Origin of the sequence: Rhodococcus sp. IEGM 1372 (genome assembly GCF_030056835.1) — a bacterium.
GTDB lineage: Bacteria > Actinomycetota > Actinomycetes > Mycobacteriales > Mycobacteriaceae > Rhodococcoides.
The window spans coordinates 1-56,578 of sequence record NZ_JASHKS010000019.1; the positions used below are offsets into that span (position 1 = coordinate 1).

The 56,578-nt window shown below is 65.6% G+C and carries 55 protein-coding genes, 1 tRNA gene and 1 riboswitch (1 of these 57 cut by a window edge); of the genes, 26 read left to right on the forward strand and 30 right to left on the reverse strand.

Annotated features, from left to right (window positions below; genetic code table 11):
• Positions 1–118 precede the first annotated feature (118 nt).
• Positions 119–685: a TetR family transcriptional regulator gene (locus QM590_RS15880; RefSeq protein ID WP_269595655.1), complete on the reverse strand. Its 567-nt coding sequence runs from the start codon at positions 683–685 to the stop codon at positions 119–121.
• Between the two features lie 119 nt (positions 686–804).
• Here QM590_RS15880 and QM590_RS15885 point away from each other — a divergent pair, with 119 nt between their 5' ends.
• The gene (locus QM590_RS15885) at positions 805–2,388 is read left to right on the forward strand and encodes an MFS transporter (RefSeq protein ID WP_094640520.1); all 1,584 of its coding nucleotides are present in this window, start codon (positions 805–807) and stop codon (positions 2,386–2,388) included.
• Between the two features lie 65 nt (positions 2,389–2,453).
• On the opposite strand, the gene QM590_RS15890 is transcribed toward QM590_RS15885, so the two are convergent.
• The 4 genes from QM590_RS15890 to QM590_RS15905 all read right to left on the reverse strand — a co-directional run bounded on the left by QM590_RS15890 (position 2,454) and on the right by QM590_RS15905 (position 5,827).
• Positions 2,454–3,206 (reverse strand): GTP pyrophosphokinase, encoded by a 753-nt coding sequence (locus QM590_RS15890; protein ID WP_068282717.1) that lies wholly within the window; start codon positions 3,204–3,206, stop codon positions 2,454–2,456.
• Positions 3,193–3,498 (reverse strand): hypothetical protein, encoded by a 306-nt coding sequence (locus QM590_RS15895; protein WP_121871456.1) that lies wholly within the window; start codon positions 3,496–3,498, stop codon positions 3,193–3,195. Before QM590_RS15895 ends, QM590_RS15890 begins: the two co-directional genes overlap by 14 nt.
• Before the next feature lie 130 nt (positions 3,499–3,628).
• Entirely contained in the window at positions 3,629–3,784 is a 156-nt protein-coding gene (locus QM590_RS15900) for a DUF6131 family protein (protein ID WP_094611554.1), read from the reverse strand.
• A gap of 93 nt (positions 3,785–3,877) precedes the next feature.
• A complete protein-coding gene (locus QM590_RS15905) occupies positions 3,878–5,827 on the reverse strand; it encodes a helicase-related protein (RefSeq protein ID WP_259468080.1) in 1,950 nt (649 codons plus the stop codon).
• A 48-nt stretch (positions 5,828–5,875) separates the two neighbouring features.
• On the opposite strand from QM590_RS15905, the gene QM590_RS15910 reads away from it, so the two are divergent.
• The 5 genes from QM590_RS15910 (at position 5,876) to QM590_RS15930 (ending at position 11,320) form a co-directional block, all read left to right on the forward strand.
• Entirely contained in the window at positions 5,876–6,589 is a 714-nt protein-coding gene (locus tag QM590_RS15910; RefSeq protein ID WP_121871455.1) for a type 1 glutamine amidotransferase, read from the forward strand.
• A gap of 9 nt (positions 6,590–6,598) precedes the next feature.
• The gene (locus tag QM590_RS15915; RefSeq protein WP_121871454.1) at positions 6,599–7,777 is read left to right on the forward strand and encodes an alpha-hydroxy-acid oxidizing protein; all 1,179 of its coding nucleotides are present in this window, start codon (positions 6,599–6,601) and stop codon (positions 7,775–7,777) included.
• Positions 7,777–9,072, forward strand: coding sequence for an alpha-amylase family glycosyl hydrolase (locus QM590_RS15920; RefSeq protein ID WP_269595656.1), 1,296 nt, complete (start codon positions 7,777–7,779; stop codon positions 9,070–9,072). The genes QM590_RS15915 and QM590_RS15920 overlap by 1 nt, the downstream gene beginning before the upstream one ends.
• Before the next feature lie 74 nt (positions 9,073–9,146).
• A riboswitch (TPP riboswitch) is annotated at positions 9,147–9,239 on the forward strand.
• A gap of 49 nt (positions 9,240–9,288) precedes the next feature.
• Positions 9,289–10,050 carry a 3-oxoacyl-ACP reductase gene (locus QM590_RS15925; RefSeq protein WP_121871452.1) on the forward strand — a complete coding sequence of 254 codons (762 nt, stop codon included), beginning with the start codon at positions 9,289–9,291 and terminating at the stop codon, positions 10,048–10,050.
• Between the two features lies 1 nt (position 10,051).
• Positions 10,052–11,320 (forward strand): LLM class flavin-dependent oxidoreductase, encoded by a 1,269-nt coding sequence (locus QM590_RS15930; RefSeq protein ID WP_121871451.1) that lies wholly within the window; start codon positions 10,052–10,054, stop codon positions 11,318–11,320.
• A gap of 10 nt (positions 11,321–11,330) precedes the next feature.
• On the opposite strand, the gene QM590_RS15935 is transcribed toward QM590_RS15930, so the two are convergent.
• The 3 genes from QM590_RS15935 to QM590_RS15945 are packed head-to-tail and all read right to left on the reverse strand — an operon-like array spanning position 11,331 to position 14,236.
• On the reverse strand, positions 11,331–12,221 hold the full coding sequence (locus QM590_RS15935) for an alpha/beta fold hydrolase (protein ID WP_121871450.1): 891 nt from the start codon (positions 12,219–12,221) through the stop codon (positions 11,331–11,333).
• A gap of 12 nt (positions 12,222–12,233) precedes the next feature.
• On the reverse strand, positions 12,234–13,340 hold the full coding sequence (locus QM590_RS15940; protein ID WP_121871449.1) for a PDR/VanB family oxidoreductase: 1,107 nt from the start codon (positions 13,338–13,340) through the stop codon (positions 12,234–12,236).
• Entirely contained in the window at positions 13,337–14,236 is a 900-nt protein-coding gene (locus QM590_RS15945) for a metal-dependent hydrolase (RefSeq protein ID WP_269595657.1), read from the reverse strand. The genes QM590_RS15940 and QM590_RS15945 overlap by 4 nt, the downstream gene beginning before the upstream one ends.
• Before the next feature lie 114 nt (positions 14,237–14,350).
• On the opposite strand from QM590_RS15945, the gene QM590_RS15950 reads away from it, so the two are divergent.
• Entirely contained in the window at positions 14,351–14,866 is a 516-nt protein-coding gene (locus tag QM590_RS15950) for an HD domain-containing protein (protein ID WP_259468079.1), read from the forward strand.
• A gap of 48 nt (positions 14,867–14,914) precedes the next feature.
• Here the strand turns inward: QM590_RS15950 and QM590_RS15955 are convergent, their stop codons facing one another.
• Positions 14,915–15,382 carry an alpha-isopropylmalate synthase regulatory domain-containing protein gene (locus tag QM590_RS15955; protein WP_269595658.1) on the reverse strand — a complete coding sequence of 156 codons (468 nt, stop codon included), beginning with the start codon at positions 15,380–15,382 and terminating at the stop codon, positions 14,915–14,917.
• 229 nt (positions 15,383–15,611) lie between these two features.
• Between QM590_RS15955 and QM590_RS15960 the strand changes: the two genes are divergently transcribed.
• Entirely contained in the window at positions 15,612–16,814 is a 1,203-nt protein-coding gene (locus QM590_RS15960) for an ATP-binding protein (RefSeq protein WP_068048586.1), read from the forward strand.
• 1 nt (position 16,815) lies between these two features.
• On the opposite strand, the gene QM590_RS15965 is transcribed toward QM590_RS15960, so the two are convergent.
• A complete protein-coding gene (locus tag QM590_RS15965; protein ID WP_094640534.1) occupies positions 16,816–18,003 on the reverse strand; it encodes an alkane 1-monooxygenase in 1,188 nt (395 codons plus the stop codon).
• 173 nt (positions 18,004–18,176) lie between these two features.
• Between QM590_RS15965 and QM590_RS15970 the strand changes: the two genes are divergently transcribed.
• Both QM590_RS15970 and QM590_RS15975 read left to right on the forward strand, forming a co-directional pair.
• Positions 18,177–19,031 (forward strand): alpha/beta hydrolase, encoded by an 855-nt coding sequence (locus tag QM590_RS15970; protein WP_269595659.1) that lies wholly within the window; start codon positions 18,177–18,179, stop codon positions 19,029–19,031.
• A 28-nt stretch (positions 19,032–19,059) separates the two neighbouring features.
• Positions 19,060–19,905 (forward strand): patatin-like phospholipase family protein, encoded by an 846-nt coding sequence (locus tag QM590_RS15975; RefSeq protein WP_269595660.1) that lies wholly within the window; start codon positions 19,060–19,062, stop codon positions 19,903–19,905.
• Positions 19,906–19,914: 9 nt separating this feature from the next.
• Here QM590_RS15975 and QM590_RS15980 read toward each other — a convergent pair whose 3' ends face one another.
• Both QM590_RS15980 and QM590_RS15985 read right to left on the reverse strand, forming a co-directional pair.
• Complete coding sequence (locus tag QM590_RS15980; RefSeq protein ID WP_269595661.1) at positions 19,915–20,823, reverse strand: amidohydrolase family protein; 909 nt, start codon at positions 20,821–20,823, stop codon at positions 19,915–19,917.
• Positions 20,810–21,490 (reverse strand): dienelactone hydrolase family protein, encoded by a 681-nt coding sequence (locus QM590_RS15985; protein WP_269595662.1) that lies wholly within the window; start codon positions 21,488–21,490, stop codon positions 20,810–20,812. Before QM590_RS15985 ends, QM590_RS15980 begins: the two co-directional genes overlap by 14 nt.
• 138 nt (positions 21,491–21,628) lie before the next feature.
• Between QM590_RS15985 and QM590_RS15990 the strand changes: the two genes are divergently transcribed.
• Positions 21,629–22,606: an NADPH:quinone oxidoreductase family protein gene (locus QM590_RS15990; RefSeq protein ID WP_269595663.1), complete on the forward strand. Its 978-nt coding sequence runs from the start codon at positions 21,629–21,631 to the stop codon at positions 22,604–22,606.
• 20 nt (positions 22,607–22,626) lie between these two features.
• Here QM590_RS15990 and QM590_RS15995 read toward each other — a convergent pair whose 3' ends face one another.
• Both QM590_RS15995 and QM590_RS16000 read right to left on the reverse strand, forming a co-directional pair.
• Entirely contained in the window at positions 22,627–23,967 is a 1,341-nt protein-coding gene (locus tag QM590_RS15995; RefSeq protein ID WP_269595664.1) for an ABC1 kinase family protein, read from the reverse strand.
• Positions 23,964–24,527 carry a TetR/AcrR family transcriptional regulator gene (locus QM590_RS16000; RefSeq protein ID WP_188078731.1) on the reverse strand — a complete coding sequence of 188 codons (564 nt, stop codon included), beginning with the start codon at positions 24,525–24,527 and terminating at the stop codon, positions 23,964–23,966. The genes QM590_RS15995 and QM590_RS16000 overlap by 4 nt, the downstream gene beginning before the upstream one ends.
• Positions 24,528–24,592: 65 nt before the next feature.
• Between QM590_RS16000 and QM590_RS16005 the strand changes: the two genes are divergently transcribed.
• Positions 24,593–25,210, forward strand: coding sequence for a DUF998 domain-containing protein (locus QM590_RS16005; RefSeq protein WP_269595665.1), 618 nt, complete (start codon positions 24,593–24,595; stop codon positions 25,208–25,210).
• Here QM590_RS16005 and QM590_RS16010 read toward each other — a convergent pair.
• A complete protein-coding gene (locus QM590_RS16010) occupies positions 25,193–25,972 on the reverse strand; it encodes an enoyl-CoA hydratase/isomerase family protein (RefSeq protein ID WP_269595666.1) in 780 nt (259 codons plus the stop codon). The genes QM590_RS16005 and QM590_RS16010 overlap by 18 nt on opposite strands.
• Before the next feature lie 77 nt (positions 25,973–26,049).
• Between QM590_RS16010 and QM590_RS16015 the strand changes: the two genes are divergently transcribed.
• Positions 26,050–26,123: transfer RNA gene (locus QM590_RS16015), tRNA-Met, on the forward strand.
• Positions 26,124–26,178: 55 nt separating this feature from the next.
• On the opposite strand, the gene QM590_RS16020 is transcribed toward QM590_RS16015, so the two are convergent.
• From QM590_RS16020 to QM590_RS16040, 5 genes are all read right to left on the reverse strand, one after another.
• Positions 26,179–26,817, reverse strand: coding sequence for an LON peptidase substrate-binding domain-containing protein (locus QM590_RS16020; RefSeq protein WP_269595667.1), 639 nt, complete (start codon positions 26,815–26,817; stop codon positions 26,179–26,181).
• Positions 26,814–27,728, reverse strand: a complete 915-nt coding sequence (locus QM590_RS16025; RefSeq protein ID WP_269595668.1) for an alpha/beta fold hydrolase — start codon at positions 27,726–27,728, stop codon at positions 26,814–26,816. Before QM590_RS16025 ends, QM590_RS16020 begins: the two co-directional genes overlap by 4 nt.
• A 99-nt stretch (positions 27,729–27,827) precedes the next feature.
• On the reverse strand, positions 27,828–30,383 hold the full coding sequence (locus tag QM590_RS16030; RefSeq protein WP_269595669.1) for an alpha/beta fold hydrolase: 2,556 nt from the start codon (positions 30,381–30,383) through the stop codon (positions 27,828–27,830).
• 183 nt (positions 30,384–30,566) lie between these two features.
• Positions 30,567–33,089, reverse strand: coding sequence for an ABC transporter permease (locus tag QM590_RS16035; RefSeq protein ID WP_269595700.1), 2,523 nt, complete (start codon positions 33,087–33,089; stop codon positions 30,567–30,569).
• Between the two features lie 68 nt (positions 33,090–33,157).
• On the reverse strand, positions 33,158–33,892 hold the full coding sequence (locus QM590_RS16040; protein ID WP_068048639.1) for an ABC transporter ATP-binding protein: 735 nt from the start codon (positions 33,890–33,892) through the stop codon (positions 33,158–33,160).
• Between the two features lie 75 nt (positions 33,893–33,967).
• Here QM590_RS16040 and QM590_RS16045 point away from each other — a divergent pair, with 75 nt between their 5' ends.
• Entirely contained in the window at positions 33,968–34,732 is a 765-nt protein-coding gene (locus QM590_RS16045; RefSeq protein ID WP_068048648.1) for a deoxyribonuclease IV, read from the forward strand.
• Here QM590_RS16045 and QM590_RS16050 read toward each other — a convergent pair.
• From QM590_RS16050 to QM590_RS16070, 5 genes are all read right to left on the reverse strand, one after another.
• A complete protein-coding gene (locus QM590_RS16050) occupies positions 34,710–35,405 on the reverse strand; it encodes a condensation domain-containing protein (RefSeq protein WP_269595670.1) in 696 nt (231 codons plus the stop codon). The genes QM590_RS16045 and QM590_RS16050 overlap by 23 nt on opposite strands.
• A 107-nt stretch (positions 35,406–35,512) precedes the next feature.
• Positions 35,513–35,989, reverse strand: coding sequence for a DUF309 domain-containing protein (locus QM590_RS16055; RefSeq protein ID WP_269595671.1), 477 nt, complete (start codon positions 35,987–35,989; stop codon positions 35,513–35,515).
• A 39-nt stretch (positions 35,990–36,028) separates the two neighbouring features.
• Positions 36,029–37,294 (reverse strand): multidrug effflux MFS transporter, encoded by a 1,266-nt coding sequence (locus tag QM590_RS16060; protein ID WP_411567363.1) that lies wholly within the window; start codon positions 37,292–37,294, stop codon positions 36,029–36,031.
• Between the two features lie 60 nt (positions 37,295–37,354).
• On the reverse strand, positions 37,355–38,299 hold the full coding sequence (locus QM590_RS16065; protein ID WP_269595672.1) for an aldo/keto reductase: 945 nt from the start codon (positions 38,297–38,299) through the stop codon (positions 37,355–37,357).
• 52 nt (positions 38,300–38,351) lie between these two features.
• Positions 38,352–39,284: a DNA-3-methyladenine glycosylase family protein gene (locus tag QM590_RS16070; protein WP_149406850.1), complete on the reverse strand. Its 933-nt coding sequence runs from the start codon at positions 39,282–39,284 to the stop codon at positions 38,352–38,354.
• 177 nt (positions 39,285–39,461) lie between these two features.
• Here QM590_RS16070 and QM590_RS16075 point away from each other — a divergent pair, with 177 nt between their 5' ends.
• The 4 genes from QM590_RS16075 (at position 39,462) to QM590_RS16090 (ending at position 43,951) form a co-directional block, all read left to right on the forward strand.
• Entirely contained in the window at positions 39,462–40,655 is a 1,194-nt protein-coding gene (locus QM590_RS16075) for an MFS transporter (RefSeq protein ID WP_269595673.1), read from the forward strand.
• A gap of 120 nt (positions 40,656–40,775) precedes the next feature.
• Positions 40,776–41,318: a ribonuclease H family protein gene (locus QM590_RS16080; protein ID WP_269595674.1), complete on the forward strand. Its 543-nt coding sequence runs from the start codon at positions 40,776–40,778 to the stop codon at positions 41,316–41,318.
• A gap of 171 nt (positions 41,319–41,489) precedes the next feature.
• On the forward strand, positions 41,490–42,899 hold the full coding sequence (locus QM590_RS16085) for a hemolysin family protein (RefSeq protein WP_269595675.1): 1,410 nt from the start codon (positions 41,490–41,492) through the stop codon (positions 42,897–42,899).
• Entirely contained in the window at positions 42,896–43,951 is a 1,056-nt protein-coding gene (locus QM590_RS16090; protein ID WP_269595676.1) for a hemolysin family protein, read from the forward strand. Before QM590_RS16085 ends, QM590_RS16090 begins: the two co-directional genes overlap by 4 nt.
• Here QM590_RS16090 and QM590_RS16095 read toward each other — a convergent pair.
• The gene (locus QM590_RS16095) at positions 43,919–44,806 is read right to left on the reverse strand and encodes a pirin family protein (protein WP_269595677.1); all 888 of its coding nucleotides are present in this window, start codon (positions 44,804–44,806) and stop codon (positions 43,919–43,921) included. The genes QM590_RS16090 and QM590_RS16095 overlap by 33 nt on opposite strands.
• Complete coding sequence (locus tag QM590_RS16100) at positions 44,803–45,174, reverse strand: hypothetical protein (RefSeq protein WP_149406855.1); 372 nt, start codon at positions 45,172–45,174, stop codon at positions 44,803–44,805. The genes QM590_RS16095 and QM590_RS16100 overlap by 4 nt, the downstream gene beginning before the upstream one ends.
• A gap of 540 nt (positions 45,175–45,714) precedes the next feature.
• Here QM590_RS16100 and QM590_RS16105 point away from each other — a divergent pair.
• Positions 45,715–46,746, forward strand: a complete 1,032-nt coding sequence (locus tag QM590_RS16105; RefSeq protein ID WP_269595678.1) for a GGDEF domain-containing protein — start codon at positions 45,715–45,717, stop codon at positions 46,744–46,746.
• Here QM590_RS16105 and zapE read toward each other — a convergent pair.
• Positions 46,691–47,617, reverse strand: coding sequence for a cell division protein ZapE (gene zapE, locus QM590_RS16110; RefSeq protein WP_269595679.1), 927 nt, complete (start codon positions 47,615–47,617; stop codon positions 46,691–46,693). The genes QM590_RS16105 and zapE overlap by 56 nt on opposite strands.
• Positions 47,618–47,676: 59 nt before the next feature.
• Between zapE and QM590_RS16115 the strand changes: the two genes are divergently transcribed.
• Positions 47,677–48,237, forward strand: a complete 561-nt coding sequence (locus QM590_RS16115) for a TetR/AcrR family transcriptional regulator (protein ID WP_269595680.1) — start codon at positions 47,677–47,679, stop codon at positions 48,235–48,237.
• Between the two features lie 11 nt (positions 48,238–48,248).
• Positions 48,249–49,292 (forward strand): glycerophosphodiester phosphodiesterase family protein, encoded by a 1,044-nt coding sequence (locus QM590_RS16120; RefSeq protein ID WP_269595681.1) that lies wholly within the window; start codon positions 48,249–48,251, stop codon positions 49,290–49,292.
• A gap of 10 nt (positions 49,293–49,302) precedes the next feature.
• Here the strand turns inward: QM590_RS16120 and QM590_RS16125 are convergent, their stop codons facing one another.
• Positions 49,303–50,190 (reverse strand): oxidoreductase, encoded by an 888-nt coding sequence (locus tag QM590_RS16125; protein ID WP_269595682.1) that lies wholly within the window; start codon positions 50,188–50,190, stop codon positions 49,303–49,305.
• Between the two features lie 35 nt (positions 50,191–50,225).
• Between QM590_RS16125 and QM590_RS16130 the strand changes: the two genes are divergently transcribed.
• From QM590_RS16130 to QM590_RS16150, 5 genes are all read left to right on the forward strand, one after another.
• Positions 50,226–50,435, forward strand: coding sequence for a helix-hairpin-helix domain-containing protein (locus tag QM590_RS16130; protein ID WP_269595683.1), 210 nt, complete (start codon positions 50,226–50,228; stop codon positions 50,433–50,435).
• Positions 50,436–50,646: 211 nt separating this feature from the next.
• On the forward strand, positions 50,647–51,429 hold the full coding sequence (locus QM590_RS16135) for a putative protein N(5)-glutamine methyltransferase (protein ID WP_269595684.1): 783 nt from the start codon (positions 50,647–50,649) through the stop codon (positions 51,427–51,429).
• A 46-nt stretch (positions 51,430–51,475) separates the two neighbouring features.
• The gene (locus QM590_RS16140) at positions 51,476–52,177 is read left to right on the forward strand and encodes a type 1 glutamine amidotransferase domain-containing protein (RefSeq protein WP_094669513.1); all 702 of its coding nucleotides are present in this window, start codon (positions 51,476–51,478) and stop codon (positions 52,175–52,177) included.
• Between the two features lie 108 nt (positions 52,178–52,285).
• On the forward strand, positions 52,286–54,601 hold the full coding sequence (gene lon, locus QM590_RS16145; protein ID WP_269595685.1) for an endopeptidase La: 2,316 nt from the start codon (positions 52,286–52,288) through the stop codon (positions 54,599–54,601).
• Positions 54,602–54,688: 87 nt separating this feature from the next.
• The gene (locus tag QM590_RS16150; protein ID WP_269595686.1) at positions 54,689–56,554 is read left to right on the forward strand and encodes an ABC transporter ATP-binding protein; all 1,866 of its coding nucleotides are present in this window, start codon (positions 54,689–54,691) and stop codon (positions 56,552–56,554) included.
• On the opposite strand, the gene QM590_RS16155 is transcribed toward QM590_RS16150, so the two are convergent.
• Positions 56,551–56,578: the final stretch of an ABC transporter substrate-binding protein gene (locus QM590_RS16155; RefSeq protein ID WP_269595687.1), read on the reverse strand. 962 nt of this gene lie beyond the right edge of the window; only the last 28 of its 990 coding nucleotides appear in the window; its start codon lies off the right edge, out of view — the gene reads right to left on this strand; it ends in the stop codon at positions 56,551–56,553. The two genes, QM590_RS16150 and QM590_RS16155, sit on opposite strands and share 4 nt — an antisense overlap.

Below are 56,578 nucleotides of genomic sequence, written 5' to 3' on the forward strand. Positions count from 1 at the left end.
TGCAGTAACCCTCCATAGCTTCTCGAATGACTCACCAGAAGCTTGGCAAAGAGGGAAATCGGCCCGCTACCCAACTATTCGTAACTCTTCACTTGAAGCTAGATATCGATAGACAATGCTACGGAGTGCAGAGTCGCCGGACCGCTGCTTCGATTTTCGACGCCCGACGCTGGTGTTCGGCGTCGTCGACGGGTCCGCAGTCGCTGCCGGGCGCGGTCATCCAGGCGGAGGTGATGCCGAAGATCATGGTGAACAGGTCGTCGACGGTGAAGGTGTCGGAGATCAGTCCGTTCTGCTGCGCGGCCGCCATGGCGTTTCGTCGCTCGGCGATCACCGCATGGATGTCGTCGGCACCGGCGACCGCCGTGCCGCCTTGAAGCTGCGTCCACAGCAGCAGTCGGTGCTCCTGCGGATTCGCGTCGAGGTGCAGATACTCGCGCGCGGCGTATCCCCCGAGATCGTCGACGGTGAAGGGAACCGACTCCAGGAAGCGCGCGAATCCGTCTTCCACGACGGCCCGGAACAGTGCTTCCTTGTCTCCGAAGTATGCGTACAGGCGTTCCTTGCTCGCCTTGGCCGAGACCGCGATGCGGTCGACCCGTGCGCCGGCCAGGCCGTGCTCGGAGAATTCTGCGCGGGCAGCGACGACGATGCGGGCGCGGGTGGCGCTTGCGTCAGGCTTCATGGCGGCCACCCTACCGCCAACCAACTAGTTCGTTTGACAGCCGGTCCATCGTCGCTTACCTTTTCGGTCGGGACATTTTTCGTGCCCAGAGAATCAACGAGTACGAGTGGGGTAGAAACATGTCGCAGGTCTCCGAACACGGGGCGCTGGCCGAGAATCCGAATTACGAACGCCGCTGGTTGGTGCTCTGCATCGTCGCCATCACGCAGCTCACGATCGTGTTGGACGGCACCATCGTCAACATCGCCCTGCCGCAGGCGCAGATCGACCTCGGCATCAGCGACACCAGCCGCACCTGGGTGATCACCGCATACGCGCTGGCGTTCGGCGCGCTGTTGCTGCTCGGTGGTCGAATCGCGGACTACTGGGGCCGCAAGCGCTCGTTCATCGTCGGCATGGCCGGCTTCGCCGTTGCCTCCGCCGTCGGCGGACTCGCCCAAGAGGGCTGGCAGCTGTTCATCGCACGCGCAGGTCAGGGCGTCTTCGCTGCACTGCTCGCACCCGCAGCGCTGGCCATCCTGACGGTAACGTTCACCGACACCAAGGAGCGCGCCAAGGCATTCGGCGTGTTCGGCGCGATCGCCGGTGGCGGCGCAGCCGTCGGACTGCTCCTCGGCGGAGTGCTCACCGAGTACGCGAACTGGCGCTGGTGCCTGCTCGTCAACATCCCCGTCGCCATCATTGCCATCGCCGCCGCAGTCCCGCTGGTCAAGGAGAGCAAGGCACACGGCGACACCCGCTACGACCTGCCCGGAGCGATCCTCGTCGCGCTCGGACTGGCCTCGCTGGTCTACGGCTTCACCGAAGCCGAGGACGGCTGGGCGACGGTACCCACCATCTCCTTCATCGCTCTCGGCCTCGCGCTGCTCGCCGCGTTCGTCGTGGTCGAATCCAAGTCCGCCAACCCGCTGCTCCCCCTGAGCGTTCTGCTCGACCGCGACCGCGGTGCCGCATACATCGGGTCGGCCGTCATCGGTGCAGCACTGCTCGGTGGCACGTTGTATCTGACCTTCTACTTCCAGATCGTGCTCCAGATGAGCCCGGTCATCGCCGGTGTCGCGTCGCTGCCCATGACCGGCGGAATCCTGATCACCGCCGCGATCGCCTCGGCACTCGTACCGAAGATCGGGCCCAAGCCGATGATGGCCGTCGGCCCCGTCGTCTCGGCGATCGGCCTGCTGCTGCTCACGCAGATCGGCGTCGACACCTCGTACTGGACGCACGTGCTCCCCGGAGTCGTACTGCTCGGGCTCGGTCTCGGCCTGCTGATGGTGCCGATGCAGAACGTCGCTCTCATCGGCGTCCCCGATCACGATGCGGGTGCCGCATCCGCGCTGATCAACGCGACGCTTCAGGTCGGCGGCGCACTCGGCGCAGCGGTGTTCACCACGGTGTACACCTCGTCGAAGACGACGTTCCTCGCCGAGAACCCGGCACCGACGCCGCCCGCAGGAGTTCCTGCGGAGGCTCTTGCCGGCCAGGAAATCCCCAGCGACGAGATGCTGGCCGCGCTACCGGAACCGATCCGCAACTTCGTGCTCGCCACCATCGATCACGCTTTCGCAGCCGAGGTGTCGGGCTACGCGTGGGCCTTCGGAACCGCCGCGATCCTGGTCGCGTTGGTGTGCCCGGTCGTGCTGGTACTGGTCCGTGCCAAGAAGGACGACCTGCCAGTCGGGGACACTCCGGTCCACATCGGCTAGCGCATACGAGAACAGAACCCCGCTGCTCGCCCGTCGAGCAGCGGGGTTTTTCGTTGTGGTGACCGTCAAGCCCGATCGGGGTCGATCGCCTCGGCCTGCGCCGTGAGCAGCATGTGCAGCAACTCGGGAGGCAGAGCCATGGGCGGCAGCGCGCCGAGAGCGATGGAGTTCTCCGCCTCGCCGCCCAGCTCGACCACCTCGTCGTGCAGGCTTTCCATCTTCTCGTCGAGCTTGTTGGCGCTCTCGGCCGCCTCGGTCAGCTCCGCCAACAGAGTCTCCGGAATCTGCCCGCGATACTTGTAGAAGATCTTGTGCTCGAGGCTCGCCCAGAAATCCATCGCGATGGTTCTGATCTGCAGTTCGACGAGGACCGGCTGGACGCGATCGGACATGAACACCGGAATCTCGACGATCAGATGCAAGCTCTTGTAGCCGTTGGCTTTCGGGTTCGCGATGTAGTCCTTGATCTCGACGACGCGCACGTCGCTCTGACTGCTGAGCATGTCGGCGATGCGGTAGGTGTCGGAGATGAAGCTGCAGGTGATGCGCACTCCGGCGACGTCGAAGATGTTCTCGCGAATCGCATCGAGAGTCAGGGCGCACTTCTTCCGCTGCGCCTTCTCGAAAATGCTCTCCGGAGTCTTCAACCTCGACGAGACGTGCTCGATGGGGCTGTACCGGTGAATGTGGGTGAATTCCTGCTTCAAGATGTTGATCTTCGTGATCAGCTCGTCGATCCCGAACTTGTAGCTCATCATGAATCGCGTGAAATCTTGTCTCAGTTGACCCAGATCGACGACGGGCTCACTGTTGTTCATACCGTCGATTGTCCACGACGGGCGACTGTGTTCGCGCAGCGCGGGAATCGAAGCTGGCGTCACTGCACGAGTTGCGTAGCTCCGGCGTGAACAGCACGACGCCACAGCGTTCGCACTGATGGGTGCGGTGATGTCCGCGGTCGCACGAACAGGCCCGTGAACCCACCAATACCGAACCGGCGACGAGTGGATGGCCGTTGGTGCAGCGAGAAGGCGCTCGTTCTGCCCACCGATCGCCGACGCGATAGAGCGATCCGGCAACCGGGTCGGTGTCGCGCTCGTCGGATGCCATCGCGCGCAACCGCCTTCGACACTGTCTACCGTCCGATATGGACCGCCCGAAGTGGCTCCGCTGGCCGCATCGCCAACTTCGGGGGCCCGCTCAGACTAACAGAAATCGAACGTGTGTTCTAACTCGTAGGTCAAAACCACGTCTTGCGGCCACCGACTGCGCGCCCCATCGAACCGAGCAACGTCAGAACCGCGCCGACGACGACAAGAATGATGCCGATGGTCGTCAAGATCGAGATGCCGGCGAAATAGCCGATGAGGGCGAGGATGATTCCGAGAACGATCATGACTACTCCTGGTGCCACTGTGAGCCCGCTACCGACGAATTGCCGATGGGACCGAACCTACTCGGGCGCGTGGACGATTGCTCACAATTGTCGCTATTTTCCGGCGTCCACTTTCGCGGCGAGAAACGCCTCGGGGTCGATGAGATCCGCCTGCCCGACGATCGATCCCAGGTCAGCGATACGTTCGATACCGGTCAGCACCATCTCTTCTTCGACCGTGCCCTCGGCGTAGCCGTAGTAGCAGGTCGACGTCGTGTGGTTGTGGTCCTTGTCTATTCGGTTGGCCCGGCCCTCGATCTGCCGAATGTCGATGGGCGTCCACCGGGGATCGTGAATCAGCGTCACGCGTGGTGCGAGGGTGGAGACCGTGCCCTCCGGGAGCAGTAATTCGTTGGTGTGCAGGTTGATCGCACTGGTGGTTGTCGAGACGATGACCGACGCGTCGCCGGTTTGAAAGCGTCTGATCGACGCCTCCTGATCCGGGCTGCTCATACTCCCGTCGACGACCGCGACCTCGAGGCCCTCGTCCCGAAGCGTCTGCGCCAACGCCGCTACCGACTCGCGGTAGAACATCGAGACGAACACCTGATTGCCGGCCTTGACCCAGGTGCGCACCTGGTCGGCGGACGCGGGAATGCGTAGGTACGAACACTTCTGGCGGAATCGCAGGGTCGCGGCGCGGGTGCTCGGGTTCTTCTGCAGCACGCGCTTGCCGCCGACGGCCTTCCAGATCGGTAGCCCGACTTCCTTGCGGTAGTCCACCCACGCCGAGTTGTACAGCCGCTTCTGCGCGGCGGTGAGTTCCTGGCCGAGCGGCTCGCGTGGGGTCGGCGGTGAGGGACGCGAAATCGACCACGGCACAGCACCTCCCGACAGCCACCCATGTACGGACGCGATATCGCGGGCGCGTCGGGCCGCGTCCTCGGGCTCCCACCGCCACGTCGTCAATCCCGTCGTCGCCTTGCCTGCCTTGACGGCGAACCCCGATTCGATGAGGAACTCGGCCCACTTCATCGTCACCGCATAGCCGAGATACTCGTCGTCGCCGAGGATCTCGACCCCGCGGCTGCGCTCGACGGCCCGTGCCATGTAGGCGAAGTGCAGCGGCTGATAGCCGGGAGTTGCAGACATCCACACCACCGAGCGCGCCGCCTCCTGATACCGCCAGAGGATCTGCGACTGCTGCGATTCGATGTTCATCAGCGCATGCGATTCGTCGGCGATCACCACGTCCATGTCGAACCGAAGCTCGCCGAGCGAGATGGTCCGCTTGTTCTGTGTCCGTTTGCGTTTGCCCAGGTCGGTCTCGGGCGGAACGGACAGGAGCTTCTTCGTCGACTGGTACGTGATCAGCAGCCAGCGCTTGCGCTCGGACGGTTCGATGTCGGCCTCGCTGTCGGCGATGGTGCGCCGCCATCCCGGCAATGCGCCCTTGGGTGCGACCACCAGCACCGTGCCGATCTCGGCCGCCGACATCTGCCGAACGGCCTCGCACACCGCCAACGTCTTGCCCAGACCCGTCGAATCCATCTGCGCGAAGTACGGGAATCCCGCGTCGAGGGCGGCGAGATGGCGTCGAACGGATTCGAGTTGGGTCTCACGCGGCTGCATCGCGCGCTCCCGCACCATCTCGTCCCGCCAGTTCTCGTTGGCATCGTCCTCGAGCCACCGTTGCAGGCTGTACGGCATCGACTCGTACGGCTGCAGATACTCGGGCAATTCGGTGCCGTAGTACGCGAACACCCGCGGTCCGGGATACCAGCGCGCCCCGGCAGCGCCCGCCGCCGACCGATCCTCGAACGGCACGTCCAACACCCAGACGCGCTCACCGGGATCGGGCACCCGCAGATCGGGGGCAGCAGTCTTGCGAGGCGACGTCTTGCGCGGGGCGGCTCTCTTCCGCGGTGCCGCTTTCTTTGCTGCTGCTTTCTTGGGAGCGGGCTCACCGTTCTTCGCGGCCGCGAACTTTCGCGCAGCGGCGCTCTGCCCGGCCTTGACGGTGCGGGCAGTGGTGGATCGGGCTGTGCGTCTACGAGGTGGCATCGGATCCAGTCTGTCGTACGGTGTGCACGAACACCGTAAAGGAGCCCTGTGACATACACGAACGACCCGCGCGCCGTAGTTCTCGTCCACGATCAGGATCCGACTCTGGCGCGACGCGACATCGGCACTCTCGACGCCGAATTACGCACCAGGGGTTTCCAGTTGGAGGTGCACTCCTTCGATCACAGCCCCGACGTTCCGCCGCCGCCACTGTCTCACGCGCAGTTGATGGTGGTCATGGGCTCGCCCGACGCCGCCTACGACGACACGCTGACGTGGCTCGCGCCCGAGATCGTCTACCTGCAGGACGCCATCGACGCGCAGGTCCCGATCCTGGGTGTGTGCTTCGGCGGGCAGTTGCTAGCGCGAGTGCTCGGCGGGTCGGTCCGCAAGTCCGAGCATCCCGAGTACGGATTCGTCGACATCGACACCTCCGATCCCGAGCTCATCGGCCCCGGCCCGTGGATGGAATTCCACGGCGACACCTTCACCGCGCCGCCGCAGGCCACGGTGATCGCGCGCAACGAGGCCGCGCAGCAGGCCTTCGTATGCGGACCGCACCTGGGGCTGCAGTTCCACCCCGAAATCGACCTCGACACCTACGACGCGTGGGCCGCCGCGTGGGACCGCGACGGCGTCGAACATGCGGTGGACACCCGCGAAATCCGCCGGGCCATCGCGGAGGCCGAAGCCGCAGCTCGGTCGCGCTGCTCGGCGCTGCTCGACGCATTTCTCGCCCGATCCTCGGCGGTGCCCCGGTAGGGTCGAACGATGACCGAGGCCAGGCCCAGCAACTTCAGCGATCACCAACTCGGCATCTACGCCGCCGGAATGTTCGCCCAGCAGACACCGCCGATCACCACCAACCTGGCGAGGCTGGAGGACCAGGCTGCCGAGAAGCTCTCGCCCGAGGCATTGGGCTACATCGTCGCCAGCGCGGGCAGCGGCTCGACGGCACGGGCGAACCGAGCGGCCTTCGACAAGTGGGCCATCGCCCCCAGGATGCTTCGGAGTTCGGCTGCTCGTGATCATTCGTGCACCGTGCTCGGCACCGAGATGCCGGCCCCGCTGATGATCGCTCCCGTGGGCATTCAGACGCTCGCGCACCCCGACGGCGAGCTCGCCACCGTTCGCGCAGCCGCGGAACTCGGTGTGCCATACATCCATTCGACACAGGCCTCGCATTCGTTCGAGCAGATCGCGGAGGCAGGGGGCGACGCTCCCCGCTGGTACCAGCTGTACTGGCCGACGGACGAATCGGTGCTGCTGAGCTTCCTGCAGCGCGCGAAGGAGTCCGGATTCACCACCCTGGTGCTGACCCTCGACACGACCTTGCTGGGCTGGCGGCCCGCCGATCTGGACCGCGGTTACCTGCCGTTCCTGGCCAACCTGGGTATCGAGAACTACCTGACCGATCCGGCGTTCCAGGCCGGCCTGGGGCAGCCGGTCGAGGAGAATCCTGTTGCCGCCGCGATGCATTGGGCGCAGATGTTCCCCAACCCGGGTCTGTCGTGGAAGAACTTGGCGTTCCTGCGCGAGCACTGGAGCGGTCCGATCGTGCTCAAGGGAATCTGTACGGTGGGCGACGCGCGAGAGGCGGCCGCGCACGGAGTGGACGGCATCGTCGTCTCCAACCACGGTGGGCGTCAGATCGACGGGGCCAGGCCGTCACTCGACGCGTTGCCGTCCATCGTCGATGCCGTCGGAGACGATCTGACCATCCTGTTCGACTCCGGTGTGCGCACCGGGGCAGACATGGCCAAGGCGTTGGCGCTCGGGGCAGATGCGGTACTGCTGGGCCGACCCTTCCTGTACGGCCTCGCACTCGATGGTCAGGAGGGTGTTGCGCACGTATTACGTTGCCTGCTGGCCGAATTCGACCTGGTGACGAGCCTGTCCGGTCATACCGGCGCAGGCGAACTGGGCCGCGACTCGATCATGGAGTCCTGATGGAGTGGACGAAGCACGCCATCTGGTGGCACCTGTACCCGCTCGGCTTCACCGGTGCGCCGGTACACGGCTGGGACGGTGAATCTCAGGCGGATCTGCACCGGCTGAACAGAATCGAGAACTGGCTCGACTACGCACTCGAACTCGGCGCGTCGGGCATCGCCCTCGGTCCGATCTTCGAGTCCGAGAAGCACGGCTACGACACTGTCGACTATTTCCACATCGACGGCAGGCTCGGCACCGACGAGGACATCGACTCCCTGATCGCCGCGGCGCACTCCCGCGGCCTGACGATCATGTTCGACGGCGTCTTCAACCATGTGGCGCAGAGCTTTCCGAAGTTTCAGGAAGCGCTGACCGAGGGTGCGGACTCCGAGGCCGCGGGGTGGTTCCACCTCGATTGGTCCGGTGAAAAGCCGACGCATCGCAACTTCGAGGGCCACGACGAACTGGTCGCACTCGATCACGAGAGCCCGGATGTGCAGCAGTACGTCGTGGACGTCCTGTCGCACTGGCTCGAGCGAGGCGTCGACGCCTGGCGGCTGGACGCGGCCTATGCGGTATCGCCGCGTTTCTGGGCCGCGGTGTTGCCGAAGGTTCGGGAAAAGCACCCGGACGCTTACTTTCTCGGCGAGGTCATTCACGGCGACTACGACCGAATCGTCTCGGCCTCCACGCTGGACTCGGTCACTCAGTACGAGCTGTGGAAGGCCGTCTGGAGCGGTCTGAGCGAGCTCAACTTCTTCGAGCTCTCCCATGCGCTCGAGCGTCACAACGGCTGGCTCGACGCCTTCGTGCCCGCCACGTTCGTCGGAAATCACGACGTCAACCGCATCGCCAGCGTCATCGAGGACGAGCGACATCTGCTGCACGCCTTGGTGGTTCTGTTCACCGTGGGCGGTATGCCGATGATCTACTACGGCGACGAGCAGGCGTTTCGCGGAATCAAGGAGGATCGAGTCGGCGGTGACGACGAGGTGCGTCCGGAGTACCCCGACACGTCCGAGAATCTCGCTCCGTACGGTTGGCCGGTCTACCGAGTGCATCAGGAGCTGATCGCACTTCGGCGTCGCAATCCGTGGCTGTACTCCGCGCGCACCGAGACGCTCGAACTCACCAACACCGCACTGCTCTATCGCGCGCACGCCGACGGCGAATCGCTGACGGTCGCGCTCAACCTCGGTGACGACGCCATCGACTACCCGGTTCAAGGCGACGAGGTGCTCGCAGGCGAAGCGGATCTGCACGACGGGCGGGTGAGCGTCCCGCCGCACGGCTGGGCCGTGATCGGCTGAACGCGTGCATTCGGTTCCATTCGTCTCTCTAGCGTGAAAACAAGACACGGCGAGAAACCGCTACAGGTACAGTCGACCGCGACACGGGGTGCCCGTCAGGGCTGAGAACACACCCGTCGAACCTGATCTGGTTAGGACCAGCGAAGGGAATGTCGTGGCGTTGCGGTATTCCTGTTCCCTCGTGACGGTCCCGACCTCGAACGAGAGGCGAGGCGCATGAAATTCGACGAGCAGACAGTGTTGGTCACCGGCGGTGGACGCGGACTGGGAGCAGCGATCGCCGCGGCGTTCGCCGGCCAGGGTGCCCGAGTGGTGATCGACTACCGCAACAGCAGAGATGCCGCCGAAGCGCTGTCGAACCGACTCGGTGAGAACGCGATCGCGGTCCAGGGTGATGTCACCGACGACGCCGCGGTGGCCGCGCTGTTCGATACCGCGCGTGAGCATTTCGGCACCCCGATCACTACCGTCGTCAACAACGCGCTGGCCGATTTCTCGTTCGACGGAGACGCACGGCCCAAAGCCGACACGATCACCTGGGAGCGCTTCGACGCTCAACTGCGGGGCAGCGTCCGCGCGGCGTTGTTGACCACCCAGGCTGCACTGCCGGGCATGCGCGAGGCGGGGTTCGGACGAATCATCAACGTGGGCACCAATTTGTTCCAGAATCCGGTAGTCCCGTACCACGACTACACGGCCTCCAAGGCGGCGCTGCTCTCGCTGACCCGCACTCTGTCCGCCGATCTGGGCGCAGACAACATCACCGTCAACATGGTCTCGGGTGGACTGCTCCGCACCACCGACGCCAGCTCCGCGACCCCGGCCGAGGTGTTCGATTTCATCGCCGCCTCGACCCCGCTGCAACGCGTCACCACCCCCGAGGAATTCGCCGACGCTCTGCTGTTCTTCGCATCGCCGTGGGCGCGGTCGGTGACCGGCCAGAATCTCGTCGTCGACGGCGGACTGGTCAAGGACTGACATGCACCTCAACGCTTTTCTCTACGGTTGCGGCCACCACAGCGCGGCGTGGCGTCACCCCGATTCGCGAGTGGAGGACCTCGGCGACATCTCGTACTACGAGGAACTCGCGCAGCTCGCCGAGCGGGGCAAGTTCGACGCGGTGTTCTTCGCCGACGGTCATTCGGTACGCGACCCGGCCGGGGCAGGCACCTGGTTCCTCGAGCCGATCACCGCGCTGTCCGCCATGGCGCGGGCCACCACGCACATCGGCCTCGTCACCACGGTCTCGTCGACGTTCTACACCCCGTTCCACGCTGCACGCATGTTGGCGTCGCTCGATCACATCAGTGGCGGCCGTGCTGGTTGGAACGTCGTCACCTCCATGTTCGACGCCGAAGCACGCAACCACGGGATGGACGTCATCCCGGCTCGTGAGGAGCGATATGCCCGCGCCGAGGAGTTCGTGGATACGGCTCTGGCGCTGTGGGATTCGTGGGATGCCGACGCGTTGACGCTCGATCGAAGCAGGCACTACGCCGATCCGGCCAAGGTGCACTCGATCGACCACGACGGCAAACACTTTCGGGTCGACGGGCCGTTGACGGTGCCGCGGTCGCCGCAGGGGAGGCCGGTGCTGTTTCAGGCCGGCGCGTCGGGCCCGGGCCGGGATCTGGCCGCGAAGTACGCCGAGGCGATCTATGCCGTCGCCTACGATCTCGTTGCAGCGCAGAGCTATTACAACGACGTGAAGGCGAGAATCCGCCATGCGGGCCGCGACAGCGCGACAGTGGGGATCATGCCGGGTTTGGTGACGTACATCGGGTCGACCATGGACGAGGCTCGCCGCAAGAAGGCCGAACTCGATGAGCTGCTGCCCACGGAGCAGTCACTGGCGATGCTGTCGACGTTCACCGGACAGGACTGTGCTGCCTGGGAACTCGACGCGCCGGTACCGTCCCTGCCTCCGGCGGCCGAGTTCGCCGGACCGCAGGGTCGCTACGAGACGATCCTGCGGATCATCGAGAAGGACGCCCCGACTGTGCGGGAGTTGCTCGGCACCCTCGCCGCGGGCGGCGGCCACGCGACAATGATCGGCACGCCGGAATCGATTGCCGACGAGATGCAGTCGTGGATCGGCCGCGGTGCCGACGGCTTCAATCTGATGTGTCCGCGCTACCCGGACTCATTGGAGGACTTCGTCGATCAGGTGGTTCCGATCCTGCAGCGGCGCGGTATTTTTCGCGCCGACTACACCGCGTCGACGCTGCGCGGGCACCTGGCGGGGTGATTCGTGAACATCAGTCCAGCGAGGCGATGAATTCCCTCGTCAATCGTGCGATGTCGTCGGCATGGGAGATCGGCGACCAGTGTCCGGCCGGAATGTCGTTGCGCGTGAGGTTCTTCACCCACTTGCCGGTGTCGTCGTAGTGGTACGGACGCACTGCGACGTCCTCGGTGTTGACGATGAGGTGCACGGGGATGTCGATGTACCGCTCACGTGGATTGCCCAGGAGCGGAATGATGTTGGCCCGGTAGAGTTTGGTGCCGTTGGTGGCATCCGACCACAGTGTGGGGTTCTGGGTGACGAGCTTCGGATCGACGCCCGAGAACTCCTGGAGGAACGCCGGCCACCCCTTGGCGAACTGCCGCTTGATGCGCAACGTGGACAGGCCGGGGATGTGGAAGGTGACGGTGTACCACGACGCGCGTACCTGGGCGAGCACCTGTTTGATGCCGGTGAGGGTGGGTTTGCGCAGGCGCGACTGCGACCACTTGCCGAGGTGATCGAGGTTCGGCCCGGAAATCGATGTGTACGAACGAATTCGGTCCTTCGCCTGGGGCTGGGCTGCGGCCTCCCATACCTCGACGGCACCCCAGTCGTGGGCGAGTACATGGACTGGGGCGTCGGGGCTGACGGCATCGGCGACGGCATAGAAATCCGAGGCGAGCCGGGCCAGCTTGTACGCCGACTGCTCGGCGGGGACCGAGCTCTCGCCTGCGCCGCGGGAGTCGTAGCTGATCACCCGGAAGCGGTCCTCGAGCTGCGGCACGATGTGGCTCCACAGCTCATGAGTATCGGGCCAGCCGTGCACGAGGACGATGGGATCGCCGTCGGGATTGCCGCTCTCGAACACCGCCAGCCGGATGCCCTCGTTGATGACTGTCGTCTGAACCGCGTTGCTGCTCAACAGTTTTCCGTTCTATAGATCGAGTACGAGACGCCCGCTGCGTGCGCGCGAAACGCAGATGAGCATGTGATCGCGCTGCTCTTCCGGCGTCAGTCTGTTTTCCAGGTGCTCGGGCTCACCGGAGAGCACCCGGACCTTGCAGGTGCCGCAGAAGCCCTGCTGGCACGAGTACGCGACGTTGGGTTTCTGCTCCTTGACCGCCGTCAGCACGGAGGCGTCGGCGGCGACGTCGAGCACAGCGCCCGTGCTGATCAACTGCACCTCGAACGGAGTGCCGTCGAGAATCGGCGGCGGGCCGAATCGCTCGAAATGCAGTGCGGTGGAGGGGCACTGGCGAAAGTCGCGGCGGACTGCGTCGAGCATGGGGGTGGGGCCGCAGCAGTAGACGGCACCGCCTGCGGGTGCGCGCTCGAGCAATTCACCCTCGGTGGGGTACCCGTGCACGTCGTCGGTCCGGACGAACACCCGGTCCGATTCCCAGCTCTCGATCTCGTCGAGGAAGGGCATCGTGTCGCGTGATCGACCGCAGTACACGAATTGCCAGTCCATGCCGAGAATTCTTGCGGCGCGGACCATCGCGATGATGGGAGTGATCCCGATACCGCCGGCGATGAACAGTGCGCTGCCGTCGCCGACGAAAGGGAATCCGTTGCGGGGGCCACGGACGGTGACCTCGGTGCCGGGTTGCAGTCCGTGCATTTCGATGGATCCGCCTGCGCCGGTCGGGATTCGGCGCACCGCGATGCGATAGGAGCTGCGATCGGAGGGATTTCCGCACAGTGAGTACTGCCGGCGACGGCCCGAGGGCAGGTGCAGATCGAGATGACAGCCCGGATGCCAGATGGGCAGCTGTGCACCCGTCGGCGACGCAAGGGTGAGGGCTGCGACATCGTTGTCCTCGGCGACGATCTCGCGTTCGGTGACGACCAACTTCAACGCCGAATCGGGGTTGTGGCCGGCGACGGCGTCGTTGTACTCCGCTCCGGCCGCCGCCTGCATGTACCCGTTGAGAAACGTACCGAGCAGCTGCATCGAGCGATCAGGACGTCCGCGCCCGCGCAGGTCCGGCGGAGCATCCTTGGGGAGCAGCCGCGGGACGCGCCGTGAAGAGAGCTTCACCTCGCTGCAGCCTGAGCGGCAGGCGAGGACGCAAGGTACCGGACGGCCTGAGCTGTGGAGCCTTCCTGGCTGGGGTGGTACGACTTCTTGAGGTAGCGCGACATGCTGCGGCCGACGTGCGTCAGCGCGGGCAGGGTGCCGCGTTTGACCGACTTCCGCCACAGTGCCGAGCGCGGCTTGCGGACGGACTTCGGGGCCGACTGCAGCTCCGGGTCGTTCTTCATCAGGAAGATGATCCCGCGCATCCAGATGTAGGCCATCAACGGCACGACCACGACGAACGTGCGCAATCGGCGAACCTCGCGCTTGTCGAAGTATCGCAGCGTGTCGTAGGCGACCGAGCGGTGCTCTACTTCCTCGGCACCGTGCCAGCGCAGCAGATCGAGCATGGTGGGGTGGATGCCCGCGCGGTCGAGACCGTCGGCGTTGAGTACCCAGTCACCGAGAAATGCCGTCACGTGCTCGATCGCGGCGATCAGAGCCAAGCGCTCGACCAGATTGTTCTTCGATCGAAGGCTGGTCACCGAATCGGAGCCGAGGACCTTGCCGAAGGCCCACTCCATCTGGTCGGTGAACGGAGTCGGGTCGAGTCCTTTGGCCTGGAGATGCACGAGGACGCCGGTGTGGGCCTCGGCGTGTACGGCTTCCTGGCCGATGAAGCCGATGACGTCGTCGCGCAGCTTCTCGTCGTCGATGTACGGCAGGGCTTCCTTGAACGTGTCGACGAACCAGTGCTCGCCGGCGGGCAGCAGTAGATGCAGCACGTTGAGTACGTGCCTGGTGTACGGATCGCCCGGCACCCAGTGCATCGGCAGATCGCTCCAGTCGAACTTGACGTTTCTGGCTTGCAGCATCACTTCACCGGGATCCGATGCGACGATCTTCCGTTCGCTCATCGAGCCACCTCCTCCAAGTTCGCAGGTGTGGCCGATGCCACAGTGCGAGACTTAGTATAAACACCGGTAACACATAAAGGGAACCGTGACGGTATCCGATGAGACACTTCTGTCATGACCGACTCCTCCCCCGTGTCGACTCCCCCGAGTCGTATGCCCGTCACCTGGCCTGCTGAATGGCCAGTCGAAGTTCGGCGCATCGCCGATGCCACGAACGATGCGCTGGCTGCTGTCGCCTCGCAGGATTCGGTCGCGTTCGACGATGCCGTCGAATCGTTGGGCCGCTCGGACTCGGCGCAGGCCGGCCACGTGCATGCCGAAATGGTACGCACGTTGCTCGAAGAGGTATACAGCGATGGATTGACCGGCGAGAACGTCCAGGAGGTGCTCGGCCGAACCGTACGAGGAGCCGGCTGGCTGCCGAACCTGGACATCGCCGGATTCGTGGAGGTGCTCACCGGAGCGCTGGGGGTGTCCGACGTCGAAGAGCAGTCGCGAGTGAGGCCGCGTCCGGCGCACGCGTTGCTGGTGGTCGCAGACCTGCTCGCGGTGCGCCGTGGCCGAGCCGAGACCTATCTGCGACGCGCACTGGCCGAAGTGCAGCGCGCCGAGACGATCGAGATGCCCTAGGAAAGTCTTCGCCTGTCTTGCATACGCGCTAGACCGTCGAAGAAAGCGCTACCGATGCAGAATGTTCGCTCCGGCGATGACGGCTCGCACGGCCGACAGGTGTGCGTCGGTATCCATGCCCATCGACCATTCGCGGCGACCGTCGTGCTCGGTGAGGACGAAGGTGGCGGTCTCGTCGCCGATGATCTGCTGGTGGAACGAGAGGATCTCGATGCGGAATCCGGCGTCGTGGAGCATCGAGTTCAACGCCTCGATCGGTCCGTAAGTCGTTGCTGCACAGGAGATGATCGTGTCGCCGACGCCGAAGGTCGCGTCGAAAGCAGTCCTCCCGCCAGTCGCACTGTCGGCAGTCCATGACCCCAGTCGAAGAGGCCCGGTGCTGGGCGAGAAGCGGTCGGTGAAGTTCGTCCACGACATGTGTTGCCAGGTGATCTCGTCGCGCATCGTGCGCGGCAGGGCGCAACCGAAACGGGTGTGGAACGGATCTGTGGCGAGAGTGGAAGCAAATGCATTCATGAGGGTGGTCCTGGCGAATGTGAAGGGAGGACCGAGAGAGCACGACGACCCGCAGCGAGGGGTCGGTCCGAATCAGACCCCGCTACGGCGGCGTACTACGAGAATGCGCTTCACACCCCAGAAAGTAGTCCTCCGTCGCAGCCGTGCGCAAGTATCGAGTGAATACAGATCTCTAGGACACGAACTAGATGTCCGCATATATAGCACGATTCGTTGTAACTTTGGCCCCATGGACCCCGTGCGTAACCCCTACGCCCCCGGCGCCGGCCAGCGCCCACCCGAGCTCGCAGGCCGAAAGAAGCAGCTCGACGCCTTCGACGTCGTACTCGAACGCATCACCCGCGGCCGGCCGGAACGCAGCGTCGTTCTCACCGGGCTGCGAGGCGTCGGGAAGACGGTATTGCTCAACCAACTCCGATCCGCGGCCATCGCCCGCGGCTGGGGCACCGGCAAGATCGAGGCTCGGCCGGACCAGGAACTGCGTCGACCGCTGTCGTCTGCGCTGCACATGGCGGTCCGCGGGATTGCGGCATCGCATCGCGATCCCGAACGCGTCGACGAGTTCCTCGGCGTCCTCAAGGCCTTCGCCCTACGCGCCACCGCGGACAAGGGCATGCGGGAGCGGTGGCAGCCCGGCATCGACGTCCCGGCGAAGACCGGCCGCGCCGACTCCGGCGACATCGAGATCGACCTCGTGGAACTGCTGCTCGACGCCTCCGCGCTGGCCGGCGACGTGGGCGTGGGCATCGCCATCTTCATCGACGAGATGCAGGATCTGGGTGCCGCGGACATCTCCGCGTTGTGTGCGGCCTGTCACGAGCTCAGTCAGGACACCGCGCCGCTGATCATCGTCGGGGCCGGGCTGCCACACCTACCTGCGGTGTTGTCGGCGTCCAAGAGTTACTCCGAGCGCCTGTTCAGCTACCACCGGATCGGCCGACTCGAGCGAGCCGCAGCAGACCTGGCTCTGATCGCTCCGGCCGACCGCGAGGACGTCGAATTCACCCCCGACGCGCTCGACGCGCTGTATGCGGCCGCCGACGGCTACCCGTATTTCGTGCAGGCCTACGGCAAGGCGACGTGGGATCTAGCGGCCGACACCCCGATCACCGTCGAGGACGTACGCGTCGCTGCTCCGACGGCGGAGGAGGAATTGGCCGTCGGATTCTTCGGTTCTCGATACGAGCGTGCGACGCCTGCCGAGCGTGAATACATGCGTGCGATGGCCGAACTCTCGGTGGACGACGGCTCGGTGCCGACCTCGGCCGTGGCGACCGAACTGAAGCGCAAGCCGGCATCGCTGTCCCCGGCCCGCGACGGACTGATCAAGAAGGGTCTGATCTATTCGGCCGAGCGCGGCACCATCGCCTTCACGGTGCCGCATTTCGGTCGCTACCTGCGGGCACAGACCGACGAGCCTGCGGCGGTGTGAACTATCGGTACGCCTCAGCGCGCTCGACGCACAGTTGCTCGAGTTTCCGCACTGCCTTGGGGTCGGAGTGGTCGACGTTGACGAGCTCGGCGTCACCGTCGTAGAAGTCGATCAGTCGCTGATCCATCACCTTGCGCCACAGCGGCGGTACCAGCGCGCAGAAGATCATCACTGCATATCCGGCCGGTAGCTGCGGGGACTCGTCGACGGTGCGCAGTGCCTGGTAGCGGCGCACCGGATTCGCGTGATGGTCGCTGTGCCGTTGCAGGTGGTAGAGAAACAGGTTGCTCCACAAGTGGTCGCTGTTCCAGCTGTCGCGGTGGGTCGGTTTGCCGTATCGACCGCTTTTGCGCTTCTGCCGCAGCAGCCCGTAGTGCTCGAGGTAGTTGGCTGCCTCGTAGAGGACGATCGCGATCGCAGCCTGCAGGAACAGATACGGCACGGTCACCACACCGAAGACGGCGATCAGCACGCCGAACAGCACAACGCTCATGGCCGCGGCATTGAACAGGTTGTTTCGGTACGACCAGGGAGACAGGCCCTGGCGGGCGAGCCGTCGAGTCTCGAGCTCCCAGGCCGAGCGCAGGCCGTGCACGATCGTGCGCGGCAAAAACTTCCAGAACGACTCGCCGAACTTCGCCGACGCCGGATCCTCCGGGGTGGCGACGCGGAGGTGGTGGCCGTGATTGTGCTCGACGTAGAAGTGGCCGTACAGGGACTGTGCCAGTGTCACCTTCGACAGCCATCGCTCCAGACGCTCACGCTTGTGGCCCAGCTCGTGCGCGGCGTTGATGCCGACCCCACCGACGATGCCGACGGTGATGGCCAGGCCGATCCGCTCCGGAACTCCCAGCGGGCCGTGCGCCCAGAGATAGCAGGCCGCAACGAGACCCGCGTACTGCAACGGCAGGAACAGGTAGACGCACCAGCGGTAGTACGGATCCTTCTCCAGTGCGGCGATCGCCTCGTCCGGGGGATTGCTGCGGTCCACTCCGGCGAACCTGTCCACCAGTGGCAGTGCGACACCCATGATCATCAGGCCGAGGGTCCAGAACGCACCGGGGCCGAGAAGGGTCACCAGCCCCCAGGCCAGGAACGGGCTGAGAGGAATCGTCAGCCCCAGCGGCCACAGGTAGCGTTTGGGGTCGCGCCACCGCGGCGACGTGCTCGTGGCGGACTCATCACGCATTCTGGATTCTTCACTCCTGAGTCCTGGTCGGTGCCGTGCCCCGAGGTGCGGGGACAAACGGTAGTGGCGTGTCACAACTACATCGCCCGTTCCACCAGGATAGTTACCCAAGCAAATTTTGTAGGTTCTCCGATGGGCCGTCGAACGCCCCGCTGCCCTTGTACGGTGACCGGATGAAGCATGTCGAGTCGTCGTTCGTCGGAGTTCACGGAACCCGAATCGTCTACGACGTCTGGACCCCCGAGACCACGTCGACCGGGATTGTGGTGCTCGCCCACGGCCTGGCCGAGCATGCGGGTCGGTACCGGCACGTCATCGAACGGCTGGGCTCGCTCGGCCTCGTCGTCTACGCGCCCGACCACCGCGGACACGGCCGATCCGGTGGCAAACGGGTGTCACTGGACAAGTGGTCCGACTTCACCGACGACCTGCACACGCTGTTCGGCATCGCAGCTGCCGAGCATCCGAATCAGCGCACCTTCCTGCTCGGCCACAGCATGGGCGGTGCCATCGCACTGTCCTACGCCCTCGACCATCAGGCCGATCTCGACGGTCTGATGCTGTCCGGCCCTGCCGTCGTCCCCAGCGTCGGGCAACCGAAAGCGCTGGTGGCGGTCGGTAAGCTCCTCGGACGCTTCGTACCGGCCGCCCCGGTGCTCAAGCTAGATCCCACTCTCGTCTCTCGCGACAAGGACGTCGTCGACGCCTATGTCGCCGATCCGTTGGGTTACCACGGCAGCGTCTCGGCTGGTTTGGCCGCGGCGATGCTGGGCGTCGGGGATACGTTCCCTGCTCGCCTGCCGTCGCTGACCATTCCCGTGCTGCTCCAGCACGGGACGGCGGACCGTTTGGCCGACGTCTCGGGCAGCGAGCTCATCGCCGAACTCGCCGGATCCGACGACCTGACCCTGAAAACGTACGACGGGCTGTTCCACGAAGTGTTCAACGAACCGGAGAAGGAGCGCGTACTCGACGATCTCATCGACTGGCTGCGTCCACGTGTACACACCGGCGCTGTAAGTTCCTGACGGATCTTTTCGAAGAAGGGGTACGACCATGACCAGGCGAGCACTCGTATTGGGCGGCGGCGGAGTCGCAGGTATTGCGTGGCAGACGGGTGTCCTACTGGGATTGGCAGAAGCCGGAGCCGACGTCAGCGACGCCGAGATGTTGTTGGGGACCTCGGCCGGGTCCTCGGTCGCAGCCCAGATCTCGAGCGGAGCCGCCTTGACCGAGCTGTTCGCGCGGCAGGCAGACGAAGCAAAGCAGGACCACGAACCGCATGCCGACTCGACCATCGACGAACTGGTCTCCATGTTGGCTCGGGCTGCCCAGAACTCCGACGGCAGTGCCATCGACACGCGCAGGCGTATCGGCACCGAGGCGCTGTCGGCCTCGACGATCAGCGAGCGTGAGCGCAGGGCAATCATCGAGCGGCGGTTGCCGTCGCACTCCTGGCCGAACCGCGATTTGCGTATCGTCACGGTCGACGCGGTGAGCGGTCGTCATCGGGTTCTCGATCGTGGCTCGGGCGTTCAGCTGGTCGATGCGGTGGCCGCGAGCTGCGCCATCCCGGGAATGTGGCCACCGGTGACGATCGGTGATCATCGTTACGTCGACGGTGGTATCCGCGCCAGCGAAAACGCGGATCTGGCAGTCGGTTTCGAGAAGGTACTGGTGTTCAGGGTCGGTGCACTCGACCTGGAGCACGATCCGTTCGACATCGAACGGGAGCGGCTGATCAAGGGTGGCTCGAAGGTGGAAGTGATTGCCCCCGACGCAGATTCGGCGGCCGCGATCGGCCCCGATGCCACCGACATCGCGGTCCGATCGGCTGCGGCCGTCGCCGGACGAGCGCAGGGCAATGCCATCGCCGAGCGTATTGCCGAGTTCTGGGTCTAGCGAACCTCTCTAGCCGAACAGTGCGGCACCGTTGCCCCAGCACACTGCACGAACCCAGTCGTCTCCCAGGTCGAGTCGGCGCACCGCCTGCAGGGCATGCAGATACGGGTACGGGATGTTCGGATAGTCGCTGCCGAACAGAATGCGGTCCTGCAAATCGACCAGCCGGGGCAGTTCGTGTCTCGGAAACGGTGCGCTCGCCTCGGAGAAGTCGGTGAACGACATCGTGGTGTCGAGTCGCACGTTCCGGTAGCGATCGGCCAGATCGAGGAAGTCGCCGTACTCCGGCATGCCCATGTGCGCGATGATCAACGGGAGCTCTGGAAACCGTTGCAGCAGTGCTGCAATGGGCTCCGGGCCGGTATGGGTGCCGGGTGCCGGTCCGGATCCGCAGTGGATCACCACCGGTACCTGCGCGTCCGAGAGTGCGCCCCAGACGCCGTCGAGCAGCGGATCGTTCGGTGAATAGTTCCCGACCTGGATGTGCGACTTGAAGATTCGGGCACCGCTCGTCAACGCCTGCTCGACGTACTCGGTGGCACCGTCCTCGGGGTAGAAGGTGGCGGTGTGCAGGCAGTCGGGGGTGCGCGCCGCGAAATCTGCTGCCCAGGAATTGAGCCAGGCTGCCATCGCCGGCTTGTGCGGGTAGATCATCGACGTGAAGTGTCGGACTCCGAACCCCCGAATGACCTCGAGCCGTTGCTCTTCGGCGAACCGGTAGGAGATGGGCCAGACGCTGCCGGTCAGCGGCCCGGCGCTGTCGAAGTAACTCCACACCTTGTCCATCACGTTCTTCGGCATGAAGTGCGTGTGGACGTCGAACAGTCCGGGCAGCGACAGTTCGGTCCAGAAAGCGACGATGTGTTCGGTCTCGTCTGCGAGTGCGGCGTCGGACCGGGGTGGCTCAGTGTGCGACATGAGCGTCGAACCACTCGAGCGTCTTGCCCCAGGCGGCGGCGTCGGCGTCGAACACGGCGGGGCGGTCGTTGCAGTGGAATCCGTGCTTGCCGTGCTCGTAGCGGGTGATCTCCGTGTCGACCGTCGCCGTCGCGGTGATCTCGCGCAGCGTCTCGACTTCCTGGACGGGGATGCCCTCGTCCAGATCCCCGAAGAATCCGTGCCAGGGCGTCTGCAGTGCGTCGCCCACCGACGCCATTGCGGGGTAACCGAAGCGGCCCTTGGCGATTCCGCCGCCGTAGAACGTCGCTGCCGCACCGAGTTGCCGTCGAACAGCGGTGTGGAACGCGACGGTGCCGCCCATGCAGAAGCCGACGATCGCGATGGACGAGGGCTCGAATCCGAGCTCGGCGAGTGCACTCGCCGCCGCGTCCACGTCGGAGTCCACCTCGTCCGCCTGCAGCCGCCCGATTGCCGCCATCGCCGAATCCATGTCCGAGTACGACAACACGGTCACACCCTCCTGTCGGTGGAACAGGTGCGGTGCGACCGCGACCCAACCGGCGGCGGCGAGGCGGTTGCAGACGTCGACGATGTGATCGGTGACGCCGAAGGCTTCCTGGATGACGATGACGCCGCCGCGGGCATCCCCGTCGGGACGGACGACGGTGAGGGGAGTGGTGTTCATCCCACGATTGGAGCACACCACCAGGAGTGGAGCCTGCGGAACGACCCAGCAGGCAGGAGTGGATGCCGGTAGCGACGGCAAGTTCTGCAGTTTTGTACGGTGGCGTGCAGGGAACGATCCCGACCGAGAGGACAACTCATGCGCGCGGTACAGATCTCCAGCCTCGACGGACCCGACTCGGTGAGTGTGGTGGACATCGACGAGCCTGCTGCGCGCGACGGGTCGGTGGTCATCGAGGTCCATGCCGCCGGCGTCGCCTTTCCCGATGCGTTGCTCACTCGCGGGCTTTACCAGTACAAGCCCGAGTTGCCGTTCGTCCCCGGCAGCGAGATCGCCGGAATCGTTCGGTCGGCCCCGCTGGAGTCCGGCTTCTCCGCCGGTGACCGAGTAGCGGCCCTGACGGGACTGAGCGACGGTATGGCCGAGGTTGCCGTCGTATCCCCGGACACGGTGTTCGCGCTACCGGAGTCGGTGTCGCTTTCCGCAGGCGCCGGGCTGTTGTTCAACGACCTGACGGTGCACTTCGCGCTCCGGGAACGTGGCCGGTTGGCACCGGGCGAGACAGTTCTGGTGCACGGCGCAGCAGGGGGCATCGGAACCTCCGCGCTGCGAATGGCTCCGGTACTCGGCGCATCTCGCGTGATCGCTGTGGTGAGCTCGGAGACCAAGGCCGACATCGCACGATCCGCCGGAGCCACCGACGTCGTTCTCGTCGACGGCTGGAAGGACGCGGTGAAGGAACTGACCGGCGGCCGCGGCGTCGACGTCGTCGTGGATCCGGTGGGTGGTGACCGGTTCACCGACAGCATTCGCTCGCTCGCGCCCTCTGGCCGAATCCTGGTGCTGGGCTTCACCGGTGGTGAGATCCCGACGGTCAAGGTCAATCGACTGCTGCTCAACAACGTCGACGTCGTCGGCGTCGGCTGGGGTGCGTGGTGGATGACGCGGCCGGGCTACCTCGCCACTCAGTGGGCCGAGATCGAACCGCTCCTTGCCGACGGTTCTCTCGGTGCGCCGGAGCCGTCGGTGTTCCCGGCCGCCGATGCGGCTGCCGCCATCGCGTCACTGGAAAACCGTACTGCGGCAGGCAAAGTGGTGCTGGACTTCACCCACTGATGCTGGGTCGAGCTGCCGGGTCACTCCGGCAGTTCGACGCCTCGCGCCTCGGCCAGTGCCGCGATCTCGGCGGGAAAGACGTTCTTGAACACGAACGGGTCGGTACCCAGGGCCCAGTTCGGTGCCAGTTCGATGGCGTATCTCTCGAAGTAGCCGAGTTGCTTGGCCACCAGGATCAATTCCTCCGGGCTCGACGTCTTGTACTGCTTGCCCATGTTCACCAGCGCTCGAATGAAGTCCGCCAGGCTGAAGTGCGCGAGGGTTGCCGAGAGCATCGGAGCGAACACCGACTGTAGGATCGCCCCGACCTCGGCGTCCGAACCCATCTGCGGGGCAACGATTCCCAGCCGCTTGACGGTACCGGCCAGTCGGGTGAAGTCGCCGTCGATCACGGTTGCGTGAAACAGATCCAGCAGCAGTGCGCGCCACTGCTCGTCCACCTCGCCCATGACTCCGAAGTCGAGGAACGCCACCCTGCCGTCGTCGAGCACCCACACGTTGCCCGCATGCACGTCGCCGTGGAAGAGACCGTGCAGCACAAGGGCTTCCATCCAGACCTTGGCGGCGCGGCGGACGATGAGCTCGGACTGCTCTCCCGGCTCGTAGCGGTCGAGTGGGGAGCCGTGCATGCGCTCCATACAGATGACGCGCCCGCCGCAGTAGTCCAGGAACACCTCGGGCGCGGTGACGTGGGCGTTGTCGCCGAAGGTGCCGATGGCCGCGCGAAAGCTGGCCTGTCGCTTGGCTTCCACGGCGCTGTCGAGTTCGGCGAAGGTGGCGGCGTGCAGGTCGACGATGATCGCCGACGCGTTGGCCGTGGCGAAGAACGGAATGAACTTCTCGAGTCCGCGGGCGATGAGGTACGCGATACGAAGGTCGATCTTCATGCGGTGATAGATGCCTCGCCGCTGTACCTTCATGACCACTTCACGGCCGTCGTCACGGCGCACGCACAGATGCACCTGAGCGACCGAGGCGGACGAGAGTGGCACGTCGTCGAACGAGGAGAACAGGTCGTCGATTCCGCGGCCCAGATCGGCCTCGATCACCGCTCGCGCCTGCGACCCGGGAAACGGTGGCACCTCGTCGAGGCAGCGCAGGCAGGTGTCGGCGAGGACCTTGGGGAACAGCCCGGGCGAGGATCCCATCAGCTGCCCGACCTTGACGAAGGTGGGGCCGAGAACGAAGAAGGCGTCGACGACGGCCTCCGAGGCGTGCAGCGGCCACCCGCGCCGTGGAGCGAGCACCCAGCGGCCGACCGCGACGACTTGGAAGTACGCCAATACCGTGCCGATGACGATGAGTCGCAGCAGTTCTCGTATTCCGAACGTTTTCAGCTGGGGTGCGGGCTTGGGATTCATACGTGCACCCCCACCGGCACGCGCGCCGCCGAGGCTTCCAGGCGCGCCAACAGTCGATCGAACCGCGTCGCATCGTCCGAGGCGCGTGAGAGCACCAGTGCGCCCTGAATTCCGGCCACGATCTCCTCGGCCAGTTCGGCTGCCGATTCGCCGTGTCCCAGGCGGCTCAGTACCGGGGTGAGCGCGTCGATCCAGTGGGTGAAATGGGCTGCGACGCGGCCCGAGAACACAGCACGTTCGAGACCGAGTGTGAATGCGCCGAACAGGCACACCAGACGATTGGACCGGAAGTATCGCGCGGTCTGCTCGAACATCTCGTGCGTCGTCGACGCGGCATCGGTGCCGTGCCGCAACGGCTCGAACACGTTGTGGTGGAACCACTGCTCCACGTCGTCGAGGACGGCCTCGGCCATCTCCTGCTTTCCACGCGGAAAGTAGTGGTAGAGACTTCCTTTCCCCAGGCCGGTCTGTTTGCTGATGACCGCGAGGGAGGAACCGTCGAACCCATGGTCGCGGAACACCCCTGCGAGTATCGGCACCACGTCGTGGCGATCGCTCATGAGCCGGTACTGTACCAATCGGTACACGCCAGGTGTATCGGGGCTCCGGGAGTGGACGTGCAGCTGTGAAGAGAACCACCGTCCTGGCCGCCGGGGCCTTCCTCGTCGGTGGGGTGACCTATCTGGCCGCCGAAGCCGTCGCCGCACTCGGTTGGACGGACCGACCGTACAGCTACGCCCGCAACAACATCAGCGATCTCGGAATCCCCGACATCTCGCCGCTGCACGCGGTGATGAACACCGGTTTCGTCGTCGACGGCACCTTGTTCGTCCTGGCGGGGCTGGGCTTGTCGGTGCTCTTCGAGGGCCGGGCGCGGTGGATCGTGGCCGGCACCTCCGTTGTGCACGGTGTCGGCAGCATCGTCGTCGGGCTCGCCCACGCCTCGGTGGACGGGGCATCGACGCCCCACGCGGTGGGTGCAGGCATGGCGATCGTCGGCGGCAATGTGGTGTTGCTGGCGGCAGGACGGTACGGCGGCCGCGTCGGCGCGCCGCGCTGGTACACCGTGGGCAGTGCGACTGCCGGAGTGGCCGGTCTGGTGGGGCTGATCCTGTTTCTCGCCGACACCGGAGTCCTCGGCGGCGGAACCTTCGAGCGCATCTCGGTTTACACCATCATCGGATGGGAGATCGTCACCGGCGCAACGATTCTGGTCAAGCGTCGCCTATCCGAACTCGGGTGACTCCTTGGCGAGAAAGGCGCGTACGCCCTCTCTGCCGTCCGCCGACTCGAACGCCTCCTCGAACACCGGCAATGCCCGTTGCGCCGGTAGGCCAGGGGACTCGCCGAACGTGAGAGCGAGGGCACGCTTGTTCGCTCGAACAGCAGAACGGGACTTGTGCGCCAGCGTCTGCGCCAAGCCCAGTGCCACTGACAACGACTGCCCGCGTGGAGCGACCCGATTGATCAGACCCCACTCCAGTGCAGTCTCGGCCGAGATCGGCTCGCCGAGCAACACCAGTTCGGCGGCACGCGCCTGACCCACCCGTCGCAGCGCGCGCATCGATCCGCCGCTGCTGGGGATCACACCGAGGTCGATTTCCGGGAGTCCGAGTCGAGCCCCCGCGTCGGCGACGACGAGGTCGCAGCACAGCGCCAGCTCGAGGCCGCCGCCCAACGCGAATCCGTCTATTGCCGCGACCGTCGGCAGCGGCAGATCGTCGAGCATCTCGAGGGTCGCGTTCTCGAGAATGCTCTTGCGGGCGAGCACGTCACCGCGGTCCTGCATCTCGGGCATCTCGGAAATGTCCGAGCCGGCGCTGAACACCCGGTCGCCGGTGAGAACGACCGCCCGAATCGCGGCGTCGTCGGCCAACTCGAGAAGGACGGCGCGCAGTCGCCGCGTCGCCGGACGGGTCAGCGCGTTGACCGGCGGGTTGCTCAGCGTGATCTGCGCGACGGCGGCGTGCGGAAAGGTCAGGACTGGAGACGGCGCGTTGGGCATACCTGAACGGTAGAGCGTGTGGCTGACCTGGCGATTGGGAGACTGCCGAGATGGCATGTAGCGTGGTGAACACCCGACGCGGGGTGGAGCAGCTCGGTAGCTCGCTGGGCTCATAACCCAGAGGTCGCAGGTTCAAATCCTGTCCCCGCTACTACACAAGTCAGGCCCGACATCGATGATGTCGGGCCTGACTTGTTTCGTCGGTATCAGGGTTGCAGTCTGAACTGCACGACCGCGGTGACGTTCTCGATGGCGTCGTCGAGTGCGGTCTTGCGCGCTCTGGCGTTCGGTGCAGACAGGATGTCGAGTCGATCGGACTGACCCATCGGAATCAGTGCCGCCAGCGACCAGATCTTCTCGGCGGCCGAGATCGGCAGGCCCAGGAAATCCGGAACACCGGGCGTGGAAACGACTTCCGACGATTCGAGTCGACCGATCAGCTCGTAGAGATCCTCGACCCGCGCCCAAGTGGCGTCGAACTCGGTGTCGGCGATCACCGTATCGGTCTCTTCGTCCGGCCATGCTCGAACGTCGGCCAGTGGGTACGGATCGTCCGGCAGCCAGGCGTCGATCCTGATCCGTTCCCCGCCGACGCATTCGAGTAGATAGCGGCCGTCGCCGATGGACTCGTGACCGATGATGTGTGCGGTCGTGGCCACGTCGTGCCGGACGTCGCCGCCACCGGCCTCGTGCCCACGCGCGATGAGGACCACGCCGAAGCTCGGATCGTCCTGCTTCAGGCAGTCGTGGACCAGAGCTCGGTAGCGCGGCTCGAAGATGTGCAGTGGTAGGCGTTCACCGGGGAGCAGCACGCTGCCGAGCGGGAACATCGGGGTCACGCTCACGGGTGCTGCAACGGAACAGCCGCCGGGGTGATGGCCGCAGGCGCGCTCTTGTCGGACTCGTTGGCACCGAGGAACTCGTCGAGCAAGCGGAAGAAGAAGTCCGGCTCGTCGAGCTGGGGAAAATGGCCGGCGTCGGGAAAGATCTCGACGCGACTGTTGGGAACTTCACGTCGAATGTTGTCGGCGTGCTTGGCGGGAATCATCCGGTCCTTGCCGCCCCAGACGAGCAGCGACGGAATGGACTCGAACTTCTCGAAGTGTTGCTTCGCGCTCACGGTCTGCCCGCGCGGGCCCACCACGGCTCGCGTCGACGCCAGAAAGGCCCCGCGGGTGGAGCGGTCTGCGACCGACCGGAACGACCGCCAGGTCTCGGCCATGCTGGGACCTGGCTTGACCGGCAGGCCCCATTTGCCCAATTGCGCCATCGCGCCCTCTGCGTTCTTGCGGAACCAGTCCGATGCGAGCAGCGGCAGAACCAGTTCACTGCCGGGCAGCGTCGCAGCCTTGAGGAGCAGGCTGACCTCGGGTCCGAGGCCGCCGCTGCTGACCAGCGCCAGGCGATCGACGCGCTCGGGAAAGAGGTACGTCAGCTGCATGACGATGCCGCCGCCGAGCGAGTGACCGACCATCGGGGCGGAGTCGATATTCAGGTGATCCATGAGATCGCGAATGGTGGCCGAGTGCGAACTCAGCGAGTAGTCGCCGGACGGCTTGTCGGAGTCTCCGTGCCCGAACAGGTCCGGAGCGATGACCCGATACTTCTGGGACAGACGCTCGAGCTGCGGACCCCAGGACTGATGCGATCCGAGCAGTCCGTGCACCAGAATCACGGGTGGGCCGTCGCCCATGTCCACGTATCGCAGGACGTCCTTGTGTAGTTCTACCGACTGCAATTCGTACGATGAACTCATGGTCGACCTCCTCGTCGTGTGATGCCCGGATCGGCGCGTGGCTCGGTGAGCCGTTGGCACAAACGTACAAGCTGAGCCCACACAACGACAGACCGTCGATCAGCGCGCGACGCCCGCTTCGTCGAAGGTGTTCGCGATCGTCTCGGCCAAGTGCTCGGCCATCGGTTCACGCAACATGTCGACGTGATCTCCGGAGATGTCGACGAAGGTCAGCTCACCACGGCCGACCGTCTGCCACGACCGGAGATCTTTCACGTTCTCCGCTGTGCGAACCACGGTCATCGAACCCGACCACGGTGTCGGCACATGCTTGTTCAACGCCACGTACCCGATACTTGCGAAGACCAACCACTCCATCGTCGTCGGGTACCGCAGCAATCCGGCGCACTGCATACGCAACCAGAGGGCCGCGGTGCCGATCCGGCCGAGGTGGAAGCCCGCCTCTTCACGCGTCTGAGCCGGCGGGGCAGCCGGAACCTCGGTGCCGCCGGGCAACCTGTCCAGCAGGTGCCGAAACAGCCGCGTGTCGAGGAGCAGCAGGTGGGGAGACCCCAGGCCGGAGTCTCGGATCTCCTCCGCCATCGCGATGGCTATCCAGCCGCCGAGCGAATGGCCGACCAGGTGGAACGGGCCGTCCGGCTGGACCGTGCGAACGGCGTCGACGTAGCGTTTCGCAGTTCGCCGGATGGTCCGGTCCGGTCGTCCGCGCTTGCCGCGGCCATGCGCCTGCAGGGCGTACACCGGCCGGTCGGCGTCGATGTGCTTGACGAGATTCAGAAATGCCATCGCACCGACACCTGCACCGCCGATCAGGAAGATCGGTGCCTTGCTTCCCTCTGTGCGCAGCGGCACGAGCACATCGTGTTCGCCAGCAGTGCGTCGACGCGCCGTTGCCGCGTCTTCGAGGCGGGCGTCGACTGTCACGGCCAACTCTCGAACAGTGGTCGCCGCGAACACGTCCTCCGGTGTCAGATCGATCTTCAGGTTCTCGCGGAGTTGGGCCAGCATGGCCGTGGTGGTCAGCGAGTTTCCGCCCAGCGCCAGGAAATCCTCGTCTCGTCCGATGGTGTCCAGCCCGATCGCGGTGCGCGCAGCCTCGGCCACGATGTACTCGGTCGGGCCGACCGCGGTGCGCTCGACGCGTCGATCGGCCGGCTCGGGCAGTGCGCCGCGGTCGAGCTTGCCGCGTTCGTTGCGCGGCATCGCGTCGAGCGCGACGATGTGGGTGGGCACCATCCACTCCGGCAGCGTCCGGCGCAGCGACGCTCTGATCTCGCCCACGGAGGGTCGACGACCGGAACGCGCCGAGCACACGTAGGCGACCAGGTCGGTATCGGTGCCGGAAGTCCTGCCGATCACCGCTGCGTCGCCGATCTCCGGCATGGCGCGCAGTGCTGCCTCGACCTCGGCCGGCTCCACCAGGTATCCGCGCACCTTGACGGCGTCGTCGATGCGGCCGGCCAGGTGCAGCGTCCCGTGTTCGTCGAGTCGTCCCAGATCGCCGGTGCGGTACCGGAACAGACCGTCGCCGAGCGCGGCGAATCGCTGGGAATCCCGACCGGCACCGCCGAGGTAGCCGTCGGCCAAACAGTTCGACGTCACCCGTATCTCGCCGATCACGTCCGGTGCACACGACGAACCGTCGGAGGTGACGACTTCGACCAGCTTGCCTGCGATGGGTCTGCCCGCAGGGAGAAAGCCCGACGGCAGCGCTCGTTCGAGCGGGTATTCGCTGTAGGCGACGGCCCCGGCCTCGGTGGTCGCGTACCAGTTGACCACCGTGGCGCGGCTGTCGAATCGCCGCCGAAAACCGTCGGCATCGTCGGCGTGCAGGGATTCCCCGTATGTGATGACCACCCGCAGCGTGGGTACGGCCCGACCGGTGGGTCCGTGATCGGCGGCGGAGACTGCGCGCAGCAGCGACGACGAGCAGTGCAGCGTGGTCAGGGAATGCGCGGCTGTCCACTCGACGGTGCTGCTGGGGACACCTGCCCTCGGGTCGCGGCAGTGCACGGCGGCACCGCTGAGCAACCCCGCGAACAACGTGTTCAAGCCGGCCCCGAAGCTGACCGGAAGCGAGTTTCCGACGCGGTCGTGTGGGCCCAGCGCCAACGCGTTGGCGACTTCGTATGCCTTGGTCAGACACATGCGGTGGCTGAGGATCACGCCCTTGGCGGTGCCGGTGGATCCCGAGGTGTAGTTGATCACCGCGGTGTGGTCGCCCAACAGCGTCGGCAGCGGCACACACGAGTCCATGGCGGCGGCGACGGTGGTGGAGTCGATCGCCGTCGCACCTGCTTGGTCGATGATCGTGGCGCGGCGCTCGGCGGGAAGCATGGGGTCGAGCGGCACCAGGGGATGGCCTGCAGCGACGACGGCCAGCATCAGCACGATCGAGTCCGTCGTCGCGTCGGTGTCCACGGCGAGCGGCCGAGAATCGGCAGGAAAGAGCGTGGCGATCTTACGAGCCAGAGAGTAGGCGCGATGGAGGAGCTCGTCGAAGGTCAGGGACGAGCCGTCGACGTCGAGTGCGACGGCGTCGGGCAGCGCGTGAGCCACCTCGCGGTAGCGGGCCATCAGGGTGTCGCGGCGTTCCGGCCGGCACAGTGGGGCCAGTGAAAGACGGGTCGGCGCATCGATGTCCTGAATCGACATGATTCTCCTTGCACGAGCCCGACCCGTGATGTCGGAGTCGGTTTGAAACCTACAAACCGGCTCGAAGACTTTTTTACCGACTCAAAGGTAAACGTGCAGAACCTTTTCGCGCAAGCGGAAAACCGGACATTCCACAACAATCGGGTGACGTTGCGGAATGCCCGGTCTGTTTCGGGCTCGGCCCTACAGGTCCGCGATGGCCTCCAACGGCTTCGTACGCGCGGCTCGCACAGCAGGCCACAGTGCCGCCAACACACCGACAACGGCCGATCCGAGCAGCATGGCCACCACCTGGCCCCACGGCACGGTCATGGTGCCCAGGCCCTCGTCGCGCAGGGTCTGCACGAATCCCCACCCGAACGCGATTCCGAGGACCACGCCCACGATCGCGCCGAACAGCGCGATGAGCAGCGACTCGAGATAGATGATGCGACGGACCTGCGGCCGCTGCATGCCTATCGCGCGCAGCATGCCGATCTCCCGACGCCGCTCCACCACCGACAAGGCCAGCGTGTTGACGATGCCGAGCACAGCGATGACGACGGCCAATGCCAGCAAGCCGTACAACACCGCGAGCAGCGTGTCGATCTGCTGTCCCTGGCTGCCCTTGAACTCCTCCACGTCTTGAACCTGGACGACGACGAACGGTTTGGTCGCGGCTTCGAGGTCGGTGCGCAGTGTGTCGAGGTCGCTGCCGGGTGCGGCCTTGACGAGAACCAGAAGGTCCGAGCGGGTGATCGACGGCGTCACCTCCTGGTAGATGTCGCCCGAGACGATCCAGTTCCCGATCAGAGGATTGTCGGTGAAGACCCCGGTGACCGTCACCGGGACGGACGCACCGTCGACGGTGTCGAAGGTGACCTCGGTTCCGACGGTCCAGCCGCGGCTCGCCGCTTCGGTTTCCGACACCGAGAACCCGTTGCTGTTCAGATCTGCCGTGCCCTGGACCATCGACAGCTCGAGCAGTCCCTCGGGGGAGCCGTCGATCGCGGCGCCGAACTCCTCCTGGCCTGCGATCGTCACGAACACCGGGTGCAGCACCGCAGTACGGTCCACGCCGGTCACCTGCTGTGCGGCCGTGGTGGCACCGGTCGGAACGCCGATCGACTGCGGGCCGGAGAGGATGTAGTCCGCCTCGACCCCGGTGTCGACGAGTGAGTCGACGCTGGCCTTGGCGGTGGATCCGAGCACGCCGATGACGGTGACGAGCATGAGTCCGAGCATGAGGGCGAAGGCGGTGGCCGCGGTGCGTCTGGGGTTGCGAACCGAATTGGTCCTGGCCAGGCGTCCGATCGCTCCGAACGGACGGGTGATGACGGCCCCGAGTGCGCCGACGACCGGCCGTGACAGCGACGGCGCGGCCAGTGCGGTGGCGACGATCAGCGCGACGGCTCCCGCGCCGACCGTGGCAGCGGCCGCCCCGCCGGTCGACTGCGCGCCGATGATCAACGCGGCCGCGCCCGCGATTCCGAGGCCGACGCCCACGAACGTTCGGGTACGCAGGGTGTCACCCGCAGAGGCGAATTCCTCGCGCATCGCGGCGACCGGTGGAATCTTGGCTGCCCGCCGGGCCGGCGCGTACGCGCTCAGCACGGTGACGACGATGCCGACGGCGAACGCGACGACAACGGTGCGCGGCTCGAGTGCCAACGGTCCCGACGGCAGACCCAGATCGAAGGCGTTGAGCAGTGCCCGTAGCCCGTAGGCCAGCCCTACCCCGCCGACGAAGCCGAGGATGCTGCCGATGATGCCGACAACGAGAGCTTCGAGAACGACCGAGCGGCTGACCTGCCCGCGGCTGGCTCCGACGGCGCGCAGCAGTGCCAATTCGCGGACGCGCTGAGCGACGATCATCGAGAACGTGTTGTAGATGATGAAGGTGCCGACCAGCAGGGCGATCCCACCGAAGGCCAGCAGGAAGTAGTTGATGAACGACAGTGCCGACTCGACCTCGGCCTGAGTCTCGGCCTGTACGTCCGCGGCGGTCTGGACCTTCAGGTCGGGGAACGCCGCGGCGATCTCGTCGCGGAGATCGCTCTGAGTCAGCCCTTGCGCGGCGAGATCGGTGCCTGCGACGTCGATGTACTGCACGTGGGCACCGTCGGTGAACAGCTCGTTCGCCTGGCTCTGCACGAACTGGATTCCGATGTAGCCACCGGATTCTGTTGCTGTCGAATAGATTCCGGTGATCGTGATGTCGGTGATGCCCTTGGACGGCACGAGTACCTGGGTGGCGTCGCCCACCTCGAGTCCGGCGCGCTCGGCACCACCGGCGTTGATCGCGACCTGGCCGGGGGCTGTGGGAGCCGAACCGTCGACGAAGGTGGTCGGATCACCGAGTCGTTGGTCGTCGGGGAGATACGACTCGCCGATGGTCGGTGCGCCACCGGACTGTACGGCGGCACCGTCGGACCCCAGCAGTACCAACTGTCCGCCGACGTACGGCGATACGGCGCGCACGTTCGGCAACGCCGAGATCGCCGCGATGTCCTCGTTCGGCACGCCGGACGAGCGTGCGTCCTCGGGGCTCACTCGAACATCCGCGCCCTGCGCGGTATCGGCGAACAGTGAGGAGAAAGTGCGCTGAAGGGTGTCGGTGAACACGAACGAGCCCGCGACGAATGCCGTGCCGAGCACGACCGACAGTACCGTCAGGGCCAGTCGGACTTTGTGTGCGGCAAGGTTTCTCAGTGACACCTTGCGCATGGGATTGCCCGACGGCTTGTGTCGAGGAGGTTTGTCGGAGACGGATTTCTTGGAGATGGAGTGCGCCATTATCGGACCGTCTCGAGCTTCTTCATCCGCTCGAGTACGGCGTCGGCGGTGGGCGAGTTCAGCTGATCGATAACTGCGCCGTCGGCGAGGAACACGACGCGGTCGGCGTAACTGGCCGCGCGTGGATCGTGCGTGACGATGACGACGGTCTGATCGAATTCGTCTGCGGCAGTGCGCAGAATCGACAGCACCTCGCCGGACGAGCGGGAGTCCAGGTTACCGGTGGGCTCGTCGCCGAACACGATGTCGGGTCGGCCTGCCAGAGCGCGGGCGCACGCCACTCGCTGCTGCTGTCCGCCCGAGAGTTCGCTGGGGCGGTGATCGAGGCGGTCGCGCAGGCCGAGTCGGTCGACCACGGTGTCGAGCCATTCTTTGTCCGGCGTGCGACCGGCGATGTCGAGGGGCAGGGTGATGTTCTCCAGTGCGGTGAGCGTCGGCACCAGGTTGAAGGCCTGGAACACGAATCCGATTCGGTCCCTTCGCAATCCGGTCATCTCCTTGTCGGAGAGCGCCGTCAGCTCGGTGTCGCCGATGGTCACCGTTCCCGAGGATGCGTTGTCCAAGCCGGCCAGGCAGTGCATGAGCGTGGACTTGCCCGAACCCGAGGGGCCCATGATGGCGGTGAATTCTCCGCGAGCGAATTCGACGCTCACCCCGGACAGTGCGTGGACCTGGGTGTCCCCTGATCCGTAGACCTTCGATACGTCGACCGCACGTGCGGCAATGTCGCTCATGGGTGCCAGTGTTCCAGCGTTCCGCGCCCGTCGCTATCAGGGGAGACCCTGAACACCACCCCTATGATGGGCGTCATGCGCATCGGAGCCCACGTCCGCGACAGCAGCGACCCTCTCGGAACGGCCGAGGCGCTCGGCGTCGACCTCGTTCAGATGTTCCTCACCGATCCGCAGAAGTGGAACAAGCTCGAACCACACCCGCAGGGCGAGGCGTTGCTGAACGGCTCGGTCGACGTGGTGGTGCACTCGTCCTACGTCCTCAATGTGGCGAGCTTGAACAATCGGATCCGCATTCCGTCGCGCAAGGCCGTCGTCGAGCAGGCTGCTGCTGCGGCCGAAATCGGGGCCATCGGGCTGGTCGTCCACGGCGGCCACGTCCGTGAGGGTGAGGACACCGCCAAGGGAATCGACAACTGGCGCAAGCTGTTCGAGCGCCAAGCGGAGCAGGGCGGCTTCGGGGTACCGATCTTCGTCGAGAACACCGCGGGCGGAGACTCCGCGATGGCACGCCACTTCGACGACATCGCCCGCCTGTGGGATGCCATCGGCGAGTTCGGTGCCGGCTTCTGCCTGGACACCTGCCATGCCTGGGCCGGCGGAGAGGATCTCGTCGACGTCGTCGACCGAATCAAGGCCATCACCGGACGCATCGATCTGGTGCACCTGAACAACTCACGCGACGAGTTCGACTCGGCCAGGGACCGGCACGCCAATCTCGGCACCGGAACGATCGACGCGGAGATCCTGACCGCAGTCGCCCTGGCGGCCGACGCGCCGGTGATCCTGGAGACCCCGCCCGAAGGTATCGAAGACGACGTCAGGCTGCTGAAGAGCCTGTAGTGCTGAGGGCGAGGTCGTTCACGGCCGACGCCCACAGCCGGATCAGTTCGTCGATGCCCGGCAGATTCGCAGCCCAGGTGATGCGCGCGAGTGCGGTACCCGCACTCGTCACGGTGATCCCGATGTCGATGGCGTGCTCTCGGCTGGGCTCTGCCAGTGCATCCTCGTGCACGATGATCTGTGCTCCCGCGCGTGAGGCCAGCGCGGGATAGTTGCGAGCCAGCGCGTAGTCGCAGCCGCCGTTCGGCACCGAGCCCAGTCGCCTCGAGACCTCGTCGACGAGGTGCTCGCGGTGCGAAGGGACGACGAGAGCGTCGACGGGAAGCGTGGGCAGCCGGACCGGGTGAACTGCGCCAGTGCTCTCGAGGTCGAGGTCCACCAGCACGCCGGCCGAGGAGCCGCGACGGTTGTTTCTCTGCCACGTGGACACGGCCGAGCCCAGAGCGGCGAGCAGCAGAATGCTGCGGCGGTGTCGGCCGTCGGGCAGAGTGAACGTCATCGACGTCTGCTCGAGGACTGCGGTGTGTTCGGTGAGCAACGGACGCTCCGCCGGAGTCAGGACGGCCACCCAGTACGGAACCTGTTCGGCTACCTCGGTGCAGAGAGTGCGTCCGAGCTGAGCCGGACTGATCGTCTCGCGGTGCACGAGTCTGAGCGGTGCGAACACGGTCACGGCGACGAACCCCACTTTCGGTTCAGATTGTCCTAGCCTTACCTAACCCTCGCCAGGCTAGCTCGAGCCGTGATCGGACGTCCAGGACGCCCCCTGTCGGGATCGGTTCAGTCGGTGGCGCGCAGCGCCGGAATGCCGGGAGCGACCGGCAACCTTCCGGTCTCGAGCTCGCCGAGCAGACCCTCCGACCAGGTCAGCAGCCCGGTGACGTCGAGGTGATGCGGTGGGCTGCACTCGAAGCCGACGAGCCGTTCGTGTCCCTGCCGAAGCAGCGAGGCGGCGCCGACGCGATTGCCGCGCATCAGATGGGTCAACCCGACGGCGAGTTGGGCGAGGCCCTGCCACAACGGACGCTCGTCGGACGGGCAGCTCTTCCAGGTGCCTTCCAGTACCTCGTGCGCATGGAACGGCATGTTCGCGTCCAGGAATTTCTGCGCTTCGACGAGAGCGGCGGTGGGCGGAAGCCGAAGGTCGTCCGGCACCCGTGGGGTTCCGTTTCCACCGCGGGCCATGGGACGCCCAAGACCGTCACGAGGCCTGGCATTGAGGGGTTTACCGTGCGCATCACGTTCGCGTTCGGCCATGGCGGAAACCCTAGTGTGTGGTGGCCCGCACCACCGTGCTCATCGGTGGGAAGACGAGCGCGCGGTGATGACGCCCAGCGCGATCAGCGCTGCAGCAGAGGTGGCGACCATCGTGGTGGCCACGGCGATCGCGTCGTTTCCGAGCACGCCGACGATCGGCGCGACGATGGCACCGAGTCCGAACTGAGCTGCTCCGAGGAGGGCAGCGGCACCGCCTGCGGCCTCACCGTGCCTGGACAGAGCGAGCGCGGGCGCGTTGGGCATCACGAATCCGACGGCCCCGAGCACGAACCACAGTGGGACGACGAAGCCGGCCATGCCGCCGACCCCGGTGATCGCGAGGACCGTCATGACGGCACCCGCGAACACGGCGAAGGACAGCGCTGTCAGCACGATTTGCACCGGTGCGAAGCGTCCGAGCAGAAGGACGTTGAGCTGGGAAGCGCCGATGAGGGAGATGGCACCGGCGGCGAAGACGATGGCGAACTGCTGCTCGTCGAGGCCGAACTCCTCCTGCAGGACGAACGACGACCCGGCGATGTAGGCGAACAGCGAGGCCATCGCCAGTGCGGCGACGAGGACGAGAACGACGAACTGGGCGTCCCGCAGCAGTGAACGGTAGGTGCGCATTACCGGCATGACGCCGCTGGCGCGGCGACGCTCGGGTGGCAGCGTCTCGCGGAGCGAGACGATGGCAAGAGTCATCAGAGCAACACCCATGATCGCCAGCGCCGCGAACACGAGACGCCATGATCCGACCAGCAGCACGGCACCGCCCAGCGACGGAGCCAGCACGGGAGCGACGCCCATGACCAGCATCAGGCGGGACAGGACGGTCGCGGCGGCACGGCCACTGAACAGGTCGCGCACGATGGCCATCGCGACCACGGCTGCGGCCGCAGCACCCAGACCCTGTACGACGCGAAGGCCGCCGAGAACAGCGATGTTGGGAGCCACGATGCACGCCACGGAGGCCAGGATGTGCACTCCGGTGCCGACGATGAGGGGCAGCCGTCGACCGACGATGTCCGACAGCGGGCCGATGATCAGCTGACCGAGGGCAAGACCGACCAGGGTGCCTGCGAGGGTGAGCTGCACGGCGGACGAGGACGTGTTCAGGTCGTCGGCGATCGCCGGAAGAGCCGGCAGATACATGTCGATGGTCAAGGGGCCGAGCGCGATGAGCGCGCCGAGCACCAGGATTACCCGCAGGCGTTCCTTGGAGGTCGGCTCGGGGGACGTCTTCGTTGCCGATGCTTCGGCTACGGCTGTCTCGGTTGCTGACGTGTTCGGTGCTTGGGCCACCCGAGGTTCAGCAACCGGGGTACTCGTTCTGTTCCCGTTGCTGACTACAACTTTCGTGTTCTAGGCCACGGCGTCGGACAGTACGGTCAGCTTCTCGACTTCCTGGCTGGTCAGAGCCAACGCCGGCGCGTCGAGCAGGGCCGGTAGCTGAGATACCTTGCTTGCACTCGCGATCGGCGCGGTGACTCCCGGTCGGGCCAGCAGCCAGGCCAGCGCGACGCTCGAGATCTCTGCCGAACGGGATTCGGCGATCTCGCGCAGGCCCTGCACCACATCCAGACCGGCATCGGAGAAGTACCCGGTGGTCAGACGTTCGCGCTGCTTGCCGGCCAAGTCCTCGCGGGTGCGGTACTTGCCCGTCAGGAACCCGGCGGCGAGGGAGAAGTACGGGAACACACCGAGGTCGTTCTCGACGGCCAGATGCTGCAGTTCACCCTCATATTCGCGGCGGGCAACCAGGTTGTAGTGCGGCTGCAGTGCGATCGGTGGAGCGAAACCGTTCTCCCTTGTCAGTTCCAGCCACTCGCGAACGCGTGCAGGCGAGTAGTTCGAGATGGCGACGTGCCGGACCTTGCCTGCTTCGACCAACCCGTCGAACGCGGCGAGGGACTCCACGAGTGGGGTCTTCTCGTCGTCGTAGTGCGCGTAGTAGACGTCGATGTGGTCGGTCTGCAACCGGCTCAGCGACGCGTCGGCGGCAGCTTGGATGTTTTCCGGAGCCAACCCGCGGAACTCGGGATGCTGGCTTACCTTGGTGGCGATGACGACGTCGTCCCGGTTTCCGCGGGCTCTGGTCCAGTTGCCGATGATGGTTTCGGATTCCCCGCCGGAGTTGCCGTCGGCGAATGCCGAGTACGAATCCGCGGTGTCGACGAAGTTGCCTCCGCCCGCGGTGAACGCATCGAGAATCTCGAAGGACGCAGCCTCGTCGCTGGTCCAGCCGAAGGTGTTCCCGCCGAGGGCGAGCGGAAAGATGTCGAGATCGGAACGGCCGATGGCAACCACGGACAAACCCCTTACGTTGGCGTACAACTCGACTGTACGAGCAGTCCGGGGCTCAATGCCAGGTGTGGTCCACCAGAGCGGTTCGCGGACCGAACTTGGGCTTGGTGGCCTTGCCGCTCAGGTACAGCAGCCGAATCGCGCGATGTCGATGCGGGGCCAGAGGCTGCAGATACTCGACCATCTCCGCGTCGTCGATCGGTCTACCCAGCAGAGACCAGCCCACCACCGACGCCAGGTGGTAGTCGCCCACCGACAATGCGTCGGGATCCCCGAGGGCGCGTTGCGCGGTCTCGGCCGCCGTCCAGACACCGACGCCCGGGATGGCTCGCAGCCTGCGCGCAGCGTCCTCGGGCGTCATTCCCGACGCCTCCTCCAGGCGTCCGGCCGCGCAGGCAGCGCGGACGATGGTCTTGGACCGGGCCGGATCGACGTTGGCTCGGTGGTAGTCCCACGACGGAATGCGGCGCCACACGTCGGGTGTCGGGAAGACGAACATCGGCTTCGGCGTCGGACCCGGTGCCTTCTCGCCGAACTTGCTCACCAGGTACCGCCACGATCCGAATGCCGAAATTCCGTGTACGCGTTGTTCGATGATCGCGGGAATCAGGGCCTCGAGTACCAGTCCGGTTCGGCCCAAACGCAGGTGCGGTAGCTGCCGATGGGCTTCCCGGAGAATCGGGTGCTCCGGTGCGAAGGTGCCGGCGTCGTCGTCCAGCCCCAGCAGAGCGGGCGCCGCGTCCAACAGTTCGGGTGCGCCGGGGCCCCAGGCTCGAACCTGCGCGCTCGTCGGCGACACCTGTGTCAGGCGGTAGGTCACCGGGCCCGAGCTCATCCTCGACGTGCGCCAGATCCCGCCGTCCGGCGTCGACTCGTAGGTGGGATCACCGCCGCCACGGCGCAACGGCGACACCGACATCCGGACGTCGATGCGCTGCTCGGACGTGACAAGGCGCGCGATCCCGTCGGTACCGGCGTCATCGGGCATCGGTTCGTCACCTCCGAACGGTCGTGGCCATGCGGACCGAGTGGGTCCCCGTCAGGGCGTCGGTCGACACTGTTGCAACGTCGACGGCAAGATACATAGTGCCTCGCGGAGCGCAGGAGTGCCGCACGGACTCTCTCGCCGCCTCTGGCCAGGTCTACAGTGTCAGGAGGATTTTTCGTGGCTCGATCGAGTGCCGCATCGTTCGTCGGAGTCGCGTACGCGTTCGTCGTGGCGATGATGGGTACGACCATGCCGACCCCGCTCTACGCGTTGTACGAGGTCGAGTTCGGGTTCTCCGTATTCGTCGTCACGCTGGTGTTCGCGGCGTACGCGGTCGGTGTACTCGCAGCCCTGCTGGCTTTCGGGCGGTGGTCGGATTCGCTCGGTCGTCGTCCGATGCTGTTGGCGGGCATCGGGTTCGGTCTGATCAGTGCCGTGGTGTTCGTGACCGCGGGCTCGCTCACGGCGCTGGTGATCGGGCGGGTGCTGTCCGGATTGTCGGCTGGAATTTTCGTCGGAACCGCGACGGTGACCCTGATCGAACTGGTGCCGGACAAGTGGCGGGACCGTGCCCCGGCGATCGCCACGGCGGCCAATATCGGCGGCCTCGGCCTGGGTCCGCTGGTGGCCGGGTTGCTGGCCGAATACCTTCCGCAACCGCTACGCCTGACCTTCTTCATCGACATCGGCCTGCTCGCCGTGGCCGCTCTGGCGGTGTTTCTCGCTCCCGAAACCGTTCGGGTCGCAGCGGGGGCGCGCCCGCAGATGCAACGACTGTCGGTTCCGGCGGACGTCCGTGGCACTTTCCTGCGCGCGTCGATCGGTGGTTTCGCCGGCTTCGCGGTGCTCGGCCTGTTCACCGCGGTATCACCGGGATTCATCGCGGGGGTGCTGCAGATCGACAACCATGCCGTCACCGGCGTCGTGGTGTTCGCGGTTTTCGCGGCATCCGCGTCCGCGCAGATCCTGCTGGGCCGGGCCGATCCGACGTCTGCGCAGCGCTGGGGTTGCCTCGTTCTGACGATCGGGCTGGTGGTCCTGGCGCTGTCGCTGTTACTGACGTCGCTGCCGGTCCTGGTGATCGCGGCGCTGCTGTGCGGCGTCGGGCAGGGCGTGACGTTCAGCAACGGTATGGCGGCCGTCGCCGCTGGGCTTCCGCCGGAACGTCGAGCAGAAGTGACCTCGACGTTCTTCGTGGTGCTGTACGTCGCCATCTCGTTGCCGGTCATCGGGGCCGGGGCTGCGGCGAACGAATGGGGATTGGTGACTGCGGGGCTGGTGTTCTCCGCGCTCGTCGCATCGCTCGCGGTGGTGGCGTTCGTGCTGCTCACCCTCGACGGCAGGAAGGCCAGGGAGTCCCACTACGCCTGACCCGGTTGGCAGTGCGCCGGAATCGAATTCGCACTGCCGCGCAGTCGAGTGCCAAGTACCTCGGTGTTCGTGCGCGAGTCACCCGGAGTTTGTCGGTGCCCCGAAGTAGGGTCTGAGACCGTGATCATCGTGAGTACGGACGGCTCGTGTCTGCGTAACCCCGGCGGAGCAATCGGGTGGGCGTGGGTCAACCACACGGGGCCGAGCAACTCCGGCGGTGAGCCCTCGGGCACCAACCAGGTTGCCGAGCTCAGGGCCCTGCTGGAGGCGGTTCTGGCGCACCCGGGCCCCGAGCCGCTGTTGATCGAATCCGACTCGCAGTACGCGATCAAGTGCGCGTCGGAATGGCTCGCGGGCTGGAAGCGCAAGGGCTGGAAAACAGCGGGCGGTACTCCGGTGCGCAACCTGGAGCTGGTGCAGAGCATCGAGCGAGCCATCACCGAACGTGAGGGTCCGGTCCGGTTCCGGTGGGTCCGCGGGCACGTCGGCAATCACTTCAACGAAGCGGCCGACGCCTTGGCCGGTGAGGCCGCGCGCGCCGTGGCCGCCGCCGGTACGCCGGCACCGGTAGCGACAACACCGGCTCCGGTAGCTGCTGCCCCTGCCTCTCAGGCACCGGTGACACGGTCCACGTCCGACGACGCGGTCCCGACACTGTTCTGATCGGGCATCCCGCCCGGACGTGAGAATTGGACAACGGCAGCCGGTAGAATCTGGACATTCCACTCGAATCGGATTCTCTGACACCGGAGGCGTCGAGCGCACTGTGCACTCACCAGATTTCTTTCGGCCACCCGTGGCCGCTGCTCCGGCCGTTCGTTCTCGCGTGATCGCATGGTGATCACCGCGCTACTTTCCTTGCTCCTCGGCTTCGTGCTCACCGCGGCGATCATCGCGGCCAACGGGTACTTCGTCGCCCAGGAGTTCGCTTACATGTCCGTCGACCGGGCGACGCTGCGTACCGGTGCCGAGAAGGGCGACGCTTCGGCCGAGCGGGCACTGAAGGTCACCAAGCGCACGTCGTTCATGCTGTCGGGCGCGCAGCTGGGCATCACCGTCACCGGTCTGATGGTCGGATACGTGGCCGAGCCGTTCATCGGAGAATCGCTGGGCGAGCTGCTCAGCAGTGCCGGAGTGCCCATCGCGGTGGGCATTTCCATCGGCACGGTTGGCGCTCTCGCGCTCGCGACCGTCGTGCAGATGATCTTCGGCGAGCTGTATCCGAAGAATCTCGCCATCGCCAGTCCCGATCCGCTGTCCCGACGCCTTGCCCGCTCGACGCTCATCTACCTGGCCGCCTTCGGTTGGCTGATCACCTTCTTCGACAAATCCTCCAACGCGATGTTGCGTCTGCTGCGAGTCGAGCCGGTGCACGACGTGGACAGCAGCGCCACCGCGAAGGATCTGGAGAGCATCATCGAAGACTCCCGTGCGAGCGGGGATCTGACCGAGGACCTCTCGTTGCTGCTCGATCGCATCCTGGACTTTCCCGAGCGCGATGTCGCACACGCGATGATTCCCCGTACTCGGGTGGATGCGGTCACGCCCACCACTGCCATCGGTGAGATGCGGGCGCGGATGGTGCGTGCGCACACCCGGTATCCGGTGATCGGCGACCGTGAGGAGCCGATCGGTGTGGTGCAGCTGGCCGAGGTGATGGCCGCTGCGCCCGACGACACGCGGCCGGTCACCGAGATCATGCGGGCACCGCTGATCGTGCCGGAGCTCATGCCACTCGAGGATGCCCTGGAGTTGTTGTCCAGCACCAAGAACGAACTGGCGTGCGTCATCGACGAGTACGGCGGATTCGCCGGGGTGCTCACCATCGAGGATCTCGCCGAGGAATTGGTCGGCGAGATCACCGACGAGCACGACGACGAGGACATCGCAGGCGTGCACGATCAGGAAGACGGAGTGTGGCTCATGGACGGCGACGTCCACGTCGACGAGGTCGAACGCACCATCGGTCGCGACATGCTGTTGCCGCGAGGCGATTACGAGACGCTCGCCGGCCTGCTCATCGCGGAGGGCGGGAATCTGCCCGAGGTCGGAGACACCGTTCGTATCGATCTCGCGGTGTTCGGAGCCGATCTGATGGAAGACGAACCGCCGCGTCCGTCCCTGGAAGTCGAGGTGCTCGAGGTGGACCGGCACGTGCCGAGTGAGCTGAGAATCAGACTGCACGAGAACTCGCCGGACGGCAGCGAGGCGTCGTCGGAGTCGGACGAGGACGCAGACCGATGAACGCGTGGGTCGTCGTCGCGGTGACGGTACTGCTCATCGCGCTGAGTGCGTTCTTCGTCGTCATCGAGTTCGCGCTGCTCGGTGCCCGTAGGCATCGACTGGAGGAGAAGGCAGGCACGAGCCGATCGGTGCGGGCCGCGCTGCGCGGAATGAACGAGTTGACGATCATGCTGGCAGGCGCGCAGCTCGGCATCACTGCCTGCACCTTCGCCCTCGGTGCCGTCACCAAGCCTGCCGTCGATTCCTGGCTGGGCCCGGTGTTCACCTCGTGGGGGGTTCCGGGATGGTTGGCCGGAACCGCCGCGTTCGCGCTGTCGCTGTTGCTCGTGACGTTCCTGCATCTGGTGATCGGTGAGATGGCCCCGAAATCCTGGGCCATCGCACACCCCGAACTCGCTGCCACCATCATCGGGTTGCCGTCTCGGGCGTTCATCCGCCCCTTCCGGCTGTTCCTGGTGTGGGTCAACAAGATCGCCAACACGCTCGTCCAACGGTCGGGAGTGGAGCCGGTCGAGAACGCTGCGGTCGGCGGCCGCGACGCCGAGACCATCCGCAACCTCGTCGAGTACTCGTCGCAGGTCGGCGTATTGGAACCGGAACTGCAAACCCAGATCACCCGGGTGATCGAACTCGAGACGCTGACCGTCGAGAAGATCACGGTGCCCGATTCCAAGGCGACGTCGGTTCCGCACGACGCCTCGGTGTCCGACGTGCAGGCAGCGGCGCTGCGGTCCGGTCACCTGCGGGTACTGCTCACCGACAGCGCAGGCGCGACGCCCGGTGTCGTGCACGTGCGCGACACGTTGCTGGCAGCCGCCGAGGAGCCCGCCGCCGACTACGCACGGGAGGCCTACTCGGTCGACGGATCGACACCGGTGTACGAGTTGCTGCGGCAGATGCGCAACCGCAGCGTCCAGCTCGCGGTTGTCGAGACCGACGGACAGTTCCTCGGCATCGTCACGCTCACCGACGTCATCAAACGGGTACTGCCCACGGCTCGTGCTGCACAGCAGGACAATTCAGCCGCGCGGTTGCATCCGACTGTTGGGTAGCGCAGGTGCGTGCAGTCGAGATCCCGGATAGCCCTCGACGGTGCCGAACTGCTCGCTGCCGCGCTCGTAGGCGGCCCGATACTCGACGACGTCCTCGTGGCTGCGGCCGACGAAGTTCCACCACATGACGATCTGCTCCCCGAACGGCGGTCCACCGAGCAGCAGCATCCGCACCGGCTCTCGGGTCGGATTGTGCAGATCGAGCGTCGAATCGCCCGGTTCGCGGTAGCCGAGATCGGCTGCGGCGAGGACGGTCTCGTCCAGCGTCACGGTGCCCTGATCGACGATGACGCCGTGCTCGAACGTCGGGTCGACGTCGAGGGTGACGCGGGCTCCGGCGTCGAGCACGATCTCGACTCCGAGGAGTGGGGTGAACGTGGCCACCGGCGAGGTCTCGCCGAGCAGTGAGCCGAGAAATACCCGTGCGGTCAGCCCCTGGCTCGTGTGAGTCCGCGGCACGTAATGCTCGAAAGCCGGCTCGGTTAAACGAGATCGGGCTGGAAGTGCCACCCACAGTTGCATGCCGTGCAGAATTTCGGTCTCCGGGGTGGAGGTCTCGGAGTGACTGATGCCGTAGCCGGCCGTCATCAGGTTCAGCTCTCCGGGCCGCACCATGGCATGTGATCCGACGCTGTCGCGATGCTCGATCTCGCCGGAGAACAGCCAGCTGACGGTCTGGAGTCCGGTGTGCGGATGCGGCGGCACGTCCATCGACGAGGCGTCGGGGCCGTAGTGGTCGGCGAAGCACCACGCGCCGATCAGTGAACGCTGTCGCTGGGGGAGCGTGCGCCGGACCTTCAAGGCGCGAGGACCGCCGAGGGGAACCTCGCGTGGGGTGAGAATCTCGATGGTCATACGTGCAACGCGGTTCCGCGGAGCAGCCGCACGTCGTAGGACTCGGCCGCACCGTGCACCTCGGTCGATCCACCGTGGACCGTGTACAGCACCGCATACGAGGTGAAGGTGGCCGGTTGGCCGTCGTCGGAGTCGATGGTGACGCGTGGCAGTACGACCAGCAGGTGGGTCCGGTTGCCGTCCGACAGATTTTCGACGACGGTGCGAACCTCGAAACCCAGGTCGGATCGAGTGACATCGGTGGACTCGAGCGTCTGTCCGCTCAGAACGAGTTGTGCCGCCCAGACGCCGGCGGATCGATGGGCATCGAGGGTCCCGGTGATGTCGTCGCCGGTGAAATCGTAGTGATTCGCTGCTGTGAAAGGCATGGTCACAGGCTATGCCTCGGGTCGACGAAAAACTTCGAAAGAATTTCTCATCCGGTACCCATCCGCCTTGCGAGGTGCTGCGAATGTCCAATGAGACACCCGCTACTGCTGTCGCCCCCGACCGCCGTCAGTAGTGGGTGTCTCCCTTTGTGTGTGGAGCACCGACGTCCACACCGGTTGGGCACGCGACCGTCGAGCGCTACGCAGGCTGGGCGAGACCGGATCAGGAGATTTCGGGCGAGCCGAAACGATGATCGGTACGCTTTCGCACCTGGGCAGTTCGTTTCACAAGGGAGCCACATGCACGAAGACTCTCGATTGCCCGCATCGCGCCACGGCGAGCGAACGAATGCGTCCCTACGACCACGTTCGGGGCGGATACACGGCGAGACACGTAGCCGCCACCGCAAACGATCGACCATCATCTCGTCGCCGAGATCGATCTCGAGCATCACCGTTCCACCGCTCGGACCGCAACCCAGTGCAGCTCAGGTCATCCGCCATTGGTTCGCTGCTCCGCACGATTTCGACTGGATTTTCGTGCACAAGTCGACTCGTCCGCTGCACCGATTGATCCGAGTCGTGTTCGCGAGCTGTGTGGCTCTGTACGCCGCCGTGTCGATGCTGATGCTGGCCTCACCGAACGGGCCGACCGGATCGGGTCCGGTTGCCTACGTGATCTTCATCCTGGTTCTGCAGTGCGCCGCCATCGTGTATCTGCTGTTCGGGCCGCTGCCGGACCGCAAGTGGCAGGTGGTGACTTTCCTGGTATTCGGCGATGTCGGTCTGGCGTCGGTGATTCTTCTCGATGTACCCACGTCGGCGCTGATCGGCACGTTCCTCTTCGCGCTGACAGGGTCGATGTGCACCTTCTTTCTCGGACCGAGGCTGCTCGTAGCGCACCTCGTGTTCGCCAATCTGGTGATCGTCTACATCGGGGCGGCCGCGTACATACAGGGATTGTGGGGTCCGTGGGATGCGATCGCCGCAGTCCTCGTCGCCGGAGGTGCGACGTCGGGTGTCCCGATCTTCGCCCAGATCGCCTGGTCGTTGGTGTGCGAGGATGCACGGCAATCCGAGATCGATCCGCTGACACGGATGAAGAACAGGCGCGGACTGCAGAACGCCATCGAGGATCTGTGGTCGGTCGCTCGCGGCGAGCGGTTGGCATTCGTTCTCGTTCTGGTCGACATCGATCGGTTCAAGAGCGTCAACGATCGCTACGGACACGATCAGGGTGATGCCGTCATCGTCCTCGTTGCCGACCGTCTCCACGGTCACCTCGGGAAGTCGGGCGTGGTGGCGAGAACCGGGGGCGAGGAGTTCGTGGCCGTCCTCGTCGGCGAGTCAGAACAACTGTGTGAACTGGTACTCGAGGTGAGTGGCACTCTGACGGACTGCTCGGATCCGATACCGGTGACAGTGAGCGCAGGCGCAATCGTGATCGCTCCCGATTCCGACGCGTGGACATCAGGGGTCGACGTGGTCAACGACGTCACACGCGCGGCGGACTCCCTCATGTACCGGGCGAAGGCGAACGGCGGAAATCGAACGGTGCTCGAGTCGATGTAGGGCCCAACTCACTGAGCCTGCTGACCAATCGGTCGGTGTCGAGACCCGAACATCCGACGGCGAATTCATCCAGCGGGACGAGGGCGTGGAAGTCGACCCGCACATCACGGTCGTAGGCGACGTCCACGAGATTCGCGAACCGCTGAGCGGCGAACTCGTCGACAGTCGACAGTGGGGGCACCTCGGTGACGGTCAAGCTGGTTGTTTCCTCGAACAGCCGAAGGTAATCGCCCGTCGAGCGAGCGGCGCAGCACAGATCGGCAAACGTGCGCCCGCCGATGCCAGCCTCGAGGATCCAACTTCCCGACGCGAATCGCGACTCACTGGTGCCGGCTGCGCGGTAATCGACGGGACCGTCGACACAGATCACCTCGAGATTCCTCTTCAGCTTCTCGATCGTCGGAACGAAGGTCGGGTGGTACAGCGGATTGGGCAGCAGGTCGTCGGGGGCGTAGTTGGAGGTGACGACCAGAGCGACCCCGCGGGCGAAGAGGGCGTCGAGCAAGCGCGTGATGAGCCGGGCGTCGCCGATGTCGTGGACGTGGAACTCGTCGAAGCACAGCAGTTCGGCCTGCAGTCCGGTGTCGTCCGTCGAGAGGACGTCGTCGATGGCAGCGTCGATCGAGAACCCGTGACGGAAGTACGCAGCGTGCAGGTCGCGAAAGAAGCTGTGGAAGTGGACGCGCTTCTTCGCTGCGGTCTCGGCCCCGGCGAAGTAGGCGTCGAGCAGCCAGGTCTTGCCGCGGCCGACCGGACCCCACAGGTAGACGCCGACGGCACCGGGGGTCGAGAGCGCGTCGGCGGCTGCGGCTTGGGCGTCGTCGAGGGTGAAGTCGGCTTCGAACGTGTCTCGCGGTGCGCTCGCCCTCATGACCGAACCGTACGCCGCGATCCTCTACTTTTATAGAGTGGGTGTGTAGGGTCACGATCATGGATCGCCGAACCGCCATCGCAGATGCGGCGCTCGAAGTCATCGCCCGCGACGGCCTGCGCGCACTGACGCATCGGGCGATCGATTCGGCGCTGGACTACCCGGCAGGGTCGACGTCCTACTACTTTCGCACCAAGTCCGATCTGTTGGCTGCAGTGGCGGCCCGCCTCGTCGAGCGTTCGCACGCGTCGTTCATGGAAACAGCCGACGACGAGAGCGATGTCGCCACGGTCGTGGCGCGCTATCTCCACGATGCGCTCACTCATCGAATGATCGAGCTTCGGGCCCGCTACGCTTTGATGCTCGATCCTGCTGTTGCGCAGGATGTTCGGGATGTGCTGGCTGGATCGTTCTTCTCGCTCGACAGGGCGCGGGAGCTGTTCGACGAGCCGGCTCATGGAGGCGGCCTGGTCTCGCTCTGTGAGGGCTTGATCGCCGACGTGGTGTTCGGCCGTCGCACTTCGAAAGATGTTGCGACGCTGCGAATACCGATCTCCGTCTACCCGCAGGGTACCGGGAGTTCACTGCGAGGGACCCGGGTGGACACCGACCCTCCGTAGTCTCGTCGAGCATGCGATTCGGTCGATTCCTGCCTCTGGTGTGCGTTCACCTCGCGGTGTTGACGGGGTGCGGAACGGACCCGGCAGCGGACCCGACCCCACTAGGCTCGTTCGATCTGCAGGCGCACCGCGGCGGACTCGGCTTGGTCACCGAGAGCACCATCGAATCGTTCACCAACGCACTGCAACTCGGGGTGAGCACCCTCGAATTGGATACTCAGATCACCGAGGACGGCATAGCGATCGTCACCCACGACCGCAAGGTCTCGGACAGCAAGTGCGTCGATGCCGGTGCGCTCACACCGGGGGACCCCGAGTTTCCGTACGTCGGGAAGTTCGTGAACACACTGACACTCGCGCAGATTCGCACCCTCGACTGCGGAGCCCTACCTCTCACGGACTACCCGGAGCAACGACGCGTGCCCGGCGCTCGAATGCCGACCCTCACCGAGGTGTTGGATCTTGTGAAGTCGGCCGAAGCGCCGGATGTGAAGCTGAACGTCGAAACCAAGGTCGAGGCGGGAAGCCCAACCGAAACTGCTCCGCGCGAGCAGTTCGTCGACACGGTTCTGGCGACCATCCGCGACGCAGACATGCTGGACCGGGTCACCGTGCAGAGCTTCGACTGGGGCGCACTGAAACTGGTCCGCGACGCCGAACCCGAGGTGCCGGTGGTGGCACTGACCAACGGTGACTTCCTGCAGGTGGGCCAGGACGGTGCGTCGCCGTGGCTGGGCGGAATCGACGTCGACGATTTCGGAGGAGATGCGATTGCCGCGATCGATTCGTTCGGAGCGTCGGCGTACTCGCCCGTGCAGGGGACCCCGCAGAGCGGGAAGGTCGGCGACCCCGACTTCGAGCTCTACGTCACCCAGGACATGGTGGACTCCGCGCACGAGCGCGGAATACGAGTGATCCCGTGGACCGTCGACGATCCCGACACCATGCGCGCGCTGATGGATCTAGGCGTCGACGGCCTGATCACCGATTACCCCGACCGATTGCGCACCGTCATGAGCGAGCGCGGACTGGCATTGCCCGCGCCCGCCCTGTGACGATTCCCCGTCAGAACGGGTAGCCGACTCCGGTCAACTTCTCGCTGGCGTCCCACAGCTTCGCAGCAAGTGCGGGGTCCTGTGCGGTCTTGGTCATGCTCGCCGGGCCCGGCTTACCGCGCGTCTCGAACAAGGACTTGGGGCCGCTGTACGTGCCGCCACCCGCAACGTCGATCGCGTAGAGCGTGGGACGTGCTCCGGCACTGGCGGATTGCGAAAAGAACTTCAGTCCGATCGGAGCCAGAGTGGACAGTATCTTGTTGCTGCCCAGACCGTCTGGGCTCGAGTACAGCTCGGTGGCCGAGATTCCGGGGTGGGCGGCGTTGCTGGTGACCTTCAGTCCGGCCTTGTCGATCCGGCGCTGGAGTTCGAGCGCGAACAGGATGTTCGCGAGCTTGGAGTTCGCGTACCCACGCTGGGGGTTGTACCCGCGTTCGAGCTGGAGATTGTCGAAATCGAGCTTGGGGCCCTGCCGGTGCGCGACGGAAGCGATGGTGGTGATCTTCGCGTCCGCAGCGAGCTTGGGAAACAGCAGGCCGGTCAGGGCGAAGTGGCCGAGGTGATTGGTACCGAGCTGGAGCTCGAACCCGTCCGCCGTCTCGGTTCGCAACGCGGGCATCATGACGCCGGCGTTGTTGATCAGCACGTCGATCGACTCCGGTGCCGACGCGGCGTACTCACGAACCGAGGCCAGGTCGGCGAGATTCAGGGTGGCGGTGTCGACGGTTCCGTTGGGTGCCTCCGCCGAAATTTTGGCAGCGGCGGCATCGGCCTTGTCCTTGTTGCGGCACGCGAGCGTCACGTGGTCGCCTCGCTTCGCCAACTCCAAGGCGGTGTAGTAGCCGATACCGGTGTTCGCACCGGTGATGACAACGCGTCTCTGCTTGGTTTCGGGCACGCCGCCAGGCTACCGGTCTGTTTTAGACTTTGCCCGTGAGCAGAGCAGAAGCCGACGAACATGCGGAGTTTCCGAAGGGCACCGGAAATCCCGCGTCTCGGGCACTCCGCGCGGCCGGATACCGGTGCCTGGACGATCTCGCCGGGGTGCCCGCGGCCGAGCTAGAGACACTGCACGGTGTCGGTCCGAAATCGCTGGCAGTCATCCAGGCAGCACTGGAGCAGACCGGTCGATCGCTGGGTTGAATGCCCCGAGCCTCAGACCCAGTGACTCGGACGCGTCAGCGCCGACCTGCCGGTTCTGCCTCGAAACTTCATCGTCGTGCGTGCCTGCCAGGGCCGAGCAGATCCGATGGGCCGTGGATTCCACGTTTATCGGACTCTCCTCTCCTGCGACATACCGGGCTACAGTGTTTCTACGAAGCAGCTGGGCGCACGGCATTTCAGGAGGCCGTCCATGGCCGAACTCGAGTACGACGCGGTGGTGACCTCGCTGCGTGCTGCCGGGTGTGTATTCGCCGAGGAGGAAGCCGAGATCCTCGCCGAGTCCGCGTCCACTCCGACCCAGCTACAAGAGATGCTCACACGCCGCGTCGCCGGCGAACCGCTCGAGCACGTTGTCGGGTGGGTGTGGTTCTGTGGTCGACGCATCGCCGTCGAACCGGGCGTGTTCGTTCCGCGACGCCGCACCGAGTTTCTCGTCGAATGTGCTGCAGCGCTGCGTCCTTCGGTGTTGCTGGACCTGTGCTGCGGTTCCGGGGCGATAGGTCTGTCGGTCGAGGGTCTCACCGAATTGCACGCCGCCGATATCGACGCCGCGGCGGTCGCGTGTGCCAGGCGCAACCTCGATGCAGGCGGGGGCGCGGTGCCGGTCGGTCACGTGCACCGCGGTGACCTGTACGACGCACTGCCGCCGGAACTGCACGGCAGATTCGACGCGATCGTCGTCAACGCTCCCTACGTCCCGACCGGCGACATCGGGCTGATGCCACGTGAGGCGCGCATCCACGAGCCGCACATCGCGCTCGACGGCGGTACGGACGGTGCCGGGATTCATCGCCGCGTTGCCGTCGACGCGCCGCTCTGGCTGGCCCCCGGCGGGCATCTCCTCGTCGAAACCAGTGCAGCACTGATGCATTCGACGCTGCAGACCGTGGTCGAGGCCGGATTCGCAGCCAGTATCCGCAAGTCCGAGATGTTCGACGCCGTCGTGGTGATCGGTTCGATGGGCGAGCAGTGATCGACCGGGTGTTTCGATCGTGGGTCTTCGTGGCATTCCCCGGGGCATGACTACATTGCTGTTTGCGGTAACCGCTGCCGATCACTGGACCTTGAACGACGGAAGCAAGCACCCCACCGGATACTGGGCCGAGGAGCTCGTCGAGTCCCATCGCACGTTCGTCGACGCAGGCTGGGACATCACGGTCGCCACGCCGGGCGGCAAGGCTCCGGTCGTCGACCAGGGCAGCCTCGCGGTCGACGCCAACGGCGGCGACGAAGAGAAGGTGGCGGATCAGAAGAGCTACCTCGCCTCTATCGAGTCGATCCTGTCCTCGCCTGCAAAGCTCGAGGAGCAGAAGGCGTCGGACTTCGACGTCGTCTTCGTTCCCGGCGGTCACGGACCGATGGAAGACCTCGCCGTCTCCGAGAGCTTCGGTGCACTGGTTGTCGACTTCCTCGACTCGAACAAGGTGGTGTCCGCGGTGTGCCACGCACCGGCCGCTCTTCTTCCTGCCGTCCGCAGTGACGGAACCTGGGCGTTCGACGGCTACGAGCTCACCGGATTCACCGATGAGGAGGAGACCCAGGCCGGTCTCGCCGAGAAGGCCCCGTGGCTGCTCGAGACCCGGCTGCGCGAGAACGGCGCGAAGTTCGATTCCGCCGATGCGTGGGCACCGAACGTCGTCGTCGACCGCAACCTGTACACGGGTCAGAACCCGGCGTCGACGCGTCCTCTCGCCGAGAAGCTGGTCAGCGCGCTGAAGTAGCAGGTCTGGACGGTCGGCGTTCTGCCCACGGAGAACAGTGGACACCGAAGGGAACATCACTACTGCTTTCGAAGTTGAGCCCCAATAGCTCAATCTTTTGGAGGAGAAGTGACCGAAACCGTTCGTGTCCCCGTGCTTTTTCTGACCGACCCGATCGTCCTGCCCGGAATGGTGGTGCCCGTCGAGCTCGACGAGGCTGCGCGCGCCGCCGTCGACGCGGCGAAGGCGAGCAACGATGACACGTTGCTCGTCGCGCCGCGTCTCGAAGACCGCTATGCCGCGTACGGCGTCCTCGCCACGATCGTGCAGATGGGACGCCTGGCCGACGGCCGTCCGGCCGCGGTCATCAAGGCCGGCCGCCGCGCCCACATAGGCCACGGCGTCAGCGGACCCGGCGCTGCCCTCTGGGTGGAAGCCGAACCCGTACCGGACGAGGCCGCAGGCGATGACCTCAAAGCCCTTGCTGCCGAATACAAGCAGCTCGTCGTGGCGATGTTGCAACGTCGCGACGCATGGCAGGTGATCGACTCGGTCAACAAGCTCACCGACCCGGGCGCGATCGCCGATACCGCCGGCTACGCGTCGTATCTCACCGACGTGCAGAAGCGGGACCTTCTCGAAACACCGGACGTGGCAACGCGTCTGACCTCCCTCATCGAGTGGACCAGGGCCCATCTCGCCGAGGTCGAGGTCAACGACAAGATCTCCGGCGATGTCCGCGAGGGCATGGAGAAGACCCAGAAAGAATTCCTGCTCCGGCAGCAGTTGGCGGCCATCCGCAAGGAACTCGGTGAGGACGAGCCCGACGGTGCCGACGACTACCGCGGCCGTGTCGAGGCTGCGGACCTGCCCGAGAAGGTGCGCGAGCAGGCGCTGCGTGAGGTCGGCAAACTGGAGCGGGCCAGCGACCAGAGCCCCGAGTCGGGTTGGATCCGCACGTGGCTCGACACCGTGCTCGACCTGCCGTGGAACAACACGACCACCGATAACAACGACATCGATTCTGCGCGTGCGGTTCTCGACGCCGACCACCACGGACTCGACGACGTGAAGGATCGGATCGTCGAGTACCTGGCCGTTCGGGCGCGTCGCTCCGAACGTGGTCTGCAGTCGGTCGGTGGGCGTGGGTCCGGTGCCGTCATGGTGCTCGCGGGCCCGCCCGGAGTCGGCAAGACCTCGCTCGGTGAGTCGGTGGCCCGTGCGCTCGGTCGGAAGTTCGTGCGCGTCGCCCTCGGTGGTGTCCGCGACGGGGCCGAGATCCGCGGGCACCGTCGTACGTACGTCGGTGCGTTGCCGGGCCGGATCGTGCGGGCCATCGGTGAGGCGGGATCGATGAATCCCGTTGTCCTGCTGGACGAGATCGACAAGGTCGGCTCGGACTATCGCGGCGACCCCAGCGCCGCTCTGCTCGAGGTGCTGGACCCGGCGCAGAATCACACGTTCCGTGATCACTACCTCGATCTGGATCTCGACCTGTCCGACGTGGTGTTCCTCGCCACCGCCAACGTGATCGACCAGATTCCCGGCCCGTTGCTCGACCGGATGGAACTGGTGACCATCGACGGCTACACCGAGGACGACAAGGTCGTCATCGCCCGCAACTACCTGCTCCCTCGTCAGATGGACAGGGCGGCAATCACATCCGAGGAGGTGACGGTCACCGACGCCGCGCTGCGCACGATCGCGGCCGAGTACACCCGCGAGCCGGGAGTGCGCCAGCTCGAACGCCTGCTGGCCAAGGCGCTGCGCAAGGTCGCGACGAAGTTGGTGGGCACCACCGAGGTTCTGTCCATCGACGAGCCGGACCTGGTGACCTACCTCGGTCGTCCGCGCTTCACTCTCGAGGCGCACGAGCGCACCGAAGTGCCGGGTGTGGCAACGGGTCTGGCGGTCACCGGACTCGGCGGCGATGTGCTGTTCATCGAGGCTGCGTCGACCGAAGGCGATCCGGGTCTCAAGCTCACCGGTCAACTCGGCGACGTGATGAAGGAGTCCGCGCAGATCGCACTGTCCTACGTGCGCTCGCACGCAGCACGATTCGGCGTCACGCAGGAATCTCTCGACCGCAGCATCCACGTGCACGTTCCGGCGGGCGCGGTGCCGAAGGACGGTCCGTCGGCGGGTGTGACGATGGTGACGGCCCTGGTGTCGATGGCCACCGGACGGCCGGTGCGCTCGGATGTCGGCATGACCGGTGAGGTCACGCTGAACGGTCGGGTGCTGCCGATCGGTGGGGTGAAGCAGAAGTTGCTGGCTGCGCAGCGTGCGGGCCTGACGACGGTGTTCATACCGGCGCGCAACGAACCGGATCTGGACGATGTGCCCGCAGAGGTGTTGGAGGCGTTGGATGTTCGCCCGATGACCGAAGTCGCCGACATCATCGCGCTCGCCCTGGAGCCGACGGCCGCAACCGTGGCGGCGTGAGTTCGGTGCAGTCGAGGTCGGTAAGGGGATCCGCACTTGACCTCGACCTATGTCGAGGTTCTACGTTGGTGACATGAGGTTGATGACATGAGCATGGAGATGACCGCCTGGAACCAGATGTATCGCACGATGAACAGGCCGGACACTCAGTCGTCGTTCTCTAAGGTGACGGCCCGCAGGATCCTGACGTTCGCTGCGCCGCATCGCCGTGCCCTCGGTGGGTTCCTGGTGCTCAGCGTGGCCCTGGCCGTTCTTGCCGTGGCCACGCCGGTGTTGGCCGGCCGGGTGGTCAACGCCATCGTCGACGGGCGCGAGCTGCGCGTGGTGGTGTGGCTCGCCGTGGCGATCGCGGCCATCGCTCTGGTGGACGCCGTGGTCGGTCTGATCAATCGGTGGCTCTCGTCGAACATCGGGGAGAGCTTGATCCTGGATCTGCGGACCGCGGTGTTCGATCACGTGCAGCGCATGCCGATCGCGTTCTTCACCCGAACCCGCACCGGTGCGCTGGTGAGTCGACTCAACAACGACGTCATCGGAGCGCAACGCGCATTCAGCACCACGCTGTCCGGGGTCGTCAGCAACCTGGTGACGCTGGCGCTGACCCTGGTGGTGATGATCGGGATCTCCTGGCAGATCACGCTTCTGGCATTGATTATGCTTCCGGTGTTCGTGCTTCCCGCTCGCCGGATGGGTCGACGCCTCGCGCGGTTGCAACGTGAAGCGGCAGCGCACAATTCGGCGATGAGTACGCAGATGACCGAACGATTCTCGGCACCGGGAGCAACGCTGGTGAAACTGTTCGGTCATCCCGAACAGGAATCGGTCGAGTTCGCGGTGCGAGCCAAGCGCGTCCGAGACATCGGAGTACGCAGCGCCATGGTGCAGACGGTGTTCGTGACGGCGCTGACTCTCGTCTCGGCACTGGCCCTGGCCGTGGTGTACGGACTGGGCGGCTTCTACGCCCTGCGGGGGACGCTCGACCCGGGTTCGGTTGTTGCGCTGTCTCTTCTGCTGGCTCGCCTGTATTCCCCGCTGACTGCGCTGGCAAGTGCTCGGGTGGAGATCATGAGCGCACTGGTCAGCTTCGAGCGGGTCTTCGAGGTTCTCGATCTGGTTCCACTCATCGCAGACAAGCCGGACGCACGGACTCTGCCGCCGGGGCCGGTGGCCGTCGAGCTCGACGACGTTCGGTTCGCGTACCCGTCTGCGGACAAGGTCTCGCTCGCCTCACTCGAGGAGGTCGCGACTCTGGATTCGCGAGGGGGAGAGGAAGTGCTGCACGGCGTCTCGTTCCGAGCCGAACCCGGCCAGATGGTCGCGCTGGTCGGTACGTCCGGTGCGGGCAAGTCCACGATCGCACAGTTGATCGCACGGCTGTACGACGTCGACGGCGGTGCGGTTCGACTCGGAGGAGTCGACGTGCGAGACCTGACGGCCGAATCCGTCCGCGGCACAGTGGGAATGGTGACCCAGGACGGTCACCTGTTCCACGAGAGCATCCGGTCGAATCTGTTGTTGCCTCGGCCCGAGGCAACCGACGTCGAACTGTGGGATGCGCTGTCGAGGGCGCGGCTGGCCGACCTCGTGCGATCGCTGCCCGGCGGCCTGGACACCGTTGTCGGCGAGCGAGGGTACCGACTCTCCGGTGGTGAGCGTCAGCGCCTGACGATCGCCCGGTTGCTGATCGCGCAGCCACGAGTCGTCATTCTCGACGAGGCAACGGCTTCACTGGATTCGACGTCCGAGGCCGCCGTGCAGGCTGCGTTGGCCGAGGCCTTGGAAGGAAAGACGTCGGTGGTCATCGCGCACCGGCTCTCGACCATCAGGGCAGCCGATGTGATCCTGGTGATCGAGGACGGGCGAGTCGCCGAGCGGGGCACGCACGACGAGCTCCTCGCAGCGGGAGGCCGTTACGAGGAGCTGCATCGGACGCAGTTCGCACAAACCGGCTAAGCGTCCGGGACCACCGTGGACGGG

Bases quoted from the DNA above. Each gene is read 5' to 3' on its own strand.
- QM590_RS15905 (WP_259468080.1), bottom strand. From the start codon at position 5,827: ATGCCACCTCGTAGACGCACAGCCCGATCCACCACTGCCCGCACCGTC.
- QM590_RS16150 (WP_269595686.1), top strand. From the start codon at position 54,689: ATGAGCATGGAGATGACCGCCTGGAACCAGATGTATCGCACGATGAAC.
- QM590_RS15925 (WP_121871452.1), top strand. From the start codon at position 9,289: ATGAAATTCGACGAGCAGACAGTGTTGGTCACCGGCGGTGGACGCGGA.
- QM590_RS15975 (WP_269595660.1), top strand. From the start codon at position 19,060: ATGACCAGGCGAGCACTCGTATTGGGCGGCGGCGGAGTCGCAGGTATT.
- QM590_RS16030 (WP_269595669.1), bottom strand. From the start codon at position 30,383: ATGTCGATTCAGGACATCGATGCGCCGACCCGTCTTTCACTGGCCCCA.
- QM590_RS15895 (WP_121871456.1), bottom strand. From the start codon at position 3,498: ATGGCATCCGACGAGCGCGACACCGACCCGGTTGCCGGATCGCTCTAT.
- QM590_RS16095 (WP_269595677.1), bottom strand. From the start codon at position 44,806: ATGACCATCGAGATTCTCACCCCACGCGAGGTTCCCCTCGGCGGTCCT.
- QM590_RS16035 (WP_269595700.1), bottom strand. From the start codon at position 33,089: ATGCGCAAGGTGTCACTGAGAAACCTTGCCGCACACAAAGTCCGACTG.
- QM590_RS16140 (WP_094669513.1), top strand. From the start codon at position 51,476: ATGACTACATTGCTGTTTGCGGTAACCGCTGCCGATCACTGGACCTTG.
- QM590_RS16120 (WP_269595681.1), top strand. From the start codon at position 48,249: ATGCGATTCGGTCGATTCCTGCCTCTGGTGTGCGTTCACCTCGCGGTG.
- QM590_RS15920 (WP_269595656.1), top strand. From the start codon at position 7,777: ATGGAGTGGACGAAGCACGCCATCTGGTGGCACCTGTACCCGCTCGGC.
- QM590_RS16115 (WP_269595680.1), top strand. From the start codon at position 47,677: ATGGATCGCCGAACCGCCATCGCAGATGCGGCGCTCGAAGTCATCGCC.
- QM590_RS15980 (WP_269595661.1), bottom strand. From the start codon at position 20,823: ATGTCGCACACTGAGCCACCCCGGTCCGACGCCGCACTCGCAGACGAG.
- QM590_RS15890 (WP_068282717.1), bottom strand. From the start codon at position 3,206: ATGAACAACAGTGAGCCCGTCGTCGATCTGGGTCAACTGAGACAAGAT.
- QM590_RS15955 (WP_269595658.1), bottom strand. From the start codon at position 15,382: ATGAATGCATTTGCTTCCACTCTCGCCACAGATCCGTTCCACACCCGT.
- QM590_RS15885 (WP_094640520.1), top strand. From the start codon at position 805: ATGTCGCAGGTCTCCGAACACGGGGCGCTGGCCGAGAATCCGAATTAC.
- QM590_RS16045 (WP_068048648.1), top strand. From the start codon at position 33,968: ATGCGCATCGGAGCCCACGTCCGCGACAGCAGCGACCCTCTCGGAACG.
- QM590_RS15965 (WP_094640534.1), bottom strand. From the start codon at position 18,003: ATGCGTGATGAGTCCGCCACGAGCACGTCGCCGCGGTGGCGCGACCCC.
- QM590_RS15880 (WP_269595655.1), bottom strand. From the start codon at position 685: ATGAAGCCTGACGCAAGCGCCACCCGCGCCCGCATCGTCGTCGCTGCC.
- QM590_RS16025 (WP_269595668.1), bottom strand. From the start codon at position 27,728: ATGAGTTCATCGTACGAATTGCAGTCGGTAGAACTACACAAGGACGTC.
- QM590_RS15990 (WP_269595663.1), top strand. From the start codon at position 21,629: ATGCGCGCGGTACAGATCTCCAGCCTCGACGGACCCGACTCGGTGAGT.
- QM590_RS15900 (WP_094611554.1), bottom strand. From the start codon at position 3,784: ATGATCGTTCTCGGAATCATCCTCGCCCTCATCGGCTATTTCGCCGGC.
- QM590_RS16040 (WP_068048639.1), bottom strand. From the start codon at position 33,892: ATGAGCGACATTGCCGCACGTGCGGTCGACGTATCGAAGGTCTACGGA.
- QM590_RS15985 (WP_269595662.1), bottom strand. From the start codon at position 21,490: ATGAACACCACTCCCCTCACCGTCGTCCGTCCCGACGGGGATGCCCGC.
- QM590_RS15915 (WP_121871454.1), top strand. From the start codon at position 6,599: ATGACCGAGGCCAGGCCCAGCAACTTCAGCGATCACCAACTCGGCATC.
- QM590_RS15950 (WP_259468079.1), top strand. From the start codon at position 14,351: ATGACCGACTCCTCCCCCGTGTCGACTCCCCCGAGTCGTATGCCCGTC.
- QM590_RS15960 (WP_068048586.1), top strand. From the start codon at position 15,612: ATGGACCCCGTGCGTAACCCCTACGCCCCCGGCGCCGGCCAGCGCCCA.
- QM590_RS15930 (WP_121871451.1), top strand. From the start codon at position 10,052: ATGCACCTCAACGCTTTTCTCTACGGTTGCGGCCACCACAGCGCGGCG.
- zapE (WP_269595679.1), bottom strand. From the start codon at position 47,617: ATGAGGGCGAGCGCACCGCGAGACACGTTCGAAGCCGACTTCACCCTC.
- QM590_RS16070 (WP_149406850.1), bottom strand. From the start codon at position 39,284: ATGCCCGATGACGCCGGTACCGACGGGATCGCGCGCCTTGTCACGTCC.
- QM590_RS16090 (WP_269595676.1), top strand. From the start codon at position 42,896: ATGAACGCGTGGGTCGTCGTCGCGGTGACGGTACTGCTCATCGCGCTG.
- QM590_RS16000 (WP_188078731.1), bottom strand. From the start codon at position 24,527: ATGAGCGATCGCCACGACGTGGTGCCGATACTCGCAGGGGTGTTCCGC.
- QM590_RS16100 (WP_149406855.1), bottom strand. From the start codon at position 45,174: ATGCCTTTCACAGCAGCGAATCACTACGATTTCACCGGCGACGACATC.
- QM590_RS16085 (WP_269595675.1), top strand. From the start codon at position 41,490: ATGGTGATCACCGCGCTACTTTCCTTGCTCCTCGGCTTCGTGCTCACC.
- QM590_RS15970 (WP_269595659.1), top strand. From the start codon at position 18,177: ATGAAGCATGTCGAGTCGTCGTTCGTCGGAGTTCACGGAACCCGAATC.
- QM590_RS15945 (WP_269595657.1), bottom strand. From the start codon at position 14,236: ATGAGCGAACGGAAGATCGTCGCATCGGATCCCGGTGAAGTGATGCTG.
- QM590_RS16010 (WP_269595666.1), bottom strand. From the start codon at position 25,972: ATGCCCAACGCGCCGTCTCCAGTCCTGACCTTTCCGCACGCCGCCGTC.
- QM590_RS15995 (WP_269595664.1), bottom strand. From the start codon at position 23,967: ATGAATCCCAAGCCCGCACCCCAGCTGAAAACGTTCGGAATACGAGAA.
- QM590_RS16055 (WP_269595671.1), bottom strand. From the start codon at position 35,989: ATGGCCGAACGCGAACGTGATGCGCACGGTAAACCCCTCAATGCCAGG.
- QM590_RS16135 (WP_269595684.1), top strand. From the start codon at position 50,647: ATGGCCGAACTCGAGTACGACGCGGTGGTGACCTCGCTGCGTGCTGCC.